32 protein-coding genes, 2 pseudogenes and 1 riboswitch (2 of these 35 cut by a window edge) are annotated in these 57,671 nt (G+C 73.5%); of the genes and pseudogenes, 24 read left to right on the top strand and 10 right to left on the bottom strand.

The features are described from left to right. Together IEJ02_RS23345 and IEJ02_RS23340 are read right to left on the bottom strand one after the other, a co-directional pair. Window positions 1-1,106, bottom strand: partial view of a glycosyl hydrolase family 95 catalytic domain-containing protein gene (locus IEJ02_RS23345; protein WP_191066644.1) — the beginning only. Its footprint begins 1,216 nt before the window's first position; only the first 1,106 of its 2,322 coding nucleotides appear in the window; it begins with the start codon at window positions 1,104-1,106; its stop codon lies beyond the left edge, outside the window. A gap of 248 nt (window positions 1,107-1,354) precedes the next feature. Further along, complete coding sequence (locus IEJ02_RS23340; protein WP_191066643.1) at window positions 1,355-1,951, bottom strand: TetR/AcrR family transcriptional regulator C-terminal domain-containing protein; 597 nt, start codon at window positions 1,949-1,951, stop codon at window positions 1,355-1,357. A 111-nt stretch (window positions 1,952-2,062) separates the two neighbouring features. On the opposite strand from IEJ02_RS23340, the gene IEJ02_RS23335 reads away from it, so the two are divergent. From IEJ02_RS23335 to cobM, 13 genes are all read left to right on the top strand, one after another. After that, the gene (locus IEJ02_RS23335) at window positions 2,063-3,553 is read left to right on the top strand and encodes an FAD-dependent monooxygenase (RefSeq protein WP_191066642.1); all 1,491 of its coding nucleotides are present in this window, start codon (window positions 2,063-2,065) and stop codon (window positions 3,551-3,553) included. Window positions 3,554-3,734: 181 nt separating this feature from the next. Beyond that, on the top strand, window positions 3,735-3,905 hold the full coding sequence (locus IEJ02_RS23330) for a hypothetical protein (protein WP_191066641.1): 171 nt from the start codon (window positions 3,735-3,737) through the stop codon (window positions 3,903-3,905). Window positions 3,906-4,185: 280 nt separating this feature from the next. Further along, window positions 4,186-4,713: a helix-turn-helix domain-containing protein gene (locus tag IEJ02_RS23325; RefSeq protein ID WP_191066639.1), complete on the top strand. Its 528-nt coding sequence runs from the start codon at window positions 4,186-4,188 to the stop codon at window positions 4,711-4,713. Beyond that, window positions 4,700-5,362, top strand: coding sequence for an ImmA/IrrE family metallo-endopeptidase (locus IEJ02_RS23320; protein ID WP_191066638.1), 663 nt, complete (start codon window positions 4,700-4,702; stop codon window positions 5,360-5,362). Before IEJ02_RS23325 ends, IEJ02_RS23320 begins: the two co-directional genes overlap by 14 nt. Next, the gene (locus IEJ02_RS23315; RefSeq protein WP_191066675.1) at window positions 5,355-6,539 is read left to right on the top strand and encodes an MAB_1171c family putative transporter; all 1,185 of its coding nucleotides are present in this window, start codon (window positions 5,355-5,357) and stop codon (window positions 6,537-6,539) included. Before IEJ02_RS23320 ends, IEJ02_RS23315 begins: the two co-directional genes overlap by 8 nt. Before the next feature lie 194 nt (window positions 6,540-6,733). After that, window positions 6,734-7,969: a cytochrome P450 family protein gene (locus tag IEJ02_RS23310; RefSeq protein ID WP_191066637.1), complete on the top strand. Its 1,236-nt coding sequence runs from the start codon at window positions 6,734-6,736 to the stop codon at window positions 7,967-7,969. Between the two features lie 334 nt (window positions 7,970-8,303). After that, on the top strand, window positions 8,304-10,187 hold the full coding sequence (mutA, locus tag IEJ02_RS23305; protein WP_191066636.1) for a methylmalonyl-CoA mutase small subunit: 1,884 nt from the start codon (window positions 8,304-8,306) through the stop codon (window positions 10,185-10,187). After that, window positions 10,187-12,415, top strand: a complete 2,229-nt coding sequence (scpA, locus tag IEJ02_RS23300; RefSeq protein ID WP_191066635.1) for a methylmalonyl-CoA mutase — start codon at window positions 10,187-10,189, stop codon at window positions 12,413-12,415. The genes mutA and scpA overlap by 1 nt, the downstream gene beginning before the upstream one ends. After that, on the top strand, window positions 12,415-13,467 hold the full coding sequence (gene meaB / locus IEJ02_RS23295) for a methylmalonyl Co-A mutase-associated GTPase MeaB (RefSeq protein ID WP_191066634.1): 1,053 nt from the start codon (window positions 12,415-12,417) through the stop codon (window positions 13,465-13,467). The genes scpA and meaB overlap by 1 nt, the downstream gene beginning before the upstream one ends. Further along, window positions 13,460-14,218, top strand: coding sequence for a (2Fe-2S)-binding protein (locus tag IEJ02_RS23290; RefSeq protein WP_191066633.1), 759 nt, complete (start codon window positions 13,460-13,462; stop codon window positions 14,216-14,218). Before meaB ends, IEJ02_RS23290 begins: the two co-directional genes overlap by 8 nt. Window positions 14,219-14,340: 122 nt before the next feature. Next, window positions 14,341-15,165 (top strand): acyltransferase, encoded by an 825-nt coding sequence (locus IEJ02_RS23285; protein ID WP_191066632.1) that lies wholly within the window; start codon window positions 14,341-14,343, stop codon window positions 15,163-15,165. Between the two features lie 50 nt (window positions 15,166-15,215). Beyond that, window positions 15,216-16,511 (top strand): precorrin-6y C5,15-methyltransferase (decarboxylating) subunit CbiE, encoded by a 1,296-nt coding sequence (cbiE, locus tag IEJ02_RS23280; protein WP_317985885.1) that lies wholly within the window; start codon window positions 15,216-15,218, stop codon window positions 16,509-16,511. Beyond that, on the top strand, window positions 16,508-17,278 hold the full coding sequence (cobM, locus tag IEJ02_RS23275; RefSeq protein WP_191066630.1) for a precorrin-4 C(11)-methyltransferase: 771 nt from the start codon (window positions 16,508-16,510) through the stop codon (window positions 17,276-17,278). The genes cbiE and cobM overlap by 4 nt, the downstream gene beginning before the upstream one ends. 839 nt (window positions 17,279-18,117) lie before the next feature. Here the strand turns inward: cobM and IEJ02_RS23270 are convergent. After that, on the bottom strand, window positions 18,118-19,266 hold the full coding sequence (locus IEJ02_RS23270; protein ID WP_191066629.1) for a cobalt-precorrin-5B (C(1))-methyltransferase: 1,149 nt from the start codon (window positions 19,264-19,266) through the stop codon (window positions 18,118-18,120). A 59-nt stretch (window positions 19,267-19,325) separates the two neighbouring features. Between IEJ02_RS23270 and IEJ02_RS23265 the strand changes: the two genes are divergently transcribed. Continuing rightward, entirely contained in the window at window positions 19,326-20,084 is a 759-nt protein-coding gene (locus IEJ02_RS23265) for a cobalt-precorrin-6A reductase (protein WP_191066628.1), read from the top strand. 34 nt (window positions 20,085-20,118) lie between these two features. Here the strand turns inward: IEJ02_RS23265 and IEJ02_RS23260 are convergent, their stop codons facing one another. Genes IEJ02_RS23260 through cobG form a run of 3 tightly spaced genes read right to left on the bottom strand, consistent with a single transcriptional unit; the run spans window position 20,119 to window position 23,830 of the window. Then, window positions 20,119-21,750 carry a precorrin-2 C(20)-methyltransferase gene (locus IEJ02_RS23260; RefSeq protein ID WP_191066627.1) on the bottom strand — a complete coding sequence of 544 codons (1,632 nt, stop codon included), beginning with the start codon at window positions 21,748-21,750 and terminating at the stop codon, window positions 20,119-20,121. Then, window positions 21,747-22,397 (bottom strand): precorrin-8X methylmutase, encoded by a 651-nt coding sequence (locus tag IEJ02_RS23255; RefSeq protein ID WP_037957978.1) that lies wholly within the window; start codon window positions 22,395-22,397, stop codon window positions 21,747-21,749. The genes IEJ02_RS23260 and IEJ02_RS23255 overlap by 4 nt, the downstream gene beginning before the upstream one ends. Then, complete coding sequence (gene cobG, locus IEJ02_RS23250) at window positions 22,394-23,830, bottom strand: precorrin-3B synthase (protein WP_191066626.1); 1,437 nt, start codon at window positions 23,828-23,830, stop codon at window positions 22,394-22,396. The genes IEJ02_RS23255 and cobG overlap by 4 nt, the downstream gene beginning before the upstream one ends. Window positions 23,831-23,964: 134 nt before the next feature. Beyond that, window positions 23,965-24,049, top strand: a riboswitch (cobalamin riboswitch). A gap of 54 nt (window positions 24,050-24,103) precedes the next feature. Here cobG and cobN point away from each other — a divergent pair. Then, entirely contained in the window at window positions 24,104-27,748 is a 3,645-nt protein-coding gene (gene cobN, locus IEJ02_RS23245) for a cobaltochelatase subunit CobN (protein WP_191066625.1), read from the top strand. A gap of 87 nt (window positions 27,749-27,835) precedes the next feature. Here the strand turns inward: cobN and IEJ02_RS23240 are convergent, their stop codons facing one another. Beyond that, window positions 27,836-28,090, bottom strand: a complete 255-nt coding sequence (locus IEJ02_RS23240; protein ID WP_191066624.1) for a hypothetical protein — start codon at window positions 28,088-28,090, stop codon at window positions 27,836-27,838. Between the two features lie 292 nt (window positions 28,091-28,382). On the opposite strand from IEJ02_RS23240, the gene IEJ02_RS23235 reads away from it, so the two are divergent. Further along, the gene (locus IEJ02_RS23235) at window positions 28,383-29,381 is read left to right on the top strand and encodes a cation diffusion facilitator family transporter (protein WP_191066623.1); all 999 of its coding nucleotides are present in this window, start codon (window positions 28,383-28,385) and stop codon (window positions 29,379-29,381) included. Window positions 29,382-29,483: 102 nt separating this feature from the next. On the opposite strand, the gene IEJ02_RS49940 is transcribed toward IEJ02_RS23235, so the two are convergent. Together IEJ02_RS49940 and IEJ02_RS23230 are read right to left on the bottom strand one after the other, a co-directional pair. Continuing rightward, entirely contained in the window at window positions 29,484-29,612 is a 129-nt protein-coding gene (locus tag IEJ02_RS49940) for a hypothetical protein (protein ID WP_263407969.1), read from the bottom strand. A gap of 167 nt (window positions 29,613-29,779) precedes the next feature. After that, window positions 29,780-34,414 (bottom strand): cation-translocating P-type ATPase, encoded by a 4,635-nt coding sequence (locus IEJ02_RS23230; RefSeq protein ID WP_191066622.1) that lies wholly within the window; start codon window positions 34,412-34,414, stop codon window positions 29,780-29,782. Window positions 34,415-34,520: 106 nt separating this feature from the next. Here IEJ02_RS23230 and IEJ02_RS23225 point away from each other — a divergent pair, with 106 nt between their 5' ends. After that, a complete protein-coding gene (locus IEJ02_RS23225) occupies window positions 34,521-34,841 on the top strand; it encodes a hypothetical protein (RefSeq protein WP_191066621.1) in 321 nt (106 codons plus the stop codon). A 97-nt stretch (window positions 34,842-34,938) separates the two neighbouring features. Here the strand turns inward: IEJ02_RS23225 and IEJ02_RS23220 are convergent, their stop codons facing one another. Beyond that, the gene (locus IEJ02_RS23220; RefSeq protein ID WP_191066674.1) at window positions 34,939-36,384 is read right to left on the bottom strand and encodes a lipase maturation factor family protein; all 1,446 of its coding nucleotides are present in this window, start codon (window positions 36,382-36,384) and stop codon (window positions 34,939-34,941) included. 338 nt (window positions 36,385-36,722) lie between these two features. Here IEJ02_RS23220 and IEJ02_RS23215 point away from each other — a divergent pair, with 338 nt between their 5' ends. The 7 genes and pseudogenes from IEJ02_RS23215 to IEJ02_RS51400 form a co-directional block, all read left to right on the top strand. Then, entirely contained in the window at window positions 36,723-37,763 is a 1,041-nt protein-coding gene (locus tag IEJ02_RS23215; protein ID WP_191066620.1) for a 3-oxoacyl-ACP synthase III family protein, read from the top strand. A gap of 38 nt (window positions 37,764-37,801) precedes the next feature. Next, window positions 37,802-39,520 carry a 3-hydroxyacyl-CoA dehydrogenase family protein gene (locus tag IEJ02_RS23210; protein ID WP_191066619.1) on the top strand — a complete coding sequence of 573 codons (1,719 nt, stop codon included), beginning with the start codon at window positions 37,802-37,804 and terminating at the stop codon, window positions 39,518-39,520. 560 nt (window positions 39,521-40,080) lie between these two features. Continuing rightward, window positions 40,081-42,957, top strand: a complete 2,877-nt coding sequence (locus tag IEJ02_RS23205) for a helix-turn-helix transcriptional regulator (protein WP_191066618.1) — start codon at window positions 40,081-40,083, stop codon at window positions 42,955-42,957. A 136-nt stretch (window positions 42,958-43,093) separates the two neighbouring features. Further along, on the top strand, window positions 43,094-43,966 hold the full coding sequence (gene rfbA / locus IEJ02_RS23200) for a glucose-1-phosphate thymidylyltransferase RfbA (protein WP_191066673.1): 873 nt from the start codon (window positions 43,094-43,096) through the stop codon (window positions 43,964-43,966). A gap of 13 nt (window positions 43,967-43,979) precedes the next feature. Then, on the top strand, window positions 43,980-44,954 hold the full coding sequence (gene rfbB / locus IEJ02_RS23195; protein WP_191066617.1) for a dTDP-glucose 4,6-dehydratase: 975 nt from the start codon (window positions 43,980-43,982) through the stop codon (window positions 44,952-44,954). Between the two features lie 136 nt (window positions 44,955-45,090). Next, window positions 45,091-51,036: pseudogene (locus IEJ02_RS51405) on the top strand (type I polyketide synthase); the annotation flags it as partial. After that, a pseudogene (locus IEJ02_RS51400) lies at window positions 51,031-57,671 on the top strand (SDR family NAD(P)-dependent oxidoreductase); its annotated part runs 663 nt beyond the window's last position; the annotation flags it as partial. The pseudogenes IEJ02_RS51405 and IEJ02_RS51400, both read left to right, overlap by 6 nt.

Here is a 57,671-nt window from a genome sequence, read left to right as displayed (position 1 = left end):
CGGAATTCGCCGAGCGCCCGTGTCACCGCGTCGAGTTCGAGGTGGTTGGAGCCGTGGATCAGCCAGTACTCGAGCTGCACATTGAGGTTCCACCAGGTCGCGGGCCACGGGGTGGACTCCAGCCAGGGCCCCGAGGTGGCCATCACGGGGGCGTCGGCGCGCGCGGCCGCGGCCACCTTGTACAGCTGGATCCAGTAGAAGCGCTGGAGCCGGGCGTCGGGGAGGGAGAGGAAGCTCTTCCGGTAGTAGGCGTGCCACCAGGCGCGATGGGTGGGCGCGAGGGCGTCGTAAGAGAGCGCCGAGGCGGATCCGATGTCCTTGAGCGCGCGGTCGCGCGCGGTGCGCTTGGGGTGGGAGTGGGCCACGGTGACGTACAGCGTCCGCCGCCCGGCGCGGGTCCGCTCCCGCCAGGCCGTCACATGCTCTCCGCCGGCGAGCAGCGGCTGCACGGCGGCCTGGACGCCGTGGTGGTCCTCGACGACGGCCGGGGGGTTGCCGGTGTAGCCGTCGGGCACCGGTTTGAAGTCGACCCGCGGGCTGATGGCCTCGGCGGGGTGGAACACCCAGCGGAACGCGGTCTCACCGGCGCTCGGGGTCACCTCGATGGCCATGACGGAGCGTGAGTTGTGCACCAGGGCGCGGAGGGTGAGGGTGCCCTTGTCCGTGGTGATGGTCCCGGTCAGCTCGGCGTCGCGCAGCCGCAGCCGCCAGTCGACGGCGGTGATGGCACCGACCGGCTCCAGGGTGAAGTACCCGATGGGCAGCCGCGCGAGCCCGAAGAGGGAGCCGAACTCCGGCCGGTGGTCCTGGACCTCGCTGTGCTGCACGTTGAAGCGCACCGCGTTGGCGCCGCCCGGCTCGGCGTAGATGCCCGAGCCGAGCAGGGCGTTCCCGAGGAAGGGACCCTCGTACCAGGTCTGCGGCATCTTCTGCCACACCATGTCGGCGTCGGCGAGGACCGTTTCCCAGGGGTCCCCCGCGGGGCGGGCGGCCGCGGCGGGGGCCGGCGGCTCGGCGGCGTACGCGGCGGCCGGACCGGCGAGTCCGGCGGCGCCCGCGGCCATGGCGGTGCCGACGACGGTCCTTCTGGTGGGTGCGGATGACATGACGCTCCAGGGGTGTGAACCGGGGTGCGGGTGTTCTTCGGCGGGGGCGGGCGGGGCGCGGCGGTCACGTACATGCCTGAGGTTCCTCGATCTGAACCCCTCGGGCATGATGCAGCCCCCATCGCGGAACCGGAACCCCTCGGGCGCCATAAACATCGGATGGACGGCCGGGATGGCAGCCGGAAATGGCGTCTGCGCGGGGACGGGCCCGGCAAGACCTCGGATCTCCTGGCCCGGAAGTGGGCGGGTTATGCGCTCGCTTCCCGCCCTCTGACGATCAGCCCGACGCCGTGCCGGAAGCGGTGCTCGAAGTCGCCGAAGTGTTCCGTGACCGCGGCGAGGGACGGGAAGCGCTCGGCGGTGGCCGCCCGCAGCAGCGGCTCCATGCCGCCGATGCCCTGGGCGGCCTGCTCCTCCTGGGTCAGGCCGAGCGTGAAGTACACCAGCGACCAGGTCCGCCAGCCCGCTTCCGCGGGGCTGTGGCCGCCGCTGAGGAACGCGCCCGTCATGGCGTCCGCGAAGCGCAGGGTGTGCTCCTCGGCGACATACGTCCCGGCCACGACCCGGGCGCCGTCGCGGCGGGAGAGCAGCGCGGCGCGGTAGCGGCGGGCGAGCGTCCGCGCCCGTTCGTCCCAGGGCTCCGGGAGCGGCGCGTCGGCGCATCCCTCGAGCATCGCGTCGGCCATCAGCTCCAGCAGCCGGGGCTTGCTGGAGGCGTGCCAGTAGACGGTGTTGAGCTGCACGCCCAGCCGCTCGGCGACCTTGCGCATCGTGAGCTTGTCCAGCCCCGCCTCGTCGAGCAGTTCCAGTGCCGCCGTCACCACGGCCGTGCGGTCCAGGCCCATGCCGCCGCTCTCCCTCCGCTTGCGTCTTGATCCGGGATCAAGTCTACTGGGGCCAGATCATTGATCCTGGATCAAGAGGCCGGGATGGGAACCGAGCGAGGAGCTGGTGTGGTGAACGACGTCGTCGTGGTGGGGGCCGGGCCCGTGGGGCTGCTGCTCGCCGCCGAACTGCGGCTGGTGGGCGTGGACGTCACCGTGATCGAGCGCGCGGCCGCCCGCAGCCCGCACTCCAAGGCGCTGACCCTGCATCCGCGCAGCCTGGAGGTGCTGGCGATGCGCGGTCTCGCCGAGCCGTTCGTCCGCGAGGGCGTGCCCGTGCCCACCGGGCACTACGGCGGGCTGCCGGTCCGGCTGGACTTCTCCGTGCTGGACACCCGCTTCCCGTACACGCTGGTCCTGCCGCAGCTCCGTACCGAGCAGCTGCTGGAGGAGCGGCTGCGGGCGCTGGGCGGGGAGATCCGCTGGCGGCACCGGGCGCTGGAGGTGCGCCAGGACGCGGACGGCGCCGAGGTGGACGTGGCGGGCCCCGACGGGACGTACACCCTGCGCGCGGCGTGGGTGGTGGGCTGCGACGGGGCCGGGAGCGCCGTACGGACCTCCGCCGGGATCGACTTCCCCGGCACCCGGGCCACCGCCACCGGCGTCCTCGGCGACGTGGTGCTCGACGCGCCGCCGTCGGTCCCCTCCGTCGACAACGAGCACGGGGGCTTCCTGATCGTCCCGCTGGCCGACGGACACCACCGCATCGCGGGCTCCACCAGGGAGTCCCTCACCATCCCCGCCGACCGGCCGCTCACCTTCGACGAGCTGCGCGGCGCCGTGCGCCAGGTCGCGGGAACGGACTTCGGGATGCGGGCACCCCGCTGGCTGTCCCGGTTCGGCAACGCCGCCCGGCAGGCCGCCCGCTACCGCGACGGCCGCGTCCTGCTCGCCGGGGACGCGGCGCATATGCACATGCCCATGGGCGGCCAGGGCCTGAACGTGGGGCTCCAGGACGCCTTCAACCTCGGGTGGAAGCTGGCCGCGGTGTGCCAGGGCCGTGCGCCCGACGGGCTGCTGGACACCTACCACGCCGAGCGTCACCCCGTGGGGGCCGCGCTGCTGGAGAACACCCAGGCCCAGACCGTGCTCGGCGCCACCCACACGCCCGACGTACGGGCCCTGCGCTCGGTGTTCGGCCGGCTGCTGGCCGCCCATCCGGCGGTGAACCGGCAGTTCGCCGGGGAGCTCTCCGCGCTGGACGTGGCCTACCCGGCGGACGGGGCGGGCGACCGGCTCACCGGCACCCGCGCCCCCGACGTCGGGCTGGACGGGGCGCCCGAGCCCAGCCTGTATCCGCTCCTGGCCGACGGGCGCTTCGTACTGCTCCACCTCGGCTCTGGCAGCGTTGGCCCCGATGGCGCCGATGCCCGCGTCACCGCCGACGCCCGCGCCACGGCGGACGCCCGCGCCACGGCGGACGCGATCGCCGGGAGCCCGGACCGGATACGGGCCGTGACCGCGCGCCCCACCACCACCCACGACGGCTGGGCGGGGCGGCGGACGGTCCTGGTGCGCCCCGACGGCCATGTCGCCTGGGACGCCGCGCCGTCCACCAGGTGAGACGCGTTCGGCGGCTCTCGTACGTACCAGCTCACCACGGATGGCTCCCCGTGGCGACCGGGCGCGGAACGCGGTCCCGGCGGCGGCTCCTTGTCCACTCCCTGAGAATCGACGCGCGGAGCGTTCAGGCGCTGGTTAATCTGACGACAGATCCGGTTCAGCCGACACGAGGGAGTGTGCGGTGACCCCCGAACACACACAGAGCGACGACGCGCGCGCCGATAACAGCGGGCGGTTCGTGCAGGCCGCCGAGGTGGGCAGTCTGGAGGTATGGGCGCGGTCCGCGCCGATCCGACTCGCCGGTTACGAGGACGACCTCGCCGAGCCGCACATCCTCCAGAGCGTGGACTGATGGCCCGGCGCATGCGCTGAGAGCGAGGGAGGACACCGGTCCCCCGGCCGCGACCGCTGGCAACAAGCGGACATCCCGGCCGTCGACCGGTCGCCTCCCTCGCCTGACGGATCACCCTTCTGGCTCAGCTACCAACTGGTAGTTAAGTCCTTCACCCCCGCGATACCGGACCGGGCTGGTGTGCGACCGATGCACATGGCAGGATGCATCGCGCGGCGTCGTCCGCCTTAACCAACCGTGAGGGTGTGCGAGCCCGGGGAGCAGCCGTGAGGGGGCGCAGATGGCAGTGGGTGGAGACAGGTCACCGGACGCCACCGGCAGCCCGCTCGCGGACCGGCTCAACTACCTGTTCACCACCATGCACCCGCCGGGCGCGCCGTACACCAACGCGCATGTCGCCGAGGAGATCAGCGGCGGCGAGGAGTACGGCGGGGTGAGCCTGACCGAGCAGTATCTGTCGATGCTGCGCAACGGCAGGCGCACCAACCCCAGCCCGGATGTGCTGCGGGCGCTCGCCAAGTTCTTCGCCGTGCCCGTCGGTTATCTGCTGGGCGATCTGTCGCCTTCGCAGGCGGAGCGGGTCGAGGAGGAGGTACGGTTCCTCGTCGCCATGCGCGACAAGCGGGTCCGCAGCATCGCGCTGCGCTCCGTGGGCCTCCCGCCAGAGGTCCAGGACAGTCTCACCACGATCATCTCCCAGTTCCGGCAGCAGATGAACCTTCCGCCCGAGCCGCCCGGTACGAACGGGGCCGGGGAGCCGGACGGTTCGGGCGGTCCGGACGGCGGGGCGACGAATGGCCGACGATGACCCGGAACTGTTCTCCTCCTGGCGGCGGACCGGAAACGAGGGTGGTACAGGCATGCGAGTGGGCCGGATGCGGCGGCGGTGCAAGCAGCTCATCAAGGAGCTCGGGCTGCCCGCCTCGACCGATCTGCCCGGTCTGTGCGAGGTCGTGGCCCGCCGCGTGGGACGCCCGGTGCACCTGGTGCCGATGAGTCTGGGCGGCGTGGTCTCGGGCATGACCGCCTCCACCGACGAGGACTACTGGATCTTCTACGAGCTCAGGACGTCCCCCTGGCACCAGATCCACATCGTGCTGCATGAAATCGGCCATCTGCTGCTCGGACACGAGCAGGACCCGGCGGTCACCGAGGACGCGCTGCGGATGTGGACGCCGTCGGTCGATGTGACCACCGCGATGCGCCGGCTGGGGATGACCGCGGACTTCGCCCGCCACCACGCTTATGACAACCTCACCGAGCGCGAGACCGAGGTGCTGGGCACCCTCCTGATGGAGCGTGTGGTGCCGACCTCGCCGGACCACGGGCCGCCGCTCCAGGGCCGGGCCGCCGAACTCGCGGCGGCACTCGGCCCGGCGCTGCGCCATGTGCGCACCGACGGGGCCGACCGTACCGATGGCGCACGCGGTGAACCGGGCGGTGACACCGGTGTTTGACCTCGTCTATCTGTGCTTCGGCGCCGCCGCCTGGGCGATGGCCGGTTACAAGGCCCGGGCCTGGTTCCGCGACCGCGCCAACGCCGATCTCGGCCTGGCGTGCGTGATGACCGCGGCCGTGGCGAATGTGTTCCTGCTCTCCGCGCCCAGCGTCTACCGCTGGTTCGACGGGCTGGTGGGCGTCGCCAATCTCGCCATGGTCCTCCTCTACTCCTCCGTCGTGGTGTTCGCCACCGGCGCCCTGGTGCTGCTGCTGCGCTGGACGGGCTCCGCGGTGCCGCCCCGCGCGGTGGTCGCCGCCGTGGCCGTGGCGTGGACGGTCGCCATCGTCGGCTTCGCGGTGGGCCGTCCGGACGCCGTGGAGCACCCCCGCGACTTCAGCACCGCCTACGCCGACGCCCCCGGAGTGGTCCTCTTCCTGGTGCTGTATCTGGCCATTTTCGGAGCCGGTCTGGCGGGGCTCGGCATCCTGTGCCCGCGCTATGCCGCCAGCCTGCGCGGCTCATGGCTGGCCCGGGGGCTGCGGGTGCTGGCCGCCGGATGCTGGCTGGGACTGGCGTACTGCGCCTGCAAGCTGATCGGTTTCGTCTTCTCCTGGGCGGGCCATGAGCTGTACTGGCTCTCCAACGGAGTGGCCCCGCTGACCGCGTCGGTCGCGGCGCTCCTGGTGCTGGCCGGTTTCGCCATCCCCGCCGTGGGGCCGCGGGCCTCCGCGTGGCGCCGCTTCCGGAGGCTGCGGCCGCTGTGGCGGGAGGTCACCGCGCAGGCCCCCGAGGTGTCCATGGGCCAGTCCCGCTGGAGCGGCTGGTGGCCGTTCGCGGACCTGGAGTGGCGGGCCAACCGCCAGATGGCGGAGATCCGGGACGTCCAGCGCGGCGTACGGCGCCATGTGGAGGCCCGCGTGCTGGAGATTGCCCATGTCAAGGGCGGCGCGGCGCGACTCGACGATTGGCAACTTGCTGCCGTAGTGGAAGCAGCGGCGCTCAGACGCGGTTTGCTGAACCAAGCAAACGGACATGTGCCGGAGTCCGCGGCGGACAGCGTGGTGGTGACGACGGGGGCCGAACTGGTGGAGGAGCACGAGCACCTGGCCCGCGTCGCCGACGTCTACCACCTGCCGCTCGTGGACGAGGTGCTCGCGGAACTGAGGGAGGAGACCGCCGCCCGGCGGCGGTGAACGGGGGGATCACAGACGAGGTGGCCCTGGACGGGGGTCGGGGCCGCCCGTGGCACAGGCGGCGCCGGGGAGATTCAGCCCCGGCGCCGCCTCCCGGCCACCACTCTTCACCACCGGCGTGTACATCGCCTGGACGGGCTGGAATGGCCCGCCCGTCCAGGAGCCGAGGACGCCACGGCCTAGAGTCGGGATTCATGCAGAACACCGCGAACGCCGCCGGAACGGACGGCCCGGAGCTCGTTGACACCGCCCCGCTGATCGAGGACCTCTATCCGGCCCTGGCCGAGCTGCGCGAGGCCGGCCCGGTCCACCGGATCGCCGGCACCGACGGACGCCCCGCCTGGCTGGTGACCCGTTACGAGGACGTGCGACGGCTGTTCGCCGATCCGCGCCTCGCCCTGGACAAGCGCCACGCCGCGCCGGGCAACTACAGCGGCTTCTCCCTGCCGCCCGCCCTCGACGCCAATCTGCTCAACATGGACCCGCCGGACCACACCCGGGTGCGCCGGCTGGTGGTCAAGGCGTTCACCCCTGGCCGCGTGGAGAAGATGCGCGAACCGGTCCGCCGGGTCGCCGAGGAACTGCTCGACGCCATCGAGCCTGACGGCCGCGCGGACCTCCTGGCCGCCTACGCCGGGCAGTTGCCCATCATCGTCATCTGCGATCTGCTCGGCGTCCCGCAGCGCGACCGGCGCGACTTCCGAGCCTGGAGCGACGCCCTGATCACCCCCGATCCGGCGCGGCCGCGGGCGGCGAAGGAAGCGGTCGGCAGCATGCTGCGCTTCTACACCGAGCTGATCGCGAAGAAGCGCGCCGAGCCCGCGGACGATCTGCTCTCGGATCTGATCCGGGTCCGTGACGACGAGGCCGGGGACGGCGACGGCGACGGCAGGCTCAGCGAGGACGAACTGACCTCGCTCGCCTTCCTCATCCTCCTCGCGGGCTACGAGAACACCGTCCACCTCATCGCCAATGCGGTGCTCACCCTGCTCGACCACCCCACGGTGCTCCAGGAGCTGCGCGCGGATCCCAGCGGTCTCGCGGCCGCCTTCGACGAGCTGGCGCGGTACGAGGGCCCGGCGTCGCTGGGGATCCGCCGCTTCCCGCTGGAGGACATCGAGATCGGCGGTGTGACCATCCCCGCCGGGGAGACGGTGCTGCTGTCGGCGGCCTCGGCCCACCGTGACCCGGCCCACTTCAAGAATCCGGACGAGTTCAATCCACATCTTGGCCGGACCGGTCACCTTGCGCTCGGCCATGGCATCCACTACTGCCTCGGCGCGCCACTGGCCCGAATGGAGATGGAAACCGCTCTGGCCGCGCTGCTTCGCCGTTTCCCGGGGCTGCGGCTGGACGTACCGAGGGACCAGCTCCGGTGGCGGCCGACGATCCGCGCGCGTGGCCTGATCTCGCTGCCTGTCGCATGGTGAACGGGAGAAGCGAACAGGTTTTTGATGCATAACCCCCCGCCGATGCGGTAAAAAGGTTCCGAGCCCGCCCGGTGTGCATCCCCCGTCGCACCGGGCGGGCCTCTGTATGCCCGGGTCGTCGGGGCATGCCCGGGGCGTCGACGGCATGCCCGGGTCGTCGGCGACGGACCGGCACACGTTCCGCGTCCACGCCGGGCCCATGACCCTCACCCACCCCGGTCGTGGGCGGCCGGTACCCCGGAAATCCCTAGTGCTCACCCCTGAGATCACTAGAGAGTAAGCTCACAGCCCGCACCACTGCTCCGGCTTTAGCGGACCCCATTAGCCTCCTCCTATGACGGTCCTGCCCGACGGGCTTCCCCTAGCCGACGAATTCCCGGAAGTGACGCGAGACCAATGGCGCCACCTCGTCGAAGGCGTGCTGCGTAAAACCGGCACCTCGGACGCCGTGGGCGCCGAGGCCGAAGAGGCACTCGCGACCGCACTCGAGGACGGAATCACCGTCCGCCCCCTCTACACCGCCGACGACGCCCCCGAGGACGCCGGATTCCCCGGCTTCGCGCCCTTCGTGCGCGGCGGCCGGGCCGAGGGCTCCGCCGTGTCCGGCTGGGACGTGCGCCAGCGCCACGCCCACCCCGATCCCGCGCGCACCAACCAGGCGATCCTCGCCGACCTGGAGAACGGCGCCGGTTCGGTCTGGCTCGCGGTCGGCGCGGCCGGGGTGCCCGTGGACGCCCTGCCCGAGGCGCTGAAGGGGGTCTATCTCGACCTCGCCACCGTCGCCCTCGACGCGGGCGCCGACTTCGAGGACGCCGCCCGCGCCCTGCTGCGGCTCTACGCCGGCCGCGAGGTGCCGCCCGGCGCCGCGCTCGGCAACCTCGGCGCGGACCCGCTGGGCCTCGCGGCCCGTACCGGACGCGACGAGGGCCTGGCCGGGCAGCTGGCCGCCGCCGCCGACCTCGCGCTGACCTGTGACCGCGACCACCCGGGGGTGCGGGTCTTCGCCGTGGACGCGCTGCCGTACCACGAGGCGGGCGCAGGGGCCGCCCAGGAGCTCGGCTGCTCCCTCGCCGCCGCCGTGGCGTATCTGCGCGCCCTCACCGGGGAGGGGCTGAGCGTCGAAGCCGCCTGCGCGCAGTTGGAGTTCCGCTACGCGGCCACCGCCGACCAGTTCCTCACCATCGCCAAGCTCCGGGCCGCCCGGCGCCTGTGGGCGCGCGTGGCGCAGGCGTGCGGCGCGCCCTCCCCGGCGCGCGCCCAGCGCCAGCACGCGGTCACCTCGCCGGTGATGATGACCCGGCGCGACCCCTGGGTGAACATGCTGCGCACCACCGTGGCCACCCTCGCCGCGGGCGTCGGCGGCGCGGACGCGGTCACCGTGCTGCCCTTCGACAGCGCCATCGGCCTCCCCGACGACTTCGCCCGCCGCATCGCCCGCAACACCTCCACGATCCTGCTGGAGGAGTCGCATCTGGCCCGGGTGATCGACCCGGCCGGCGGCTCCTGGTACGTCGAGAAGCTCACCGACGACGTCGCCCGCGCCGCCTGGGCCTGGTTCCAGGAGATCGAGCGCGCCGGGGGCATGGCCGCCGCCCTCGCCTCCGGGCTGGTGCGCGACCGGCTCGCCGAGACCTGGGCCCGCCGCGGCCGCGCCCTCGCCCGCCGCAAGGAGCCGATCACCGGCGTCAGCGAGTTCCCCAACCTCGCCGAGCGGCCCCTCGAGCGCGAGTCCGCGCCCGAGCAGCCCGGCGGCGGACTGCCGAGGGTGCGCCGCGACGAGGCGTACGAGGCGCTGCGCGCCCGGTCCGACGCCCATCTGGCGGCCGAGGGCGGCCGGCCCAGGATCTTCCTGGCCGCGCTGGGCCCCGCCGCCGCGCACACCGCCCGCGCCTCCTTCGCCTCCAACCTCTTCCAGGCGGGCGGGATCGAGGCGGTCCACGAGCCGGTCACGGTGACCGCGGAGACGGCCGCCGAGGCGTTCACCGCCAGCGGCGCCCGCGTGGCCTGCCTGTGCTCCAGCGACAAGCTGTACGCGGAGGAGGCGGCCGCCGTGGCCGAGCGGCTGAAGGCGGCCGGGGCGGCCCGGGTCTACCTGGCCGGACAGCCGGGGACACAACAGGAAGAGTACGAGCGGGCCGGAGTGGACGGATACGTCTTCGCGGGCTGCGACGCGGTCGAGGTGCTCTCCTCGGCTCTGGACACCATGGGGGTGGCGTGATGACGGGCTCTCCGGTCGAGCCCGGGAAGATCCCGGACTTCTCGGCGGTCGATCTGGACGGACCGGCCGAAGGCCCGGTGCCCAGCTCCGGTGACTGGGCCGCCGCGTTCCAGAACGGCGTGGGCAAGGGCGTGGAGGACCTGGTGTGGGACACCCCCGAGGGCATCGGGGTCAAACCGCTCTACACCGCCGAGGACCTCGAGGGCGTCGACTTCCTGGGCACCTACCCCGGTGCCGCGCCCTATCTGCGCGGCCCGTACCCGACGATGTACGTCAACCAGCCCTGGACCATCCGGCAGTACGCGGGCTTCTCCACCGCCGAGGAGTCCAACGCCTTCTACCGCCGCAATCTCGCGGCCGGCCAGAAGGGCCTGTCGGTCGCCTTCGACCTGCCCACCCACCGGGGCTACGACAGCGACCACCCCCGGGTCACCGGTGACGTCGGCATGGCGGGCGTGGCCATCGACTCCATCTACGACATGCGGCAGCTCTTCGACGGCATCCCGCTGGACCGGATGAGCGTGTCGATGACGATGAACGGCGCGGTGCTGCCCGTGCTCGCGCTCTACATCGTGGCCGCCGAGGAACAGGGCGTACCGCCCGAGAAGCTGGCCGGGACCATTCAGAACGACATCCTCAAGGAGTTCATGGTCCGCAACACCTACATCTATCCGCCGCAGCCGTCGATGCGGATCATCTCCGACATCTTCGCCTTCACCTCGCAGCGGATGCCGCGCTACAACTCCATCTCCATCTCCGGCTACCACATCCAGGAGGCCGGGGCCACGGCCGATCTGGAGCTGGCCTACACCCTCGCGGACGGTGTGGAGTACCTGCGGGCCGGTCAGGACGCCGGGATGGACGTGGACGCCTTCGCGCCCCGGCTGTCGTTCTTCTGGGCCATCGGCATGAACTTCTTCATGGAGATCGCCAAGCTGCGGGCGGCGCGGCTGCTGTGGGCCAAGCTGGTCAAGCAGTTCGACCCGAAGAACCCCAAGTCGCTCAGCCTGCGCACCCATTCGCAGACCTCCGGCTGGTCGCTGACCGCCCAGGACGTCTACAACAACGTGGCGCGCACCTGCGTGGAGGCCATGGCCGCCACCCAGGGCCACACCCAGTCGCTGCACACCAACGCCCTGGACGAGGCGCTCGCGCTGCCCACCGACTTCTCCGCGCGGATCGCCCGCAACACCCAGATCCTGCTCCAGCAGGAGTCGGGCACCACCCGGGTCATCGACCCGTGGGGCGGCAGCGCGTACGTCGAGAAGCTGACGTACGACCTGGCGCGGCGGGCCTGGCAGCACATCGAGGAGGTCGAGGCGGCCGGCGGCATGGCCAAGGCCATCGACGCGGGCATCCCCAAGCTGCGCGTCGAGGAGGCCGCGGCCCGCACCCAGGCGCGCATCGACTCCGGGCGCCAGCCGGTGATCGGCGTCAACAAGTACCGGGTCGACAGCGATGAGGCGATCGAGGTCCGTGCGGTCGACAACTCCGTGGTGCGCGCCCAGCAGATCGAGAAGCTGCGGCGGCTGCGCGCCGAGCGCGACGAGACCGCCTGCCAGGACGCGCTGCGCGCCCTGACCGCGGCCGCCGAGTCCGGTCCTGGCGCGGGCCTGGAGGGCAATCTGCTGGCGCTGGCCGTGGACGCCGCCCGCGCCAAGGCCACCGTCGGCGAGATCTCCGACGCGCTGGAGAAGGTCTATGGCCGACACTCCGGCCAGATCCGTACGATCTCCGGTGTGTACCGAGACGAGGCCGGACCGTCGTCCGGCGTGGACCGCACCCGCGCGCTGGTCGAGGCGTTCGAGCGGGAGGAGGGCCGCCGCCCCCGGATCCTGGTCGCCAAGATGGGCCAGGACGGGCATGACCGCGGCCAGAAGGTGATCGCCACCGCCTTCGCCGACCTGGGTTTCGACGTCGACGTCGGCCCGCTGTTCCAGACCCCCGAGGAGGTCGCGCGGCAGGCGGTGGAGGCCGATGTGCACATCGTCGGCGTGTCGTCGCTCGCGGCCGGCCACCTCACGCTGGTGCCCGCGCTGCGTGAGCAGCTGGCCGAGGCGGGGCGCGAGGACATCACCATCGTGGTCGGCGGGGTCATCCCGCCGCAGGACGTCCAGACCCTGCACGAGGCGGGCGCCGCCGCCGTCTTCCTGCCGGGCACGGTCATCCCCGACGCCGCTCACGACCTGGTGCGGAAGCTGGCAGCCGACCTCGGCCACGAGCTGTAATGCCACGGACGATCGACATCGAGGAGTATGCCAAGGGCGTGCTCGACGGCAAGCGCGCGTACATCGCGCGTGCGATCACGCTCGTCGAGTCCACCCGCCCCGACCATCACGACCTCGCCCAGCGGCTGCTGGTCGAGCTGCTCCCGCACACCGGCGGGGCCCGGCGGATCGGCATCAGCGGGGTGCCCGGCGTCGGCAAGTCCACCTTCATCGACGCCCTGGGCACCATGCTCACCGGGGTCGGCCACAAGGTCGCGGTCCTGGCCGTCGACCCCTCGTCGACCCGCACCGGCGGCTCCATCCTGGGCGACAAGACCCGGATGGAGCGGCTGGCGGTGGACCCGGGCGCCTTCGTGCGGCCCTCGCCCAGCGCCGGGACGCTGGGCGGGGTCGCCCGCGCCACCCGGGAGTCCATGGTCGTCATGGAGGCCGCGGGCTATGACGTGGTGCTGGTGGAGACCGTGGGCGTGGGCCAGTCCGAGACCGCGGTGGCCAACATGGTCGACTCCTTCCTGCTGCTCTCCCTGGCCCGCACCGGCGACCAGCTCCAGGGCATCAAGAAGGGCGTCCTGGAGCTGGCCGACGTGGTCACCATCAACAAGGCCGACGGACCGCACGCGCGGGACGCGAAGTCGGCGGCCCGTGAACTGGCGGGCGCGCTACGGCTGTTGCAGCCGCCGGACGCGCCCTGGAACCCGCCGGTGCTCACCTGCAGCGCCCGCGAGTCCACCGGGCTCGACGTGGTGTGGGAGCGGTTGGAGCAGCACCGCCGGGTGCTGGAGGCCACGGGCGCGCTGCGCGCCAAGCGGCGCGACCAGCAGGTGGACTGGACCTGGTCGATGGTGCGCGACCAGCTGCTCGCGCGGCTGCACGCCCACCCCGAGGTGCGGCGGCTCGGGCCCGAGCTGGAGCAGCGGGTCCGCGAGGGCGCGCTGACGGCCACGCTGGCGGCGGACCGGCTGCTGGAGGCGTTCCAGGGCCCGGCCGACGGTGGAGTGACCCAGATCCCGGCCGACGGTGGAGCGTTCCGGGCCCCGGCGGACGGTGGCTGAGGCGCCGCTGCCGGACGCCGCGCGGGTCGGGCCGTTCTTCGCGCTGCGCACCGGCAGCGGCGATCCGGGCGCGGAGGGGTACGCGCGGATCGGCGAGGCGTACCGGCTGACCGGTGCGGGCGCCGCCGGGCCGGTGTTGCGTGCCCGGGTCGAGGCGGTCGCCGCGAGCCTGCGCACCGATGAACCGAGGGTCGCGGCCTCGCTGGTCTTCCAGGGGATCGCCGCCCGGGTGTGGTCGCTCGCGCTCGGCCCGGCGGCCCTCTCCGGCGAGGTGTCCCTTCTCCGGCCCGACCGGCTGTGGTGGAACCCCGGGCGTGTCGCCCCCGACGACCTGTGGTGGCCCGGCGCGCCGTCGGTGATGGGCGAACCAGGAGGACTCGCCGGTCACGTGGGCACCGCGGCGTTCGCCCATCTGATGCCGCTGCACCGTGCCGTCGAGCGGGCGTACCGGGTCTCGGAGCGGCTGCTGTGGGGCAACGCGGCCTCGGCGCTGGCCGGTTCGCTGCGGGTGCTGCACGACTGGTGCCGGGCGCACGGCCTCCCCGAGGCGGCGGACCGGGCCGTCGAGCTGGCGAGCGCCCAGCTCGACTACCCGCCGCTGCGCGACGTCGGCGCCCTCAGCACCGCGCCCCTCGGCTACCGGCGCCGCACCTGCTGTCTCTACTACCGGGTGCCGGGCGGCGGGTTGTGCGGCGACTGCGTCCTGCGCGAGGCGCCGGGGCGGGGGAGCGGGCGCGGGACACGGGGGTGAGGCGGACGGCCTCCCGAGGCGGACGGTCTCCCAAGAGGCCCGGTCTCCCGAGGCGGACGGTCTCCCAAGGGGCACGGTCTCCCGGTGGAGACGGCCTCCCGATGGGCCGATACGGTGAGCGAATGCCGAAGAACGAGAACGTGTTCTCATCCTGGCGGGGCTGGTGCGGGCGCGTCACTTCCCGTCTGGTCCACCGTGGATGGCGCGCCGTACAGCGGGCCGGCGCGGTGACCGCCGAGCGCCCCGGCCCGTACCGCTTCGGCCGCATCGGCGTCGGCACCCGGCTGGCGTTCCCCCAGGGCACCGTCTTCGGCGAACCGTGGATCGAACTCGGCGAGCACTGCGTCATCGGCGAGCAGGTGACCCTCACCGCCGGCATGATGCCCGGTGTGGACCTCGGCCCCGAACCGGTGCTGCGCATCGGCAACGGCGTGGTGCTGGGCCGGGGCAGCCATGTGATCGCCTCCGTACGCGTGGAGTTCGGCGACGATGTCTTCTGCGGCCCGTACGTCTATGTGACCAGCGACAACCACTCCTACGACGATCCGGACCAGCCCATCGGCCGCCAGTGGCCACGCTCCGCGCCCGTCCACATAGGCCCCGGCAGCTGGCTGGGCGCGGGCGCGGTGATCCTGCCGGGGGCGCGGCTGGGCCGCAATGTGGTGGTCGCGGCGGGCGCGGTCGTACGGGGCGAGGTGCCCGACCACGCCGTGGTGGCCGGTGCGCCGGCCCGGGTCATACGGCGCTGGGCCCCGGACGAGGGCTGGCAGCCGCCGCTGCGCACCCCGGCGCCGGTGCCGATCCCCGAGGACATGACCGTGGAGCAACTGCTCGCGCTGGCGGAGCTGGAGCGGGCCCGCGAGCAGGACCGGGAGCGGGCCCGCGAGCAGGACCGGGAGCTGGAGGGGCGCGAGCAGGAGCGGGAGCCGGGGGCGGGGGCGTCGTAGCAGGTCAGTAGAGTTTCATGGACCGTCCCCGATCCGCGAAGGTGACCACCGTGAGCCCGCCGCCTCCCCCCGTGACCGTGATCGGCATCGGCGCCGACGGCTGGGAGGGGCTCGGCCCCGCCGCCCGCGAGGCGCTGCGCACGGCCGAGGTGGTCATCGGCGGACGGCGCCATCTGGGCCTGCTGCCGCCGGAGTGCCCCGGTGAACGGGTGGCCTGGCCGTCCCCGCTGCGCCCCGCCGTCCCCGGGCTGTTCGCCGCGCACACCGGGCGGCGGATCTCCGTGCTGGCCAGCGGCGACCCCATGTTCTTCGGCATCGGCCGCACCCTGGCCGAGCTGCTGGGCGCCGAGCGGCTGCGGGTGCTGCCCCATCCGTCGTCCGTCTCCCTGGCCTGTGCGCGGCTCGGCTGGGCACTGGAGGAGACCGAGGTGGTCAGCCTCGTCGGCCGCCCCCTGGCCACGCTGAACCGTGAGCTCTACGCCGGACGGCGGCTGCTCGTGCTCAGCGCGGGCGCCGACACGCCCGCCGAAGTCGCCGGGTTGCTGGGGGAACGCGGCTTCGGCCCGAGCCGGATGCGGGTGCTGGAGCGGCTGGGGAGCGCGGGGGAGCGCTGGGTGGAGGGCACGGCCGAGGAGTGGCCCCATCCGCCCGGCGACCCCCTCAACGTCATCGCCGTCGACTGCGCCCCGGCGGACGGCACCCGGCCGTCGGCGCTCACGCCGGGGCTGCCCGACGCGGCGTACGACCACGATGGCCAGCTGACCAAGCGCCATGTGCGGGCCGCCACCCTCGCCGCGCTCGCTCCCGCCCCCGGGGAGCTGCTGTGGGACGTCGGCGGCGGCTCGGGCTCCATCGCCGTGGAGTGGATGCGCGCCCACCGCACCTGCCGGGCGGTCTCGGTCGAACGCGACCCGGTGCGCGCCGAGCGCATCGGCCGCAACGCCGCCGCGCTCGGTGTGCCCGGGCTGACCGTCGTCACCGGCGCCGCCCCGGACGCGCTGGCCGGACTGCCCGCACCCGACGCGGTGTTCATCGGCGGCGGCCTGACCGCCCCCGGAGTGCTGGCGGCGTGCTGGGCGGCCCTGCCGCCGGGCGGCAGGATCGTGGCCAACACCGTGACCCTGGAGTCCGAGGCGCTGCTCGCCGACTGGTACCGCCGCCACGGCGGCGACCTCGTCCGCCTCGCCGTCTCCCATGCCACCCCGGTCGGGGGGTTCACCGGCTGGCGGCAGGCGATGCCGGTCACCCAGTGGGCCGCCGCCAAACCGCTCGCTTCCCGGGGCCCTGGCGGGGACGCCGCCGATCCCGAGGGATCCGTCGAAGCCGCTCAAGGAGAAACACGATGACGGTGTACTTCATCGGCGCGGGCCCCGGCGCCGCCGATCTGATCACGGTGCGCGGCGCCCGGACCCTGGCCCGCTGCAGGGTGTGTCTGTACGCGGGCAGTCTGGTGCCCCGTGAACTCCTCGCCGAATGCCCGCCGGACGCACGCCTCGTCGACACCGCCCAGCTCGACCTGGACCAGATCACCGCCGAGCTGGTCGCCGCCCATGAGGCGGGCCACGACGTGGCCCGCCTCCACTCCGGCGATCCGTCGGTCTTCAGCGCCGTCGCCGAGCAGATGCGCCGCCTCGACGCGGTCGGCGTGCCGTACGACGTGGTCCCGGGCGTCCCCGCCTTCGCCGCCGCGGCCGCCGCGCTGAAGCGCGAGCTGACGATCCCGACCGTCGGCCAGACCGTCATCCTCACCCGCATCGCCCAGCAGGCCACCCCCATGCCGGACGGCGAGGACCTGGCCACCCTGGGCCGCGGCGGCGCCCTGCTCGTCCTGCACCTCGCCGCCCGCTATGTGGACCGCGTCGTCGCCGAACTCCTCCCGCACTACGGCGCCGACTGCCCGGCCGCCGTGGTCGCCATGGCCAGCCGCCCCGACGAACTGGTCCTGCGCGGCACCCTGGACGACATCGCGGCCCAGGTGAAGGCGGCAGGCGTGGTCCGCACCGCGGTCATCATCGTCGGCCGAACCCTGGCCGCCGCCCAGTTCCCCGACAGCCACCTCTACTCCCCCACCAGGGCCCGCCCCTGCGCCCCCGGCTCCCGGCCCACCAGCTGAGCCTTTCGCTCCCGGCAGGCGCCCGTGCGCGGTTTCGGGTGTGCCGCGCCGCGCGTGGCGCGCCGTGTCCGCGACGGTGAGGGCATCGGCGCCGCGCGTGGCGGACCGCGGAGTGGGCGCGTTCCGCGCCCCTGCGGCCCATGGGACCGGGTGCGACAGGCGCCCGCCCCGGTGGCGTGCGGCGGGCTCGTGCGGGCCATGCTGCCGTTGGCACGCTATGGCCGCGGTGGCGATGGCGGCGACGTCATGCGCGACGGCCCGCGGCGTGAGCTCGGTGACCACACCCCTCGGCGTGTCGGGCCGCGCCATGACGCGCGCGGCGGGCCGTGTGCGGCCTCACATGGGCGGGGTGGCGCATGGCGCGTCGCGTCCGGGGCGAAGGTGGCGGCGCCGTGTGCCGTGGGACGAGTGGTGGCTGCTGCGATCCGCACGCCCGGCCTGGGGGACGGGGCGAGGAGGGTACCCGCCCGCGGTGGCGCGCGGCGGGCGCCGGTGCGGTGCCCCGTGCACGGCATTGCTCGGGCGTGTTGTGCGTGGCGCTGAGTCCGTGGTGACGAGGGCGGCCTCGTGTGCGGCTGCCCGCCCGGGGCGCCAGTGTGGTGGGCGCGGTGGCCGGTACGCTTCTCCGGCGTGTCGTGCCGACGGCCGGAGCCGTCGGCACCGGCGGGCGGGGCCGTCGGCACCGGCGGGCGGGTCGTGTCGCGCCTCGGGTGACCGGCGGCGGTACCGTGCGGTGCCGTGTGACGTCGCGTTGGGGTGTGTCGGGCCGAAGTGTGTCGGGCCGAAGGGGGGCGGTACACCGCCGCACATGGCGTGGCGCGCCACGCGCGACGACGGGGTCAGCCGTCCCGGGGGCCGCGCGGGTCGGCGCGGCCCACGATCGTGCCGGCGCGGTCGATGCAGATGACGTCCACCGCCACCGGCGCCCCGCGCAGCACCCCGAGGGCCGTGTCGCGGGCCGCCGCCGCGACCAGGTCGCCGAGCGGGACGCCGCGGGCGGTGCACAGCTGTACCGCCTCCAGGCCGGTGTTGGCCGTGGCCACCGCCTCCGCCAGCTGCTCGTCCGCCCCTCCCCGGCGGGCCAGGTCCGCGAGGAAGCCCTTGTCCACCTGGGACCGTGAGGAGTGCAGGTCCAGATGGCCCGCGGCCAGTTTGGAGAGCTTGGCGAAACCGCCGGCGACCGTCAGCCGGTCCACCGGGTGGCGGCGCAGATACTTCAGGACCGCGCCCGCGAAGTCGCCCATGTCCAGCAGCGCGTCCTGCGGCAGCCCGTGCACGGCCACCGCCACCTTCTCGGACGTCGAGCCCGTACAGCCCGCGACATGCGTGCGCCCCGCCGCGCGGGCGACATCCACCCCGCGCCGGATGCTGTCGATCCAGGCCGAGCAGGAGTAGGGCACCACGATGCCCGTCGTGCCGAGGATGGACAGCCCGCCGAGGATGCCCAGACGCGGATTCCAGGTGGAGCGGGCGATCTCCTCCCCGTGGTCCACGGAGATCTCGACCTCGACGTCACCGGTTCCGCCGTGCCGGGCCGCGACCGAGGCGATGTGGTCGCGCATCATCTGGCGCGGCACGGGGTTGATGGCCGGTTCGCCCACCGCGAGCGGCAGCCCGGGCCGGGTGACCGTACCGACGCCCGGACCGGCCCGGAAGACCACTCCGCTGCCGGGCGGCAGCCCCCGTACCGTGGCCCTGACCAGCGCGCCATGGGTCACATCCGGATCGTCCCCCGCGTCCTTGACGACCGCGGCCATGGCCCGGTCCGCCGTCAGCTCCTCGGCGGCGAGCGCGAACGCCGGCCGCTGCCCCCTGGGCAGTTCGATGGTCACCGGATCGGGGAACTCCGCGCCCAGCAGCGCGGTGTACGCGGCCGTCGTCGCGGCGGTGGCACACGCCCCCGTGGTCCAGCCGTGGCGCAGCCCCGACCGCTCCAGCTGCGCGCCGCGCCCCCCGGTGGCCTTGGCCGTCGTCTCCGCCTCAGCCATGGGCGGGCCGCCGCGCATACGATGACGGGCGCACGGACGACGAAAGGCACCCGATCCCGATGAACAGCGCACCGGCGCGCCATGTGCTCATCCTCGGCGGCACCACCGAGGCGCGCCGCCTCGCCGAGGAGCTCGCCGACGACCCCGCGCTGCGCGTCACCAGCTCCCTCGCGGGCCGGGTCGCCGCGCCGCGGCTGCCCGTGGGGCAGGTGCGGATCGGCGGGTTCGGCGGCGCCGAGGGCATGGCCCGCTGGCTCCGCGAGCACCAGGTGGACGCGCTCATCGACGCCACCCATCCTTTCGCCGACACGATCAGTTCCCATGCGGCCCGGGCGGCCGCAGACGTCCATGTTCCCCTGCTCGCCCTGCGCCGCCCCGGCTGGGTCCCCGGTCCGGGCGACCGCTGGCACTCGGCCGGCTCGCTGGCCGAGGCCGCGCGGCTGCTGCCGGACCTGGGGGAGCGGATCTTCCTCACCACGGGACGGATGGGCCTGGCCGCCTTCGCCCATCTGACCGGGCAGTGGTTCCTGGTCCGCTCGGTCGACGCCCCCGAGCCGCCGGTCCCGCCCCGGATGGAGGTGATCCTCGACCGCGGCCCGTTCACCCTCGAGGGAGAGGCGGAGCTGCTGCGCCGCCATCGCATCGAGGTGCTGGTCACCAAGGACAGCGGCGCCCACGCCACCGCCCCCAAACTCGCCGCGGCCCGCGCCGCCGCCCTCCCGGTCGTCGTCATCCGCCGCCCACCCGCCCCCCAGGACATCCCGGTGGCCGAAACCCCGACCGAAGCCGCCGCCTGGCTGCGGACGACCCTGGCCTGAGCCCGGGCGCCGCACACCAGGAGCCTTCCGGACGCTACGCCTCCGGGTAGCGGCGCGGGGTCCAGACGATGTCGGTGCCGTCGCCGCGGCGGACCGTGCGGGTCTGGGAGGAGCCGACGAGGAGGATCGTGCGCATGTCGACCTGGGCCGGGTCGAGGTCGGCCAGGCGGACGATGCGCACCCGTTCCCCGGGGCCGCCGATGTCGCGGCCCAGCACCACGGGCGTGTCGGGGGCGCGGTGCTCCAGCAGGAGTTCGCGGGCCTTGCCCACCTGCCAGACGCGGCTGCGCGAGCCGGGGTTGTAGAGGGCGAGCACCAGGTCGGCCGCCGCGGCGGCGCGCAGCCGCTCGGCGATGACCTCCCAGGGCTTGAGCCGGTCGGAGAGGGAGATCACCGCGTAGTCGTGGCCGAGCGGGGCGCCGGCCCGGGCGGCGGCCGCGTGGGCCGCCGTCATACCGGGGACGATCCGCACCGGGACCTCGCGGTAGGGGTCCTCGCAGGCGGCCTCCAGGACGGCGGTGGCCATGGCGAACACGCCCGGGTCGCCCGAGGAGACCACGGCGACACGCCGGCCCCGCCGGGCCAGGTCGAGCGCGAACTCCGCGCGTACGGCCTCGACCTTGTTGTCGGAGGCGTGGCGCCGCTGGCCCGGCCGTACCGGAACCCGGTCCAGGTACGTGGTGTAGCCGACGAGGTCGTCGGCGGCGGCCAGTTCGCCGCGCGCCTCGGGGGTGAGCCACAGCGGACCGGCCGGGCCAAGGCCGACGACCACGACCTCGCCGGGGCGGTCGGACGCACCGCCCGGCGCGTCCCCGCGGTCGCCGTGCGGCGCGTCTACGCGGTCGTCGTGCGGTGTGTCACCGCGGTCGTCGTGCGGCGCGTCCACGCGGTCGCCGCTCGGCGTGTCCCCGTGGGCGCCGCGGTCACTGTGCGGCGCGTCCACGCGGCTCGGCAGCACCGCCATCGAGAAGTACGGCACCGACTCCGGGTCGACCTCGGCCAGCGGGGCGGTCCGCTCCGCGCTCATCGTGGCGCGCTCCACATAGCGCGCGTCCGCGAGCCGTCCCGACCGCTCCAGCGCCCGCCGCACCGTCGGGAAGGTCCGGCCGAGCTTCATCACGGCCGCCGCGTCCGCCGTGGCCAGCCGTGCCGTCAACTCCTCCTCCGGCAGCGTGCCGGGGAGGACCGTCAGCACCTCCTCGCCCTCCACCAGCGGTGTGCCGAGCCGGGCGGCCGCGGCGCTGACCGAGGTGACACCGGGGATGACCTCGGTGGGGTAGCGGTCGGCGAGCCGCTTGTGCATGTGCATGTACGAGCCGTAGAAGAGCGGATCGCCCTCCGCGAGCACCGCGACCGTGCGCCCCGCGTCCAGATGCGCGGCGAGCCGGGCGGCCGCGTCCGTGTAGAACTCCTCCATGGCGCCGCGATAGCCGCCCGGATGGTCGGTGGCCTCCGTGGTGACCGGGTAGACCAGCCGCTCCTCGATGTGGTCGGGCCGCAGATGGCGCTCGGCGATGGAGCGCGCGATGCTGCGCCCGTGCCGGGCGCTGTGGTACGCGATGACATCGGCCGCGGCGATGACCTCCACGGCGCGTACGGTCATCAGGGAGGGGTCGCCGGGGCCGAGCCCCACACCGTAGAGCCGGCCCGTCTGCTGCTCGCTCACTCTTCCTCGCTCGCTATCGCGTTGATCGCGGCCGCGGCGATGGCGCTGCCGCCGCGGCGGCCGTGCACCACCAGGTGGTCGAGCGCCGCCGGATGCCCGGCCAGCGCCTCCTTGGACTCGGCCGCGCCGATGAAGCCCACCGGCACCCCGATCACGGCGGCCGGGCGCGGCGCGCCCGCCCCTCCTTCTTCGATCATCTCCAGCAGCCGGAACAGCGCCGTGGGCGCGTTGCCGACCGCCACCACCGACCCCTCGAGCCGGTCCCGCCACAGCTCCAGCGCGGCGGCGCTGCGCGTGGTGCCCATGCGCCGCGCCAACTCCGGTACGGCCGGGTCCGACAGGGTGCAGATCACCTCGTTGTCGGCGGGCAGCCGCTTGCGGGTGACCCCGCTGGCCACCATGCGCGCGTCACAGAGCACCGGCGCGCCGGACCGGAGTGCGGCGCGGGCGCGGGAGACCACCTCGGGGGTGTACGCGAGGTCCTTGACCAGGTCGACCATGCCGCAGGCGTGAATCATCCGCACCGCCACCTGGCTGATGTCGGCGGGCAGCCCGCCGAGGTCGGCCTCGGCGCGGATGGTGGCAAAGGACGCGCGGTAGATGGCCGCCCCGTCCTTCTCGTAGTCGAACACGGTGTCCTCGATCATGTCGTTCCACGGGCCGCCGCGACGGCGCCGGCCAACTGCTCTGCTGTCACTTCCACGCCGTCCTCCGCCTCCGGCGTGTCTCCCCTCGCGCCGCCGCGCACGGTGACCCGATAGCGCGTGTCGCCGGTCGCCAGCGCGTCCACCCAGCGGCCCCCGGGGTGGCCACAGCGCCGTTCACAGCCCGAGACGTACACCGGCAGCGGATCGGGCGCGCCCTGGCGGTCGCCGCCGGACGCCGTGCCCCCGACCATGCGCGTCGCGTGGGCCCGCACATCCGCCAGGGACTTGGCGCAGCCGGTCCGTCCCGTGCACGCGCCCACCCCGAGCCACGGCGAGTCCGGCATGGTCACCAGCCCCGCGTCGGACAGTTCCGACAGGGCACCGCGCGTGTCGTCCGGGGCGAACCCGGGGAGCACCACGCCGCGCCAGGGTGTCATACGCAGCTCATCCGCCCCGCTCCGGGAGGCGAGCCCGGCGAGCAGCCGCCACTGCGCGGCGCTCACCCGGCCCAGGGGGAGGGCGACGGACAGCGCGTGGCGCCCGTCCGGGCCGGGGACAAGACCGGGGGCGGGGGGTGCGGCAGAGGCCGCCGGCCGGTGCTTCGTCCGTACGGCCTCGATGCCCGCGTCGGCGAGTCGCGCCGTCAAGCCGTCGGTCGTCACGGCGTGTTGTGCGGGCAGTTCACGTACCCGCCACGCCCGGGTGCCGCTCTCCCGCGCCCTCGCCAGGAACTCCACCGCGGCCAGCGCGGCCGCCCGCGCCGCGTCCTCGCTCCGCACCCACACCTCACCGCCCGCGGCGGCCCAGCCCGTGGCGACGCTCGCCACGCCCGCACCCGCCCGCGCCGCCCCGACCCGCAGCACCGCTCCACCACCAGGCGTTGCGATCAATGTCACATCCGCGCCCAACGCGGCCACATCGCCACGCCCATCGTCCAGCGCGAACAGAAACCTGCCCGACAAGCCCGACAATTCCCCGCGCCCCGCCAGCGCGTCGACGGATGCCTCGTCGCACAGCACGGCGTCCAACTCCCGCACCCACGCCACCACATCGGCGTGCCCGCCACCGTCCAGGCCGGACAGCGGCGACGCCACGATGTTGCGCACCCGGTCATGGCGGTCCGAGGGCAGCAGTCCGGCCACCCGCAGCCGGGCCGCGAGCTCGGCGCCGCACCCCGCCGCCAGGCCGCGCACCTGCGCATTGCCCCGTGAGGTGATGTCCAGCCGCCCGTCGCCCAGCTCCTCGGCCACCCGCCCCAACACCTGCGCCTGACGGGCCGTCAGCAGCCCGCCCGGCACCCGGATCCGGGCCAGCGCACCGTCGTCCGCCGGGTGCAGCCGCAGCGCACCCGGACAGGCGTCATCGCGTCCGCGCACGGGGGTTTCATCCCCGGATGGGGTGGTTGTCGGGGGGAGGGACATGGCGGCGAGCATACCGACGATCCGCTCCGGCCCACCGCCCCGGCCGGGCCGGAACTCATCGCCCCGTGGCAGGTCAGCAACGCTTACTATGCTTCAGCGGCGGGTCGGTCCCGGCCCGCCGAACGCAACAAGACGGCACTCACGGTAGGAAGCCGGTGGAAATCCGGCGCGGTCCCGCCACTGTGAGCGCGGCGGCTGCCGAAACGGCAGCGGACGCGCGAGCCAGGAACTGCCGCCGTCTTCAACCCGCCCGGGGCGCGGACCCCGAGGAAGGCATGCCGTCGCATGATTCTGCTGCTGTCGACGTCCGACACCGACCTGCTCAGCGCCCGTGCCGCCACGGGCCCGGTGCCGTACCGCCTCGCCAACCCGGCCCGCCTCGCCCTGGAAGACCTCCCCGGCCTGCTCGACGGCGTCGAACTCGTCGTCGTACGGCTCCTCGGCGGCATCCGCGCCTGGCAGGAGGGGCTCGACACGCTGCTCGCGGGCGACCTGCCCGTCGTGGTCCTCAGCGGTGAACAGGCCCCCGACGCCCAGCTCATGGAGGCGTCCACGGTCCCGGTCGGCATCGCCGCCGAGGCCCACGCCTACCTCGCCCACGGCGGGCCCGCCAACCTGGGCCAGCTGGCCCGGTTCCTCTCCGACACCGTGCTGCTCACCGGGCATGGCTTCGAACCGCCCGCGCCCGCGCCCACCTGGGGTCCGCTGGAGCGCACCGCCCGCGCGGCAGACCCCGCCGACGCCACCGGCCCGACCGTCGCGGTGCTCTATTACCGCGCCCACCACATGAGCGGCAACACCGCCTTCGTGGAGGCCCTGTGCCGGGCCGTGGAGGACGCCGGGGGCCGCCCGCTGCCGCTGTTCGTCGCCTCCCTGCGCGCCCCCGAACCCGAGCTGATCGAGGCCCTCGGCGTGGCCGACGCCATCGTCACCACCGTGCTCGCGGCCGGTGGCACCCGCCCCGCCGAGGCGTCCGCGGGCGGTGACGACGAGGCGTGGGACGCGGGCGCGCTCGCCGCGCTCGACGTGCCCGTACTCCAGGCGCTGTGCCTGACCTCGCCGCGCGCCGCGTGGGAGGAGAACGACGAGGGTCTTTCGCCGCTGGACGCCGCGACCCAGGTCGCCGTCCCCGAGTTCGACGGGCGGCTCATCACCGTGCCGTTCTCGTTCAAGGAGGTGGACGAGGACGGGCTGCCGGTCTATGTCGCCGACGCCGAGCGCGCCGCGCGTGTCGCCGGAATCGCGGTGCGACACGCCCGGCTCCGCCACATCCCCGCCGCCGACAAGCGCCTCGCGCTCGTCCTCTCCGCCTACCCCACCAAGCACTCCCGGATCGGCAACGCCGTCGGCCTCGACACCCCCGCGAGCGCCGTCGCCCTGCTGCGCCGACTGCGCGCTTCAGGTTATGACCTCGGCCCCGAGGAGGGGCCGGACGCGCTCCCGGGCCTGGTCTCCGGCGACGGCGACGAGCTGATCTACGCCCTCATCGAGGCGGGCGGCCACGACCAGGAGTGGCTCACCGAGGAGCAGCTGGCCCGCAACCCCGTCCGCATCCCCGCCGCCGACTACCGCCGCTGGTACGCCACGCTGCCGCAGGAGCTCCGGGACGCGGTCGAGGAGCACTGGGGCCCGCCGCCCGGCGAGATGTTCGTGGACACCAGCCGCGACCCCGAGGGCGAGATCGTGCTGGCCGCGCTGCGCCGCGGCAACCTCCTGGTCGTCATCCAGCCGCCGCGCGGCTTCGGCGAGAACCCCATCGCCATCTACCACGACCCCGATCTGCCGCCCTCGCACCACTACCTGGCCGCCTACCGCTGGATGGCCACCCCGCGGGCCGACGGCGGCTTCGGCGCCGACGCCATGGTCCACCTGGGCAAACACGGCAACCTGGAGTGGCTGCCGGGCAAGAACGCCGGACTGTCCGCCGCCTGCGGCCCCGACGCCGCGCTCGGCGATCTGCCGCTGATCTACCCCTTCCTGGTCAACGACCCGGGCGAGGGCACCCAGGCCAAGCGCCGCGTCCACGCCACCCTGGTCGACCACCTCGTACCGCCGATGGCCCGCGCCGACTCCTACGGCGACATCGCGCGCCTGGAGCAGTTGCTGGACGAGTACGCGGCCATCTCCGCGATGGACCCGGCCAAGCTCCCCGCCATCCGCGCCCAGATCTGGACCCTCATCCAGGCCGCCCGGCTCGACCACGACCTGGGCCTGGAGGAGCGACCGGACGACGACGGCTTCGACGACTTCCTGCTGCACGTCGACGGCTGGCTGTGCGAGGTCAAGGACGCCCAGATCCGGGACGGACTGCATGTCCTGGGCGCCGCCCCGACCGGGCCCGAGCGCGTCAACCTCGTCCTGGCCATCCTCCGCGCCCGCCAGATCTGGGGCGGTACGTCCGCGCTCCCCGGCCTGCGCGAGGCGCTGGGCCTGGACGAGTCGGCCGCCACCCGCACCGGCGCCGACGAGGCCGAGGAGCGGGCCCGGGCGCTGGTCCAGGCGATGGAGGACGCCGCATGGGCCCCGGAGGCCGTCGAGAAGGCCGTCCTCACCCTGCCCGGCGAGCAGCGCCCCGCGGTCTCCGCGGTCCTCGACTTCGCCGCCCGCGAGGTCGTACCCCGGCTGGCCGCCACGACGCACGAGATCGACCACGCCGTGCACGCGCTGAACGGCGGCTTCGTCCCGGCCGGGCCGTCCGGCTCGCCGCTGCGCGGACTGGTCAACGTGCTGCCGACCGGCCGCAACTTCTACTCCGTCGACCCCAAGGCCGTGCCCAGCAGGCTGGCCTGGGAGACCGGCCAGGCGCTCGCCGATTCGCTCCTGGAGCGCTACCGCGCGGACAACGACGGTCAGTGGCCGAAGTCCGTCGGCCTCTCGCTGTGGGGGACGAGCGCGATGCGCACCTCCGGCGACGATGTGGCCGAGGCGCTGGCACTGCTGGGCGTTCGCCCGGTGTGGGACGACGCCTCGCGGCGAGTAACGGGACTCGAACCCGTACCCCTCGACCAGCTGGGCCGCCCGCGGGTCGATGTCACCCTGCGCATCAGCGGGTTCTTCCGGGACGCCTTCCCGCACGTCGTCGGGTTGCTGGACGACGCCGTACGGCTCGCCGCCGCCCTCGACGAGAGCGACGAGGACAACTACGTGCGCGCGCACACCCGCGCCGACCTCGCCGCACACGGTGACGAGCGCCGCGCCACCACCCGGATCTTCGGCTCCCGCCCCGGCACTTACGGGGCCGGGCTGCTCCAGCTCATCGACAGCCGCGACTGGCGCACCGACGCCGACCTCGCCGAGGTCTACACGGTCTGGGGCGGCTACGCCTACGGCCGCGGTCTGGAGGGACGGCCGGCGCGCGAGGAGATGGAGAGCGCCTACCGCCGGATCGCGGTCGCGGCCAAGAACACCGACACGCGCGAACACGACATCGCCGACTCCGACGACTACTTCCAGTACCACGGCGGCATGGTGGCCACCGTGCGCGCCCTGAAGGGCACCGCGCCCGCCGCGTACATCGGCGACTCCACCCGCCCCGAGACGGTCCGCACCCGCACCCTCCACGAGGAGACCTCACGGGTCTTCCGGGCCCGGGTGGTCAACCCGCGCTGGATCGAGGCGATGCGCCGCCACGGCTACAAGGGCGCCTTCGAGCTCGCCGCGACGGTCGACTACCTCTTCGGCTACGACGCGACCACGGGCGTGGTCGCCGACTGGATGTACGACAAGCTCGCCCAGACCTATCTGCTCGACCCGGAGAACCGCGCCTTCCTGGAGGAGGCCAACCCCTGGGCGCTGCACGGCATGGCCGAGCGGCTGCTGGAGGCCGAGAGCCGCGGGCTGTGGGACGAGCCCGACCCGGAGGTGCTGGAGCGGGTGCGGGAGCTGTACCTGGAGACGGAGGGCGGCCTGGAGGGCGGGGACGACGAGTAGGCGCGTCCGCCGCTTGTCCGGTGGGTCCGGGCGAGTCCAGGTGAGTTCCGGTGGGTCCGGGTGAGTTCGGGTGGCTTCGGCGGTGGCTCAGTCGGTGGAGGGCCGAGCCGCCGGGCGGGTCGCCGCCCGGATCCGGTCCGGCCAGGGGGGACAGTTGACCAGTTCGGTCCACTCGCGGTCGTAAGCCCCGGGCACCGCGCGCCCCGCGGACGCCCAGCGCTCGACCAGCGCCGCGTAGATCGGTACGGATGTGGATGTGTGAACGGTCTGATGAACCGTTCCGTCGCCTTCGGTGCTCCGGTCCAGCGCTCTGCTCGGCTGCGAGAGAGAACGGCGTCGCATCGTCGTCGTCATGTTCGGACAACGCGCCGCACCCCGCCGGGTCACCTTCCGCACGCCGGTCTCACCCGCATCGGCGTGGTCTCGCACATGTCAGCGACTGCCCGATGGCGTGCCCGGGCGACCGGGCCGTCCCCTTTTCGCGCCGCGAAATGAAAAGCATTCCCGCATTCACAAAGCCCATTCGCCGCCGGGGCGAGAGTTTATTGATAACCGTGTCCATTGCAGCCTTTGGTGAATTCCCCTCGGGCCTGTTTCAATTGCGCTGTCCCGAAGACGATCCGAGGAGGAGCCGGTGGGAGCTCATGCGCACGGACCCGGCGAGGGGCACGGCGGGCCTGGCCACGGCGGCCACACGCACGGGGTGGCGGAGAACGCCGACCGCCGGTGGCTGACCCTCGCCCTCGCGCTGATCAGCGGCTTCATGGCGGTGGAGGTCATCGTCGGGATCGTCGCCCGCTCCGTGGCGCTGCTGTCCGACGCGGCCCATATGCTCACCGACGCCGCCTCGATCGTTCTCGCCCTCATCGCCATCCGGCTCTCGGCGCGCCCCGCACGTGGCGGATACACCTACGGGCTCAAGCGGTCGGAAATCCTTTCCGCCCAGGCCAATGGCCTTTCCCTGCTGCTGCTCGGCGCCTATCTCGGCTATGAGAGTGTGGGGCGGCTGTTCGATCCGCCCGAGGTGACCGGTGGTCTGGTGCTGGCCACCGCGCTGGCCGGTGTGGTGGTGAATCTCGCGGCCGCGTGGTGCATGTCGAAGGCGAACCGCTCCTCGCTCAATGTCGAGGGCGCCTTCCAGCATGTGCTCAACGATCTCTACGCCTTCATCGCCACCGCCATCGCGGGGCTGGTGGTGGTGACGACGGGCTTCGCCCGGGCCGACGCGATCGCCGGTCTGCTGGTGGTGCTCCTCATGATCAAGGCGGGCGTGGAGCTGCTGCGGGCCTCCGGCCGGGTGCTGCTGGAGGCCGCCCCCACCGGCGTCGAGCCCGATGAGGTGGGCGGCCGGCTGGTCGCCCATGGGCAGGTGGCCGAGGTGCACGATCTGCATGTCTGGCAGATCACCTCGGGCGAGGTCTCGCTCTCCGCCCATGTCCTGGTGGCGGCGGGCGGCGACTGCCACGCCGTACGGGAGGACCTGGAGGCGGTGTTGAGCGGCGAGTACGGGATCACCCACACCACGCTGCAGGTGGACCATCTGGACGAGCCCGCCGCGCGGGGACGTGTCGACGGGGAGCACTGTCCGACCGCCCACGGCCCGGTGCACCGGGCCGCGTCGTACGGCCGCTGAGCCCTACGGCCACGTACGGCCACTGGCCCTACGGCCACGTACGGCCACTGAGTCGTACGGCCGCTGAGCAGGGGCCCGGGAACGGTCGGCGGGTCGGCCGGGTCAGGCCGCGGCCGGGGCGGCGGTCGGCCTGAAGGCGGCGGTCAGAAGCGTCTTCGCGAGCTGGGCGACCAACGCCTCCAGCGCGAGCTGGGCCAGCTTGACCAGGACGGTCGTGACAATGTCGGCCATGAGTACCTCACTGGATGGAACACGATCGGAAGCGAGGCATCCGCTTCCAGTTCCATAGCCTGACCGGAGCCGGAAAGCGGGCGGCGCACATCGGGTGAGCGTCCGGTTAACGGACGGAAAGATCTGAGTGAGAAACGCCCGAGATGTCCCGTTGTCGGGCGGCGTTCTCAGACCGTGAGCGGCACCCGCCGGGGGAAGAGCAGCCGCGGCGCGACGGCCGCCCCCAGGGTGGCGGCGGCCGAGCAGCCACCGACGATCGACCAGGCCATCGGGCCCAGCGGCGTACAGCCGAAGAAGTGGCTGACCACCGGCGTCTCCACGATGGCGAACAGCGTGGCCGCCGAGGCGACGCTGGTGATCAGCACCAGAGGGCTGTGCCAGTCGGTCAGATACGTCTGGCCCAGCTGGGTGCCGACCAGCGCCGCGAGCCCCATGGTGCTCGCCCGCCGGGCCCGGCCCGTCATCCGCCCGCACTGCCAGGCCGCGGCGGCGCCCAGCGCGGTGGCACTGCCGCGCACCGCGAGGATACGGCCCAGATCGGAGCCGAACAGCGCCGAGGACGGGCCGCCCACCAGCGGGTCCTCACCGGACTTGTGCTCCCGGGCCCGGGCCAGGGCCACCGCGAGGGCGGGCAGCATGTCGGTCAGCAGATTCACCAGCAGCAGCTGACGGGTGCCCAGCGGCGCCCGCCCGGCCACCGCCGCGCCCAGCAGGGTGAAGGCGACCTCGCCCGCGTTCCCGCCGACCAGGATCGCCACCGCGTCCCGCACACTGCGCCACAGCGCCCTGCCCTCCCGCAGCGCGTCGAGGATCCGGGTCGGGTCCGGGTCGGTGAGCACCAGGTCCGCCGCGGCGCGGGCCGAGGCCGAGCCGCGGGCGGACAGCCCGATGCCGATGTCCGCGAGGCGGATGGCGGCCGCGTCGTTCACCCCGTCCCCGGTCATGGCCACCACCTGTCCGGCCTGCCGCAGCGCCTGGACGATACGGACCTTGTGCTCGGGGGAGACCCGGGCGAAGACGGTGGTACGGGCGATCCGCTCGACCCGCTCGCCTTCCGGCAGGGTGTCCAGCTCCGCCCCGGTGAGCACCGGCTCGGCGTCCGGGATGCCCAGCTCCCGGGCGATGGCGACCGCCGTGGTCGGATGGTCGCCGGTGACCATGGCGACGCGCACCCCGGCGTCCGTCAACCGCTTGACGGTCTCGGCGGCGCCCGGCCGCGTGGTGTCGGCGATGGCGATGAAGCCCAGCAGGGTCAGCTCCCGGGCGATCTCGGCCACCTCCGCCGTCGGCGTGTCGGACGCGGCGGGCCGGGTCTCGGCCACCGCCAGCACCCGCAGCCCATCCGAGGCCAGCGAGTACAGCAGGCGCTCGGTGGCACGCCGCCGCTCCGGGGTCAGCGGCACGGTGTCGGCCGCCGCCCCCGGGCTCAGGGCGTACGCGCACCGGGCGAGCACGATCTCGGGCGCGCCCTTGACGGCCAGGCGCGGATGCCCGGACTCCGTGCCCAGACACGCCGAGAATCCCCGGCTGGCCTCGAAGGGCAGCTCGGAGACCGGACGCCAGGCGCCGTCCCCGTCGCAGTGCGCCGCCGCCGCGTCGATGACGGCCTGGTCGGTGGCGTGGGCCAGCGCCCGCCCGCCTCGCGGATCGGGACACGCCCGGGCCGCCGTGCGCAGCAGCCGCTTGCCCAGCGCACCGCGGGTCGGCAGCTCCTGGTCGTACCCGGCGACCCGGGCCACGGCCAGCCGGCCCTCGGTCAGGGTGCCGGTCTTGTCGAAGCAGACGACGTCCACCCGGCCCAGGGCCTCCAGCACCCGCGCCGAGCGCGTCAGCACCCCGCGGTGCGAGAGCCGGCGCGCCGCGGCGGACTGCGCCACCGTGGCCACCAGCGGCAGCCCCTCGGGCACGGCGGCCACCGCGATGGCCACTCCGGTGGACAGCGCCTCGCGCACCGGCGCCCCGTGCAGCAGCCCCAGCAGGGTGACCGCGGCGCCGCCGAGGCCGGTGGCGGGCAGCGCGACCTTGGTGAGCGCGGCCAGCCGCCCCTCGATCCCGATGGGCGCGGTGGCGCGCCCGGCCAGTTCGGCAGCGCGCCCGGCCTCGGTCTGCGCCCCGGCGGCCACGACCACGGCGTATCCGGTTCCGGCGAGCACCGTGCAGCCCTGGTAGAGCATGCAGGACCGCTCCGCCAGGTCGGCGCCCGGCGTGGCGGCCGGGTCCTTGGCGACCGGCCCGGACTCGCCGGTCAGCCCGGCCTCGTCCAGCTCCAGCCGGTCGCTCACCAGCAGCCGGGCGTCGGCCGGTACGACGTCCGAGGGCCGCAGCGCGATGATGTCCCCGACCCGTAGCTCCTCGGCGGCCACCGTGCGCGCCGGGGCGGTGGTCAGCCCCGCGAAGAACGCCTCACGGTCCGCCGCCACCCCGTCCGCCAGGGACATCGCGGGCGCCCAGTCGACCAGCCGGCCGTTCATCCGCTCGCTCAGCAGCAGGCCGCGCAGCGAGCGCTCGGCCCGGAGCCGCTGTGCGCCGCTGATCATCGCGTTGCCCGCCATCACGCTGATGACGAGGAAGGAGTCCACCCCGGACCCCACCGCCGCGGAGGCCGCCGCGCCGAGCGCCAGCACCGGGGTGAGCGGATCGTGCAGCTCCTCGCGCACCGCCCGCACCAAGGAGGCGGTGTTCCGGGTCAGGGCCGCGAACCGGGCCGAGGCGGACCCCGTGGCACCGGGCGCCCCGGCCCGTACGACCGTCCCGGCGGCCCTGCGCACGGGCCGCACCCCGGCGGCCCACAGCGCCCCGGAGGTCCGCGACGCGCCCGGGTCCGCCGGGCCCGCGCCGCGCGCCGCCCCCGGGCCGTCGGGCAGTTCGGTCCCGTACTCCCGGAACGCGCACAGCACGCTCAGGGTCTCCCGCGCCCCCAGGGCGTGCCAGTTGCCGCGGACGCGGGGCGCCGGGGCCGGGCGGCGATCCACCCGGCGCGCCGCGCCGATCCCGCCGAGCATGGCCAGGAACGCCGCGCTGTACACCGGGGAGGTGGCCAGCCCGGCCACCGCGGGCCGGGTCCCCGCCGCCGCGATGAGCGCGCCGAGCGCGGATCCGCCCATCGACAGCCGGGCCGACCGCAGGCTGACCGAGCGCGCGTCCTCCAGGGCCCGCAGGACGCGCCAGGCGTGGAGCAGCCCCGGGCCGCAGAGTAGATCGGCCGACCAGCAGACCCGGCCCGCGCCGCGCGCCGTGACGGCGACGCCGAGATCCGCCGCGCCCAGCGCCTCGTCGTCCTCGCCGCTGATCACCAACACGCCGTGGCCCTCGATCTGGAGCCGGCGCACCGTGTCGGGGAGCGACACGCCGAGGGGGAGCAGCTCATCGGCCCATGGAGCGATCTCGTCCGTGCTGGCGTGGCTGGTGAGCACCAGCCGTCGCGCACCGCGGCGGGCCGCCGCCACCAGGGCGTCGGCCAGCGGGTCGAGTTCGCAGCCGATCCGGATCCGGGCCTGTCGCCGGCCGTCCTCGCCGCGCAGGTCCGCGGTCAGGGCCGGTGGGCTCGCCGGGAGCGCCGCGGGCAGTTCGGCGGGCCGCTCCAGCCGCCAGGGGCCGCGCGTCCAGGGGCCCGCGCCGGACAGCTCCCGCAGCGTGCGGCGGTCCAGGACGGACTGCGCGGCGCTCCACGCCTCGGCCTCCCCCAGGTCGCCCACGGTGGTGACCGACAGCAGCCGCGGCCGGCCGGCACACAGCACCCGCGCGTCGATCAGCACCGCCGACACGCGGTCCAGCAGCCGCAGCGCGGTGCCGTCCATGGGCACCACACCGTCGCGCGCCAGCACATCGCCCAGCCGGGCGGCGAACGCCTCCCGGCCCATGGCGGCCGCCTTGGGCACGGTGGCCAGCAGCGCCTTGGCGGACTGCTCGAGGTCGCGGGTCCACGCCAGCAGCCCGCCCGCACCGGACAGCGCGGCCAGTGAGGTGCGGTCGACACAGGTCTCCACCGGCCCGGAAGGCAGCGGCGCGGGCCGCGGGGCGGGCGGGTGCGAGCGCCCCGGGAGCCCATCGCCGTTCGCCACCAACTCGGGTTCCCGGCGCCGCCATACGGCCTGCCGGCCGCGGATCTCGGCGAGTTGCAGCACCCGCTGCAGCGCGTCCAGGGCGAGCGGGGCCTCCCCCCTGGTCAGGGCGTGCACCACGGCGTTCGACACGCCGATCAGGGCGTCGGCGTGGGCACGGCCCAGCCGGGACTCCAGCAGACCGCGCACCCGCGGCTGGAGCTCCGCCATCACCGTCGGGATCCGCAGCGCGGGGGAGAGGGCGGGCCGCATCGTCACCCGCCGGATCGCGGCCGTCATCAGCCCCAGGCAGTCGGCGGCGAGCGCGATCGCGGCCAGCGTCGCCGGAGCGGAGGCGAACGGCGGTTGCGGACGGCCCGGAGGGAAGGTGTCCGCGTCCGTCCCATGGGCCTCCTCGACGCGCTCGACCACCTCCAGCACGTCGTCGGGCCCGAGCCGGTCCTCGTCGAAGTCGACCAGGACCTGGCCCAGCGCCGCGTTCATCGCGGCCCAGTTGACGCCCGCCACGCGCCGTAGCGCGTCCTCCAGCTCCTGGGCCAGCCGCTCATGGCCCTCGCCGTGGCCGGTCAGCCCGCGTACCTCCACATGGGCCCGGCCCGCCCGCGCCCACACCCTCCGGCCGGTGCGCCGGTCGCCCGTGTCCCGCAGCACGTCGGTGAGGTCCGCGAGCCGCGGCCGCAGACCGTTCAGGCCGCGGGACGGTGCGGAGACGAGGCCCGTGAGCGTCGTGATGGGCAGCACAGGCTGCTCTCCCCTCGGTCCTGATATGCCGCGATCATAAAATCGGTCTATATTTACCTAATTACGTCATAAAGTAACCAAGGGGACGTCCGGTAGGAGGAATGGCGTGAGCGCAGCGACCACACCCAAGACGGCCGACACCCGGAAGACGGGCACGTCCGCGAGGAAGAACGGCGACCGCACGGTCACCTTCACCGTCCCCCGTGCCGCCATGGCCACGGCGCACGTCGCCACGATGCCGATCAGGACCGCACGGCGGGTCCTGCCCGCCAAGGGCGGGCTGCCGCTCTACCTCGGCCTCGGCGCGATGGGTCTCGCCGGTGTCCTGGATTGGCCGATCGCGCTGGGCGTCGGCGTCGGCTACGCCGTGCTGCGCAACCCCCCGCCCGGCGCCGAGACGCCGAACGTCAAGGGCGCCACCGCCTGAACCGAGCGCGCCCCGGCCCGGCGGCCGCCTGAGCCTCGGCCCGGCAGTCGCCCGAGCCCGCGCCCGGCAGCTGTCTCAGCCACGTCCCGGCCCGGTGTCACGCCCGTGACGAGCCGTGATCCTCCAGCCTGACCGGCGGCAGGAACTCGCTCAGCAGGGTGCGGTGCCACCAGGCCCCGGTGGCCCGCCGCTCCGCCCGGGTGGTGAAGCGGTAGAGATACAGCCGCGCCCGCAGATGGGTGGGCGGCGTCCCCGGGAAGGGGTTGGCCCGCAGCAGCTTCACCGTCGCCCGGTCGTTGACCAGCAGCTTGCCGATCAGCGGGGCGAACCAGGACCCGGCGTAGCCCGGGGAGAGCCCCGCGAACCACATCATCCAGTCCAGCCGCAGATGGTACGGGGCGTACTGGCGCGGCAACCGGCGCACATCGCCCGGCTTGCCCCGGAACTCGTAGTCCCGCCAGACCGTGTCCGGGGTGAGGACCGCGTCGTCGGTGCCCTGGATCACCACCTCCTGCCGGCTGCGGTTGACGCTGCCGAACGCCCCGTAGGTGTTGACCAGGTGCAGCGGATTGAACGAGAAGTTCATCAGCTGACGGCCCGACAGCAGATTGCGGGCCGGCCAGTAGCTGAGCACCAGCACCAGGGCGGTGGCGGCCAGCACCACCACCTCGTACCAGACCGGGGGAGCGGCCAGGCCCGGCGGCCCGGGCAGCCCCAGCACCTCGGCGGCCCGGCGACCGTCGACCGCCGGGAGCGCCAGCAGGATGGTCAGCCAGTTGAGCCAGGAGAAGTTCCCCGAGGCCACCAGCCACAGCTGGGTGACCACGACGATCCCCGCGGCCACGCTCGCGACCGGCTGCGGGGTGAACAGCACCACGGGCACGATCAGCTGCGCCACATGGTTGGCCGCCACCTCCACCCGGTGCAGCGGCTTGGGCAGATGGTGGAAGTACCAGCTCAGCGGCCCCGGCATCGGCTGGGTCTCATGGTGGTAGTACAGACAGGTCAGGTCCCGCCAGCAGCGGTCGCCACGGATCTTGATCAGCCCGGCGCCGAACTCCACCCGGAACAGCAGCCAGCGCGTCAGCCACAGGATGAGCACGGGCGGCGCGGTGCGCTCATTGCCCAGGAACACGGCGAGGAACCCCGACTCCAGCAGCAGCGACTCCCAGCCGAAGCCGTACCACACCTGCCCCACGTTGACGATCGACAGATACAGCAGCCACAGCACCAGCCACGCCACCATCGCGACCGCCAGCGGCGCCCGGTCCGCGGCCCCCACCAGCAGCGCGGCCGACAGCGCGGCCCCCAGCCAGGCGCAGCAGGCGAAGAACCGGTCGGAGTAGTGCAGCTGGAACAGGCTGGGCGAGCGGCGGAACGGCACCCGGTCCAGGAAGCGCGGCACCGGCGTCAGCCCCCGCTCGCCGAGCAGCGCGCGCCCCTGCCGGGCCGCCACCAGAAAGGCGATCAGATAGATGGCGGCCAGCCCCCGTTGGAAGACCAGCCGGCTCAGCCAGTAGTCGGATGAGGTGAACCACTCCATGGGGACCGCTCCCTGGGCCGGTGCGCGTTCGGCCTGCATGTATCCGGTACCACCTCCGACGGGTGCCCGTCATGCGCCGGGTCATACGGCGGACCGGGTTCATCCGGTAGGGGGCCTAGGGGGGTGATGGGTTAGGGGTTATCCGTGCCGTGCCCGGTCCGTAGCGTCGAAGCCCGGCATGGATCCGGAGGGAACCACCCAATGCTTCTTCTCGAGCACCGCCGCACCCCGCGAATCGGGCACCGCCGCACCCCGCGAACAGCGACGAAAGCGACGACAGCGACGACAGCGATGGCACCGGCGACGGCGGCGGTGGCCGCGCTGGCCGGGAGATCCGGATGACCGAGCGGCCGGTCCGGACATCCGGCGGGCGGCCCATCGGGATCCTCGGCACCGGCTCGTATCTGCCCGCCGAGACCGTGTCCAACGAGGTGGTGGCCGAGCGCGCGGGGGTGACCCCGGAGTGGATCTCGGCGAAGACCGGGATCCACCGCCGCCGTTACGCCGCCGACCACGAGGCCACCTCCGATCTGGCCGTGGAGGCCGCCCGCGCCGCCCTCGCGGACGCCGGGATCAGCGCCGACCAGCTCGGCTGGATCGTGGTGGCCACCTCCACCCCCGATCACCCCCAGCCCGCCACCGCCTGTCTGGTGCAGCACCGGATCGGCGCGACCGGCGCCGCCGCCTTCGACCTCAACGCGGTCTGCAGCGGCTTCGTCTTCGCCCTGGTGACGGCGGCCGGGCTGCTGTCCGCCGGGTCCGGCGCCCCCGCCCCGTACGCCCTGGTGATCGGGGCCGATGTCTACTCCCGCATCATCGACCGCACCGACCGGCGCACCGCCGTGCTCTTCGGTGACGGGGCCGGGGCGGTGGTGCTCGGGCCCGTCCGCCCCGGCTACGGCCTCGGCGGATCGCTGCTCACCAGCGACGGCGCGCTCCACGAGCTGATCGAGGTGACGGCGGGCGGCAGCCGTGCCCCGGCGTCGGAGAAGACCCTCGCCGACGGGGGCCACTTCTTCCGGATGCGGGGCCGCGCGGTCAGCGAATACGTCCTGGCCGAGCTGCCGCGCGCGATACGGCGCCTGCTGGCCGCGCACCGCACGGACCCCGCGAGCGTGGACCACTTCATTCCCCACCAGGCCAACGGCGTGCTGCTGGCCAAGGCGCTTGGCGACCTCGGACTGCCGCGGGCGCGCACTCATCTGACGGTGGCCGAGCACGGCAACACCAGCGCCGCCTCCATCCCGCTGGCGCTCGACGACGCCCGGCGGCAGGGCGTGTTCGGCGACGGGGAGTTGCTGCTGCTGGCCGGTTTCGGCGGCGGGATGTCGCTCGGCGCCGCGCTGCTCACATGGCAGGACGGCCACCGCGGTCCGTGACCAACCCAAGGTCCCAGCCAGCGAAAGGACTCATCGGCATGGCACAGCGCTTCCCCACCGTCGCGGTGTTCGGGCTCGGCACCACCGGCCGCCACCTCGTGGACGCCCTGGTCCGCGGTGGCCGGCGGGTGATCGCCGTGGAGCGGGACGAACCGGCCCTGCGGCGCGGCCGGGCGGAGGTGGCCGCGCCGGAATCCGCCGTCGAGTTCACCGCCGACCCGGCGGCCGCCGCCCGGGCCGATCTGGTGGTCGAGGCGGTCCCCGAACGGCTGGAGACCAAGCGCCGGCTGCTCGCCCGCGCCCACGCCGACTGCCCGCCGGAGACGGTGTTCGCCACGACGACCACCGGGCTCCCGGTGACCGAGATCGCCGTGGGCGCCGGGCGGACCGACCGCACCGTGGGGCTGCACCTCTTCCCGCTGGGCCCCGACCGCGAGCAGCCGGCGGTGGAGGTGGTGGGCACCCCGCTCACCGCGGACGTGGTCCTGGCCGACGTCCGCGAGCTGGTCCGCGACCTGGGCCGGACACCGGTGCGGGTGGCCGACCGGCCTGGCTTCGTCGGGGGCGCGCTCACCATGGCGTACCTCAACAACGCGGTGTCCATGTACGAGCGGCGCTACGCCTCGCGCGACAGCATCGACACCGCCATGACCCTGGGCTGCGGACTGCCGATGGGGCCACTGGCCCAGCTGGACGCCATGGGTCTGGACACCGCGCGGGACTCCCTGGAGGCGCTGTACGAGCGCACCGGCGACCCGCGGTACGCGCCCGCGCCCACCCTGGCCCATATGGTGACCGCCGGTCTGCTCGGGGTGAAGGCGGGCCGCGGCTTCTACGAGTACGGGGCGGGCGGCGCGGCGCGGGGCGGGGCGACGGACGGCCTGGGCGAGCCCGTACCGGCCCGCGCGGTGCGGCGGATCGGGGTGGTGGGCTCGGGCACGATGGCCGTCGGCATCGCGGAGGTGTGCGCGCGCTCCGGCTATCCGACGGTGCTGGTGGCCCGGAGCGAGACGCGCGCGAAGGAGGCCACCGCCGCCGTGGAGCGCTCGCTGGAGCGCGGGGTGCGGCGCGGCAAGCTGGCGCCCGAGCTGCTCACCGAGGCGATGGACCGGCTGACCGGGGGCCGTGAACTCCAGGCGCTCGGCGCCTGCGACCTGGTGGTCGAGGCCGTGGCGGAGGACATCGACGTCAAGCGGGCCGTCTTCGCCGATCTGGACCGGGTGTGCGCACCCGGCGCGGTGCTCGCCACCTCCACCTCCAGCCTGCCCGTCATCGAGTGCGCGATGGCGACGCGGCGGCCCGAGGACGTCATCGGGATGCACTTCTTCAACCCCGCCCCGGTGATGCGGCTGGTCGAGGTGGTGCACACCGTGCTGACCTCCAAGGAGGCGCTCGGCACGGCACACGCGGTGGCTGCGGCACTCGGCAAGCGCGCGGTGGACTGCCCGGACCGGGCCGGCTTCATCGTCAACGCGCTGCTCTTCCCCTATCTGAACAGCGCGGTGGCGATGCTCGAGGAGGGCTGGGCCACCGCCGATGACATCGACACGGTGATGGCGGCAGGGCAGGGCTATCCGATGGGTCCGCTGCGGCTGCTGGATGTGATCGGCCTGGATGTCTCGCTCGCCATCCAGCGCACCCTGCACGGCACCTTCCGGGATCCGGCCCTGACCCCGGCCCGCCATCTTCGGCGGCTGGTCGAGGCGGGTCACCTGGGCCGCAAGGGCGGCAGGGGGCTGCACCTCCACGAGCGATGACAATCGGTGTGCCAGATGCCATTGGAATAGTCCAGCGGCGGGTGGGTGGCCTGAGAATTCATCGACGCGGGAATAGGTATGTCAGCTCGCTGTCCGCTTTATGGCATGAGAATTCCTGGTGAATCGCTTGCGGTTACCGACGGCAACGGACATAAGAATCGCATTAGCGATCAAAACGGGCAAATAAATGTTCGAAACGGATCCCGGTGCGCCCCTATCGGTGACCACTTGGTGTCGCGGGCAAGGATGTCGTGGATTACCCCGGGTGCCGCTAGGGGGTCTCGTGTATGCTGGCCCTTCCGAACAAATGCGCACGTGAACGGGGGTGGCGCAGGTTGTCAGGGTGTCGGTGCACTTCGGCTTCGCGGTGTTGCCCCATGTAAGGGGTGCCCCGCTCGTATCGCTTTTGTCGATCGTCGGGCAGTCCGCTCAGAATTGGTAATTCGTTAACGATGATTTTACGTGCGGCGATGGTGGCGTGACCGGCGGGCGGATAGCTTGCTGGGAGGCGTTCGGACTGCCGTGAGCAGTGCTTCGCGTCGCATTCGGGGGTGCGAGCAATGGTGTTTTCATCGGCCAGAGCCAGACAATTCGACGCGCAATTCGGGAGACTTCGGCAGGCATTTTCCAGATGTCTGTCCGGGGAGGCGGGCATCGTGCTCGTCGAGGGCGCGGTCGGTTGTGGCAAGACCCATACGCTCGAAGCCGTCACGGCCCATGCGGCGAAGGCCGGAGCCCTCGTCCTCAAGGCATACGGAACCTCGGCCGACCGGGCTCCGCTCGGCACACTGCGCCAGCTCCTGGACTCGCCCCGGCTGCCCAGGGCGACCGCCGACCAACTGCGCCGGGCACTCGACCACGGCGCCCTCGACGCCGCACCGCCCCGGGAAACCCCTGGTGGCGAGGTCGTCGGCGCGAACCCCACCCATGTCCAGGGAGCCCGGGAGTTCCGTGTCGCACTCCATGAACTCGCCTCCCGTGAACCGGTGGTGATCTGCGTCGACGAACTCCAGCTCGTCGACGCGGCGTCACTTCAGTACCTGCTGTACCTGGCGACGCGTTCGCGCTCCGCCAAACTCCTCATGGTGTTCGCCCAGGCGACGGACAGCGAACAGAAAGACGCCGTCTTCAATACCGAACTGCTGCGCCAGCCCAATTTCCAGCGGCTGCGGCTGGAGCGGCTGTCCTGGGAGGAGACGGCGCATCTGCTCACCACTCGTCTGGGACTTCCGGATTCCACCGATGTGGCTTACACGTGGTACGAGGTGAGCGGCGGTAATCCGTTGTTGCTACGCGCGGTGATTGACGATTACCGCACCGCCGGGGCGCCTCCACGGCGCAGCCGCGCAGTGGAACCCGTCGTGGGCGACATGTTCGTCCAGGCCGTACTCACCTGTGTCTACCGCAGCGGGCGCACCGTCTCCCGGCTGGCCGAGGGCATCGCGGTGCTCGGGGCGTCCGCCTCCCTCGAACTCCTCGGCCGGCTGCTGCGCATCGGCCCCGCCGGAACCCACCGCGGAGTCGCCGCGCTGGACGCGGCGGGCCTCGTCGCCGGTCTCGCCTTCCGCCACCCGTACGTCGAGGCCGCGGTGCTGGAGGACATGGACCCCGAGGTGCGGCTGGACATGAACCGCCGCGCCGCCGTCCTGCTGCACCAGGGCGGCGGGGGGACCCTCGCCGTGGCCCGCCATCTGCTCGCCGCCCAGGCCGCCGACGAGCCCTGGGCGGTGCCGCTGCTGCGGGACGCCGCGCAGCAGGCGCTCGCCGAGGACGACGCCAAGCTGGCGGTGGCCTGCCTTGAGCTGGCGTACGCGGCCTGCGCGGACGAGGAGCTGCGGGCCGGGATCAGGATCGGCACCGCCGGGATCATGTGGCGGCTCAACCCCTCGGCGTCCGAGCGGATGCTGGAGGAGCCGCTGGCCGCGCTGTTCGCCGACCGGCTGCCCGCCTCCCACATCGGGCGGCTGATCGAGCTGCTGCTCGCCCACGGCCGGATCGAGGAGGCGCGCGGCGCCATCGGCCGGCTCAACGCCGTCATGAGCAACGCGGGGCCCACCTCGATGTCCCAGTTCCGGCTGACCGCCCGCTGGGCCCAGGAGTCCGGTGCGCAGGACCGGACCCCGGGGGCCGCGGCGCGGCAGGGCGAGGACGGCGGCGCCTCCCGTACGCAGCTCAGATCCCGCAGACCCTCCTCGCTCTCGACCATCACCGCGGCGTTCAGCGGCTTCTTCGGGCGCGGGGGGAGCGAGGAGTCGCCGGTCGCCGCGGCCGAGAAGGTGCTCGACGTCTCGCCGCTCACCGACGCCACCTTCGAGCCCATCGTCAACTCGGTGAACGCGCTGGTGTACGCGGGCCGCCCGGACAAGGCGGCGCCGTGGTGTGACGCGCTGATGGACGAGGCCGAGCGGCGCCGGGCACCGGGCTGGCGGGCCATCTTCGCCTCGATCCGCGCCGAAATCGCCCTGCGGCAGGGCAATCTCGTGGAGTCGGCGGCCTACGCGACCACCGCCCTGGAGATCGTGCCAGGGCGCGACGGAAGCGTCTTCATCGGCGGCCCCCTGGCCAGCCAGATCCTGGCGTACACGGAGATGGGCAAGCACGACGCGGCGGCGCGGCATCTGAGCCGCCCGGTCCCCGAGGCGCTGTTCAAGAGCATCTACGGACTGGGCTACACCCGCGCCCGCGGCCGCTACTACCTGGCCACCAACCGCATCAACGCCGCGCTCGGCGAATTCCTCATGGCCGGCCGGCTCGCCCAGCTGTGGGAGCTCGACCAGCCGGCGCTGCTGCCCTGGCGGTCGGATGCCGCCGAGGCATGGCTGGAGCTCGGCGACCGGGAGAAGGCCGCCAACCTGATCTCCGAGCAGCTGGCCAGGAACGGCGCCGGGGACTCCCGGGTCCGCGGCGTCTCCCTGCGGTTACTCGCCGCGGCGGGCGACATCGAGAACCGGTCCCGGCTGCTCGGCCAGGCCGTCGAGGAGCTGCAGTGCTCCGGCGACCGCCTGGAGCTGGCCCGGGCGCTGGACGATCTGGGTCGTACGCTGCGCGGATCCGGGGAGCTGGGGCGGGCCGACGCCATCATGGGCCGGGCCTGGCGGATGGCCAAGGAGTGCGGCGCCGAGGAACTGTGCGCCCGGATCCGCCTCGACTCCGGTCTGGAGGCCCGCGAACCACGGCCGGTGGTACGGCCGGTGGCCGGACCGCTCGGCCCGAAACGGGCGGTGCCGCCGTCCCTGGGCACCAAGCTCAGCGAATCCGAGGCCCGGGTCGCCGCCCTGGCGGTGGACGGTTATACGAACCGGGAAATAGCCGCCAGCCTGTTCATCACCATCAGCACGGTGGAACAGCATTTGACGCGGGTGTACCGCAAGCTGAATATCAGGAGCCGGCAGCAGCTGCCGACCGCGCTCCGGGCCCAGGTGGACGAAATCGCCTGAGCGATGACGGGGGCGAGGTCCCGAGGAAGGGGTGGCCGCATGCGGCCACCCCTGTTGTATGCCCACCCCTGATTACCCCCCTATCGCCGCGGCAGGCCTGGAGTACGGGCTGACCGCGTTGATAGCTTCTGGCCGCATGAAGGGCATAGTCCTCGCCGGAGGAAGCGGTACCCGACTGCATCCTTTGACACATGCGGTGTCGAAGCAGATCCTTCCCGTCTACAACAAACCGATGATCTATTACCCGCTGTCGGTGCTCATGCTCGGCGGCGTCAGGGAAATCCAGATCATCTCGACCCCGCTCCACGTGGAGCTGTTCCGCGCGCTTCTCGGCGACGGCGGCCGGCTGGGTCTTTCGATCGAGTACGCCGAACAGCCCGAGGCCAACGGAATCGCCGAGGCATTCATCATCGGAGCCGAGTTCATCGGCGATGACCAGGTGGCGCTGGTCCTCGGCGACAATATCTTCCACGGGCCCGGGTTTTCGAAGATGCTGCACCATGAGGCAAGCCAGGTCGACGGCTGTGTGCTCTTCGGCTACGGAGTCAAGGACCCCGAGCGCTACGGCGTCGGGGAAATGGATGAGGAGGGCAGGCTGATCTCCCTCGAGGAGAAGCCGGCCGCCCCCAAATCCAATCTGGCCGTCACCGGTCTGTATCTCTACGACAACGACGTCGTGGACATCGCCAAGAACGTACGGCCCTCCGCGCGCGGCGAACTGGAGATCACCGACGTCAACCGCGTCTATCTGGAACGCGGAAAGGCCAGACTGGTGGGGCTCGGCCGCGGATTCGCCTGGCTGGACACCGGAACCCATGACTCGCTGCTCCAGGCGGGCCAGTATGTGCAGCTTCTGGAGCAGCGCCAGGGCGTGCGGATCGCCTGTCTCGAGGAGATAGCCTTCCGCATGGGGTTCATCGACGCCGCCGCCTGCTATGAGCTCGGTGTGGAGCTGAGCAAGACGGACTACGGACAATATCTGATGGATATCGCGGCCAATAACCGCTGAAGGGTTGTCTCCAGTGCGCATAGTTGTGACCGGCGGCGCGGGTTTCATCGGCTCCCACTTCGTCCGGCAGACCTTGACAGGGGCGTACCCGGCCTGGGGGGACGCCCAGGTCGTGGTGGTCGACAAGCTCACCTACGCGGGCAACGAGGCCAACCTGGCCGAGGTCGCCGACAGTCCCCGGCTGCGCTTCGTCCGCGGTGACATCTGCGACGGCGAACTCGTCGGCGAGCTGTTGCGCGACACCGATCTGGTGGTCCACTTCGCCGCCGAATCGCATGTCGACCGCTCGATATCCGGCGCCGAGGAATTCGTGCGCACCAATGTCCTGGGCACCCACACCCTCCTCAACGCGGCCGCGAACGCGGAGGTCGGAAAGTTCGTCCACATCTCCACGGACGAGGTCTACGGCTCCATTGAAAGCGGCTCCTGGAGCGAGGAGGAACCACTCGAACCCAACTCGCCGTATTCCGCCTCCAAGGCGTCCTCCGATCTGCTGGCCCGGGCCTTCCACCGCACCCATGGGCTGCCCGTCTGTGTGACCCGCTGCTCCAACAACTATGGCCCTTACCAGCACCCCGAGAAGGTCATTCCGCTCTTCGTCACCCACCTCATGGACGGCAGACCGGTGCCGCTCTACGGCGACGGCGGGAATGTCCGGGACTGGCTGCACGTGGACGACCACTGCCGCGGTATCGCGCTGGTCGCCGAGAACGGTCGCCCGGGAGAGGTCTACAACATCGGCGGCGGCACCGAACTGACCAACCTGGAACTCACGGAACGGCTGCTCGAACTGCTCGGTGCCGACCACTCCCTGATCGAGCGGGTGCCCGACCGCAAGGGCCATGACCGCCGTTACTCGGTGGACATCACGAAAATCTCCGCGGAACTCGGCTACCGCCCCGAGACGTCGTTCGGACACGGCCTCGCGGAAACCGCCAAGTGGTACATGACACACCGCGGTTGGTGGGAACCGCTCAAGAAGAGGTGACCACCCCTACCCCCAGGTTAGGGGTGGCTGCGGTTAGGGGTGGTTGAGTCGACTCCCGCCCCATACCGTCGACTTCCGGATCATGGTCAGTCCAGTCGCGTCGTAATCTCAACTGAGAGAAGAGTCTGAGGTCGTGATGTCGGAGAACTCCCTGGTGCGTGACGGGCACATCGCGGTCGTCGGTATGGCATGTCGCGTGCCGGGCGCATCGACTCCGGATGAGTTCCGGCAGTTGCTGCGCAATGGAGAGAGCGCCATCACGGAGATCCCGGCGGACCGGTATGCCGATGAGCTCCGGGACGCCGGTATTCGATTCGGCGGATTCGTCGAAACGGCAGCCGAGTTCGATCCGGAGTTCTTCGGGATTTCACCCCGAGAGGCACGGGCGATGGACCCCCAGCAGCGACTCGCGCTGGAACTGTGCTGGGAGGCCCTGGAGAACGCCGGACTCGTCCCCGCACACCTCGAGGGCAGCCGCACCGGCGTCTTCATCGGCGCCATCGCCGACGACTACGCGGCACTGGTCCACCGCGGCGAACCGGCCGCCATCACCCAGCACACCCTCACCGGCCTGAACCGCGGCATCATCGCCAACCGGGTCTCCTACGCCCTCGGGCTGCGCGGCCCGAGCGTGGCCGTGGACACCGGGCAGTCCTCCTCCCTGGCCGCCGTGCACCTGGCCTGCGAGAGCCTGCGGCGCGGCGAGACCGAGACCGCCGTCGCGGGCGGCGTCCAGCTCAACCTCGCCCCCGACGGCTTCATCGCCGCCTCCCGGTTCGGCGCCCTCTCCCCGGACGGCCGCTCCTTCACCTTCGACGCCCGCGCCAACGGCTATGTGCGCGGCGAGGGCGGCGGCCTCGTCGTGCTCAAGCGGCTCCCGGACGCGCTGCGCGACGGCGATCCCGTGCTGTGCGTGATCCGCGGCTCCGAGGCCAACAACGACGGCGGCGGCGACAGCCTCACCACCCCCGCGGCCCACGGGCAGGAGGCCATGCTGCGCGCCGCCTACGAGCGCGCCGGGGTCGACCCCGCCCGGGTCCAGTACGTCGAACTCCACGGCACCGGCACCAAGGTCGGCGACCCGGTCGAGGCCGCGGCGCTGGGCGCGGTCCTCGGCGCCGGCCGGGCGGACGGCGCGCCCCTGCGAGTCGGCTCCGCCAAGACGAACGTGGGCCACCTCGAAGGCGCGGCCGGTGTCACCGGCCTCATCAAGACGGTGCTCTCGCTCGCCCACCGAGAGCTGTTCCCGAGCCTCAACCACGAGACGCCGAACCCCGCGATCCCCCTGGACACCCTGGGCCTGGCGGTCCAGACCGCCCTCGACGCATGGGCCCCGGGGAGGGATGCCCCACGGCTCGCGGGCGTCAGCTCGTTCGGTATGGGCGGCACCAATGTGCACATGGTGCTTCAGGAGGCACCCGCCGACGCCCCGGCCGCGGAGCGCCCGACGGCCCTCGACACGGTGCCGTGGGTGCTCTCGGCCCGCGGCGAGGCGGCGCTGCGGGCCCAGGCGCGGCGGCTGCGGTCGTATGTGGCGGCGCGGCCGGAGCTGGAGCCGGTGGACGTGGGCTACTCGCTGGCGCTGACCCGGTCCGCCTTCGGCCACCGGGCGGCGGTCGTCGGCCGCGACCGTGAGGAGCTGCTGAACGGTCTTGAGCGACTCGCCGCGGGCCTGGTCCCGGGCGCGGTGGCGGGCAGTGGCGGTACGGCGTTCCTGTTCACCGGTCAGGGCGCTCAACGCCTCGGCATGGGGCGGGAGTTGTACGCCGCGTTCCCGGTGTTCGCGGCGGCGTTCGACGCGGTGTGCGCGGAGCTGGACCGTCATCTGGACGGCTCGGTGCGGGAGGTGGTCTTCGGCGCGGACGCCGAGGCGCTGGACCGGACGGTGTTCACCCAGACCGGGCTGTTCGCCCTGGAGGTGGCGCTGTTCCGGCTGGTGGAGTCCTTCGGTATCGCGCCGGACTTCCTGGTCGGGCATTCGGTGGGGGAGCTGGCGGCCGCCCATGTGGCGGGGGGGTTCTCGCTGGAGGACGCCTGTGCGCTGGTGGCGGCCCGGGGCCGGCTGATGCAGGCCCTGCCCGGCGGCGGTGCGATGGTCTCCCTCCAGGCCCCGGAGGCCGAGGTGCTGCCGCATCTGGCCGGTGACGAGGACCGGGTGAGCGTGGCCGCGGTCAACGGCCCGTCGGCGACCGTCATCTCCGGTGAGGAGGCGGCGGTGCTCGCGGTGGCGGACGCGGTGGCGGTGAAGAGCAAGCGGCTGAGCGTCTCGCATGCCTTTCACTCGCCCTTGATAGAGGGAATGCTGGCCGAGTTCGCCGAGGTGGCGGGCCGGATCGGCTACTCCGCACCGCGTCTGGCGATCGTCTCCAACGTCACGGGCGAGTTGGCGGGCGAGGAGGTGTGCGCGCCGGAGTACTGGGTGCGCCATGTGCGTCAGGCGGTGCGCTTCGGGGACGGCATACGGTTCCTCGAGGCCCAGGGCGTCACCCGCTTTGTGGAGCTCGGACCCGCCGGTGTGCTCTCCGCCATGGGCCGCGAGTGCGTCTCCGGTCCGGCCGCGTTCATCCCCCTCCTGCGCAAGGACCGCGACGAGGCCGAGGCGCTGCTCTCCGGTGTCGCCCAGGTACACGCTCACGGTGGCGAGGTCGACTGGGAGGCGGTGTTCGCCGGGCGCGGTGCGCATCGGGTGGCGCTGCCCACGTACGCCTTCCAGCGGCAGCGCTACTGGCTGGACACCGACCTCCCCGGCACCGAGGACGCCACCACCGGTGAACCCCTCTCGTGGCGCGAGGAGTTCGCCGCCCTGGCGGATGGCGCCGAGCGCGAGCGCGTGGCGCTGGAGCTGGTCGTTACGCACACCGCCTGGGTGCTGGGCTCCCCGGGACCCGACGCCGTCGACCCCGAGAAGATCTTCAAGGACCTCGGCTTCGACTCGCTGATGTCCGTCGAGCTGTGCAACCTCCTCAGCACCGCCACCGGAACCCGGCTCGCCGGGACCGTCCTCTTCGACCACCCCACCCCGCTGGCCCTCTCCCACCATCTCCAGGACGTGGTGGTGGGCTCCCCGGCGTCCGCGCCCCCGCGCCCGGCCGCCACCCGGACCGTCGCCACCGACCACGACGACCCGATCGCCATCGTGGCGATGAGCTGCCGCCTCCCCGGCGGGGTGCGCACCCCCGAGCAGCTGTGGCAGCTGGTCAGCGAGGGCCGGGACGCCATCGCGGGCTTCCCCGCCAATCGGGGCTGGGACCTGGAGGGGCTCTACGACCCGGACCCGGCCCGCCACGGCACCAGCTATGTGCGCGAGGGCGGATTCCTCTACGAGGCCGACCAGTTCGACCCGGCCTTCTTCGGCATCAGCCCCCGCGAGGCCCAGGCGATGGACCCCCAGCAGCGGCTGCTGATGGAGACCGCGTGGGAGGCGTTCGAGCGCGCCGGGATCGACCCCACCACGCTCAAGGGCAGCGACGCCGGGGTCTTCGTCGGCGCCATGCCGCAGGACTACGGGCCGCGGATGGACGAGGCGTCGGAAGGGTTCGAGGGCTATCTGCTGACCGGCGGCACCACCAGCGTCGCCTCCGGCCGGATCGCCTACACCTGGGGTCTCCAGGGCCCGGCGGTCACCGTCGACACGGCCTGCTCGTCCTCCCTGGTGGCCCTGCACATGGCCGTACGGTCGCTGCGCCAGGGCGAGTGCTCGCTGGCGCTGGCCGGCGGCGCCACCGTGATGTCCAGCCCCGGGATCTTCGTGGAGCTGAGCCGCCAGAAGGCGCTCTCGCCCGACGGCCGCTGCAAGGCGTTCTCTTCCGACGCCGACGGCACCGGCTGGGGCGAGGGCGTGGGCATGGTGCTGCTGGAGCGGCTGTCGGACGCGCGGGCGTACGGCCACCGGGTGCTGGCCCTGGTCCGTGGCTCCGCCACCAACCAGGACGGCGCGAGCAACGGCCTCACCGCCCCGAGCGGCCCGGCGCAAGCGCGGGTCATCCGGCAGGCGCTGGCCGACGCCGGGCTGACCGCGGCCGATGTGGACGCGGTCGAGGCCCACGGCACCGGCACCTCGCTCGGCGACCCGATCGAGGCCGGGGCGCTGCTGGCCACGTACGGCCAGGGCCGCGCCGAGGACCGGCCGCTGTGGCTGGGCTCGCTGAAGTCCAACGTCGGCCACCCCCAGGCGGCCGCGGGCGTGGCCGGTGTCATCAAGATGGTGATGGCGCTGCGCCACGGCGTCCTGCCCCGGACCCTGCACGTACACGAGCCCTCGCCGCATGTGGACTGGTCGTCCGGGGCCGTGGAGTTGCTGACCGAGGCCCGGCCGTGGCCGGAGCCGGAGACCGGGCGGCCGCGCCGCGCGGGCGTGTCGTCCTTCGGTATCAGCGGCACCAACGCACACGCCATCCTGGAGCAGGCCCCGGCCGAACCGGCCGCCGGCCACGACGAGCCGCGCCCGGCGGCCCCGGGGCTGCCCGTGCTGCCCTGGGTGCTGTCCGGGCGCACCGAACAGGCCCTGCGCACCCGGGCCGAGCAGCTGCGGGACCACCTGGCCGACCACCCCGGCACCGACCTCGCCGCACTCGGCCACGCCCTTGCCACCACCCGCACGGCCTTCGGCCACCGGGCGGTGATTCTCGGCCGGGACCGGGACCGGCTCCTGGACGGCCTCGGCGCGCTCGCGCAGGGCACCCCGGCGCCCCACGTGGTCCAGGGCACGGCGGGCGGCCGGCGGAAGACCGTGTTCGTCTTCCCCGGGCAGGGCTCGCAGTGGATCGGGATGGCGCTCCCGCTGTGGGACGCCTCGCCGGTCTTCGCGGAGCGGCTGGAGGAGTGCGCCGACGCCCTGGAGCCGTTCCTGGACTGGTCGTTGCGCGATGTGCTGCGCGGTGTGCCGGGCGCGCCGTCGCTGTCCCGCATCGATGTGGTGCAGCCCGCGCTGTTCGCGGTGATGGTGTCGCTGGCGGCGCTGTGGCGCGGTCACGGCGTCGAACCGGCCGCGGTGGTCGGCCATTCGCAGGGCGAGATCGCCGCCGCGTACGTGGCCGGAGGGCTCTCACTGGAGGACGCCGCCAAGGTGGTGGCCCGGCGCAGCCAGGCGTGGGCCGAGCTGAGCGGCAAGGGCGGCATGCTCTCGGTGCTCGCGTCGGCCGGAACGGTCGCCGAACGGCTGCGGCCGTGGAGCGAACGGCTCGGCATCGCCGCCGTCAACAGCCCCGGCACCGTGACCGTCTCCGGCGACCCGGAGGCCCTGGACGCCTTCATGGCCGAGCTCGCCGCCGACGGGGTGAAGTCCCGCCGGGTGCCGGGCGTGGACACCGCTGGGCACTCCCCGCAGGTCGACGGGTTGCGCGAGCGGCTGCTGCGCGAGGTGGCGGGGGTACGGCCGCGCCCCTCGCGGATCGCGTACTACTCCACGGTGACCGGCGGGCCGCTGGACACCGCCGAGCTCGACACCGACTACTGGTACCGGAACATGCGCGAGCCGGTGGACTTCGAGCGGGCCACCCGGGCGCTGCTGGCCGACGGCCACACGGCGTTCATCGAGTGCGCCCCGCACCCCATGCTCGCCATGTCGCTCCAGCAGACCGTCGAGGACGCGGGCGGGAACGCCGCCGTCGTCGGCACGCTGCGCCGGGACGAGGGCGATCCGGAGCGCTTCGCGGGCTCGTTCGCCGAGGCGTATGTGCAGGGTGTCGAGCCGTCGTGGGACGCCGTGTTCGAGGGCGCGCCGGGGCGGGGCGGGGTTGCCGAGGAGCTGCCGACGTATCCGTTCCAGCGGCAGCGGTACTGGCTGGACAAGCCGGTCGCGGCCGGCGATGTGGCGGCGGCCGGACTCGACGCGGCCGGGCATCCGCTGCTCGGCGCGGCGGTCCCGCTGGCGGGCGCCGACGACCACCTGTTCACCGGCCGGATCTGCGCACAGGACCACCCCTGGCTGACCGAGCGCACCGGCCCGGACGCGGCCGTGCTCCCCGGCAGCGCCCTCGCCGAACTGGCGATCCGCGCGGGCGACCAGGTCGGCTGCGGCCGGATCGGGCAACTGTCCCTGGACGCGCCGCTGGTGCTGCCCGAGAAGGGCGCCGCGGTGATCCAGGTGCGCGTCGGCGCCCCGGACGGCGGGGGCTCGCGCGCCCTCAGCGTCCACGCGCGCGCCGAGGGCGCGGACTCCGACGAGCCGTGGACGCGGTATGCCACGGCGGTCCTGGGCACGGGTGCTCCGGCCGACGGCATCGGCCTCACCGCGTGGCCTCCGGCCGACGCCGTCCCGGTGGAGGTGGCGGGAGGCGCCGTCGCCGCCTGGCGGCTCGGTGCGGACCTCTACGTCGAGGTGGGGCTGACCGAGGCCGAGGAGGCCGACGCCGGGCGCTACGGATTGCACCCGGTGCTGCTGGAGTCGGCGCTCGACGCGGTGGAGGCCCCGGGCGACGGCGGCGGGTCCCGGCTGGCCGCCGCATGGAGCGGTGTCGCCCTGCACGCCACGGGCGCCACCGCGTTGCGGGTGCGGCTGACGCCGACGGGTCCCGATACGTACGCGGTCGTCGCGGCCGACCCGAGCGGCGCCCCGGTGGCCTCGGTGGACCGGCTCGTACTGCGCGCGGTGGACACGCCCGAACCCATCGGCGGCCGCTCCGCACTCCACCCGTCGCTGTTCCGCCTGGAGTGGCCCGCGGTGTCCGCCACGGACACCACCGAGACCGGGACTCCGGCGAGCTGGGCGGTGCTCGGCCCCGACCCGCTCGGGCTCTCCGCGGCCGTGGACGCGGTGCCCTACGACGAGACGGCGGACGCGCCGGACGCGGTGCTGGTGCCGTGCGTCGCCGAGGGCGACGGCGACGTGGCGGAGGCGGCCCACGCGGCCACCCACCGAGCGCTGGCGCTGATCCAGCGCTGGATCTCCGATGACCGCCTGGGCTCCTCCCGGCTGGTGTTCCTCACCCGCGGCGCGGTCGCGGCCGCCCCCGGCGAAGAGGTCCCGGACGTGGCCCACGGCGCCGTATGGGGCCTGGTGCGCTCGGCCCAGTCCGAACACCCCGGCCGCTTCGTCCTCGTCGACCTCGACGCCGAGCCGGAGTCGGCCACCGCACTCCCGACCGCGGTGGCTTCCGGCGAACCCCAGTGCGCGGTCCGCGAGGGCCGAGTGAGGGCGCCCCGGCTGGGGCGGGTGGCGAGGGGGACGGGGGTCGCCGAGGTCGCCACCAAGGCCGCCGAGGTCGCCGCCACCAAGCCCGCCGAGGCTGCCGCCACCGGGGTCACTGGGCCCGCCGCCACCCAGGTTGCTGACACTGCCGCCACCGGCGCTGTCGAGGCCACCGGCCCCGAGGCCATCGGGACTGGCGAGATTGCCGACCCTCGGTCGACCGGGGCTGCTGCCACCAACGGGGCCGGTGCCACCGGCACTGCGGCTGCCGCCATCGGGGTCACCGAGCCCGCCGATGCCGCCGCCACCCGGCCTACCGGGGCCGCCGCTACGGGGGTTGCTGACGCCGCCGCCACCGGGGCTACCGGGGTTGCCGAGGTCGCCGACCCCCGGGCCACCGGGCTCGCCGACAGCCACCGACCGCTGAATCCCGAAGGCACCGTCCTCATCACCGGTGCCACCGGGACGCTCGGCGGGCTCGTCGCCCGCCATCTGGTCGGCGAGCACGGCGTACGGCATCTGCTGCTGGTCAGTCGGCGTGGGCCCGCGGCCGATGGCATGGACGAACTCCGCTCCGAACTGGCCGAGTTGGGAGCCACCGTCACCGTCGCCGCCTGCGATGCGGCCGACCGGAATGCGCTCGCCGGGCTTCTCGGCGCGATACCCGCCGGGCATCCTCTGACGGCCGTGATCCACGCGGCGGGTGTGCTCGACGACGGCGTCGTGGACGCGCTGAACCCCGAGCGGCTGGACCGGGTGCTGCGGCCCAAGGTGGACGCCGCGTGGAATCTGCACGAGCTGACCGCGGACCACGACCTGGCCGCCTTCGTCCTCTACTCCTCCGTCGTCGCCACCATCGGCAACGCCGGACAGGCCAACTACGCCGCCGCCAACGCCTTCCTGGACTCCCTCGCCCAGCACCGCAGGGCCCACGGCCTGGCCGCCCAGTCCCTCGCCTGGGGCCTGTGGGAGCAGCGCAGCGGCATGAGCGGGCATCTGGACGACGCCGATGTGCGGCGCATGGCGCGCTCCGGCATCCGCCGGCTGCCCAGCGCCGAGGGCATGGAACTCTTCGACGCCGCGCGGGCGGCGGGCGACGCCACGCTCGTGCCCGTCCGGCTCGACTTGGCCGAGCTGCGCAAGCGCGCCGCGAGCGCCGCCACCCCCGGCCAGGACGCCGTACCCGCCTATCTGCGCGGCCTGGTCAGGACGCCGGTCCGGCGCGTCGTACGGGCCGGTGGCGGAGGCGGAGGCGCGGCCGCGGAGAGCGACGAGAGCTCGTTCGGGCGGCGCCTGGCCGCCCTGCCGGCGGCCGACCGGGACCCGTTCCTGCTGGATCTGGTGCGGGAACACGCGGCGGGCGTGCTGGGGCTCGCCGCCCCGGACGACATCGAGGCCACCCGCGCCTTCCGGGAGGTCGGCTTCGACTCCCTGACCGCCGTGGAGTTGCGCAACCGGCTGGGCGCCGCCACCGGGCTGCGGCTGCCGACCACCCTCCTCTTCGACTACCCGACCCCCGCCGTGCTGGTGGACCACTTGCGGCGCGAGGCACTGGGCGAGCGGGAGGACGTGGCGGCCGTGGTGGCCGCCGTCCGCCCCGCCGACGACGATCCGATCGCCATCGTGGCCATGAGCTGCCGGCTGCCCGGCGGGGTCCGCGGCCCCGAGGACCTGTGGGAGCTGGTGGCGGACGGCCGCGATGTGATCTCCACCTTCCCGACCGACCGCGGCTGGAACGTCGAGGAGCTGTACGACCCCAACCCCGATACGCCGGGCAGGAGTTACGCCAAGGAAGGCGGCTTCCTCTACGACGCCTACGACTTCGACCCCGAGTTCTTCGGGATCTCCCCGCGCGAGGCGCTTGCCATGGACCCCCAGCAGCGGCTGCTGCTGGAGACCTCCTGGGAGGCGCTGGAGCGGGCCGGGATCGACCCGCACTCCACCAAGGGCAGCACGGCGGGCGTGTTCATCGGCTCCACCGGCCAGGACTACGCCTCGCGGCTGGGCGAGATCCCCGAGGACATGGAGGGGTATCTGCTGACCGGCAAGGCCGCCAGCGTGGTCTCCGGCCGCATCGCCTACTCCCTCGGCTGGGAGGGCCCGGCGCTCACCATCGACACCGCGTGCTCCTCCTCCCTGGTCGCCATCCACCAGGCGGCACAGGCGCTGCGCCAGGGCGAGTGCTCGATGGCGCTGGCGGGCGGCACGACGATGATGTCGACGCCGAGCCTGTTCATCGAGTTCAGCAGGCAGCGCGGGCTCGCCCCCGACGGCAGGTCGAAGGCGTTCTCCTCCGACACCGACGGCACCAGCTGGGGCGAGGGCGTCAGCATGGTGCTCCTGGAGCGGCTGTCCGACGCCCGGAAATACGGCCACGAGGTGCTGGCGCTGGTGCGTGGCTCCGCCGTCAACCAGGACGGCGCCAGCAACGGCCTCACCGCCCCCAACGGCCCCTCCCAGCAGCGGGTGATCCGTCAGGCGCTGGCGAACGCCGGGCTGTCGGCCGCCGATGTGGACGCCGTCGAGGCGCACGGCACCGGCACCACGCTCGGCGACCCGATCGAGGCCCAGGCCATCCTCGCCACCTACGGCCAGGGCCGGGAGGCCGAACGGCCGCTGTGGCTGGGCGCGTTGAAGTCCAACATCGGCCACACCCAGGGCGCGGCCGGTGGCGCCGGTGTCATCAAGATGGTCATGGCGCTGCGCCACGGCCTGCTGCCCAGGACGCTCCACGTCAAGGAGCCCACCCCGCACGTGGACTGGACGGCCGGGGCCGTCGAGCTGCTGACCGAGGCCAGGGAGTGGCCCGCGGGCGAGCGGGTGCGGCGCGCCGGGGTGTCCGCCTTCGGCATCAGCGGCACCAACGCCCACCTCATCCTGGAGGAGCCGCCCGCCGACCCGGCCATCGAACCTGAGCCCGAGTCGGAGCCGTCGGTGCGCACCGATGTGGTGCCGTGGATGGTGTCCGGCCGTACCGAGGGCGCGTTGCGCGCCCAGGCGGAGCGGCTGCGCTCGTATGTGGCGGCGCGGCCGGAGCTGGAGCCGGTGGATGTGGGCTACTCGCTGGCGCTGACCCGGTCCGCCTTCGGCCACCGCGCGGCGATCGTCGGCCGCGACCAGAGGGAGCTGCTGAGCGGGCTGGAACAACTGGCCACGGGCGTCACCCCGGGCACGGTGGCCGACGACGAGGGCAGGACGGCGTTCCTGTTCACCGGCCAGGGTGCCCAACGTCTGGGCATGGGGCGGGCGTTGTGCGCCGCGTTCCCGGTGTTCGCGGCGGCGTTCGACGCGGTGTGCGCGGAGCTGGACCGTCATCTGGGCGGCTCGGTGCGGGAGGTGGTCTTCGGTGCGGATACCGAGGCGCTGGACCGGACGGTGTTCACCCAGACCGGGCTGTTCGCCCTGGAGGTGGCGCTGTTCCGGCTGGTGGAGTCCTGGGGCCTGGCGCCGGACTTCCTGGTCGGGCATTCGGTGGGGGAGTTGGCGGCCGCCCATGTGGCGGGGGTGTTCTCGCTGGCGGACGCGGCCGCTCTCGTCGCGGCCCGAGGTCGGCTCATGCAGGCGCTGCCCGAGGGCGGTGCGATGGTGTCGCTGAAGGCGCCGGAGGCCGAGGTGCTGCCGCATCTGGCCGGTTACGAGGACCGGGTGAGCGTGGCGGCGGTCAACGGCCCGGTGGCGACCGTCATCTCCGGTGAGGAGGCGGCGGTGCTCGCGGTGGCGGACGCGGTGGGGGTCAAGAGCAAGCGGCTCGGCGTCTCGCACGCGTTCCACTCGCCGCTGATGGAGGGAATGCTGGATGCGTTCGCCGAGGTGGCGGCCGGGATCACCTACGCCACGCCGGGCATCGCGATCGTCTCGAACCTCACGGGCGAGCCGGTGGGCGAGGAGGTGTGCGCGCCGGAGTACTGGGTGCGCCATGTGCGTCAGGCGGTCCGCTTCGGGGACGGCATACGGTTCCTCGAGGCCCAGGGCGTCACCCGCTATGTGGAGCTCGGANCCGCTTCGGGGACGGCATACGGTTCCTCGAGGCCCAGGGCGTCACCCGCTATGTGGAGCTCGGACCCGCCGGTGTGCTCTCCGCCATGGGCCAGGAATGCGTCTCGGGTCCCGCCGCGTTCATCCCCCTCCTGCGCAAGGACCGTGACGAGGCCGAGGCGCTGCTCTCCGGTGTCGCCCAGGTACACGCTCACGGTGGCGAGGTCGACTGGGAGGCGGTGTTCGCCGGGCGCGGTGCGCATCGGGTGGAGCTGCCCACGTACGCCTTCCAGCGGCAGCGCTACTGGTTCGACCCCGCCACGCCGGGAACGCCGACCGCCGCCGCCACGGACGCGTCCTCCGTGGAGGCCCGCTTCTGGGAGGCGGTCGAGCGCGAGGACCTGGAGGCGCTGACCGCCACCCTGGAGATCGACCAGCAGGCGCGGCTCGGCGAACTGCTGCCCGCGCTCTCCTCCTGGCGCCGGGGCCAGAGCGACCGCGCCACCGTGGACTCCTGGCGCTACCGGATCACCTGGTCCCCGGTGGCCGTCGAGGAGCGTACGGCGCCGCTGCCCGGCACCTGGTGGGTGGCCCTGCCCGAAGGCCGGGCGGACGGCGCGCTGGTCGCCGCCGTGGCGGCCGCCCTCGACCGGCGCGGGGCGCGCGTCGTACCCCTCAGCGTGGCCACGGCCGACCGTGACGCGCTCGCCGAGCGGCTGCGCCACGAGGCGGACACCGGTGGCACACCGGCCGGTGTGCTCTCGCTGCTCGCCCTCGACGACGTCCCGCACCCCGAACACGCCGCGCTCACCACCGGTCTGGCCCTCAACGTCGGGCTGATCCAGGCGCTGGGCGACGCGGGGATCGCCGCCCCGCTGTGGCTCGCCACCACCGGCGCCGTGTCGGTGAGCGGATCCGATCCGCTCGGCAGCCCCGCACAGGCCGCCACCTGGGGCCTCGGCCGGGTGGTGGCCCTGGAGCACCCGCAGCGGTGGGGCGGTCTGATCGACCTCCCCGGGGACCTCGACCAGCGGATCGCGGACCGGCTGTGCGCCGCGCTCTCCGGCATCGCCGGCGGCAGCGGCCCGGAGGACCAACTCGCGCTCCGCGACGCCGGCGTGTTCGTCCGGCGGCTGGTCCGGGCGCCGCTGCGGACACCGGGCCGGGAGAGCTGGAAACCGCACGGCACCGTGCTGATCACCGGCGGCACCGGCGGGCTCGGCGCCCAGGTCGCCCGCTGGCTGGCCCGCTCCGGCGCCGAACACCTCGTGCTCACCAGCCGCCGTGGCACGGCCGCCCCCGGCGCCGCCGAACTCCGCGACGAGCTGGTCGCGCTGGGCGAGGGCGGTGTCCGGGTGACGGTGGCGGCGTGCGACGTCCGCGACCGCGACCAGGTGGCGGCGCTGCTGCGCCGGATCACCACCGGAGGCGACCCGGTGCACGCCGTCTTCCACGCCGCGGGCGTCGTGGAGTTCTCCCAGCTCGCCGACAGTACGGTGGCCGACTTCGCGGAGATGGCCGACGGCAAGGTCCTGGGCGCCGCCCATCTGGACGCGCTGCTGGACCGGGACCACCTCGAGGCGTTCGTGCTCTTCTCGTCCATCGCCGCCACC

Source organism: Streptomyces sp. 5-10 (genome assembly GCF_014712245.1).
Classification (GTDB): Bacteria; Actinomycetota; Actinomycetes; order Streptomycetales; family Streptomycetaceae; genus Streptomyces; species Streptomyces violaceusniger.
This window is presented reverse-complemented; position numbering and strand designations above follow the sequence as displayed.

Bases quoted from the DNA above. Each gene is read 5' to 3' on its own strand.
- IEJ02_RS23340 (WP_191066643.1), bottom strand. From the start codon at position 1,951: ATGGGCCTGGACCGCACGGCCGTGGTGACGGCGGCACTGGAACTGCTC.
- IEJ02_RS23325 (WP_191066639.1), top strand. From the start codon at position 4,186: ATGGCAGTGGGTGGAGACAGGTCACCGGACGCCACCGGCAGCCCGCTC.
- IEJ02_RS23320 (WP_191066638.1), top strand. From the start codon at position 4,700: ATGGCCGACGATGACCCGGAACTGTTCTCCTCCTGGCGGCGGACCGGA.
- IEJ02_RS23310 (WP_191066637.1), top strand. From the start codon at position 6,734: ATGCAGAACACCGCGAACGCCGCCGGAACGGACGGCCCGGAGCTCGTT.
- mutA (WP_191066636.1), top strand. From the start codon at position 8,304: ATGACGGTCCTGCCCGACGGGCTTCCCCTAGCCGACGAATTCCCGGAA.
- scpA (WP_191066635.1), top strand. From the start codon at position 10,187: ATGACGGGCTCTCCGGTCGAGCCCGGGAAGATCCCGGACTTCTCGGCG.
- meaB (WP_191066634.1), top strand. From the start codon at position 12,415: ATGCCACGGACGATCGACATCGAGGAGTATGCCAAGGGCGTGCTCGAC.
- IEJ02_RS23285 (WP_191066632.1), top strand. From the start codon at position 14,341: ATGCCGAAGAACGAGAACGTGTTCTCATCCTGGCGGGGCTGGTGCGGG.
- cobM (WP_191066630.1), top strand. From the start codon at position 16,508: ATGACGGTGTACTTCATCGGCGCGGGCCCCGGCGCCGCCGATCTGATC.
- IEJ02_RS23270 (WP_191066629.1), bottom strand. From the start codon at position 19,266: ATGGCTGAGGCGGAGACGACGGCCAAGGCCACCGGGGGGCGCGGCGCG.
- IEJ02_RS23265 (WP_191066628.1), top strand. From the start codon at position 19,326: ATGAACAGCGCACCGGCGCGCCATGTGCTCATCCTCGGCGGCACCACC.
- IEJ02_RS23255 (WP_037957978.1), bottom strand. From the start codon at position 22,397: ATGATCGAGGACACCGTGTTCGACTACGAGAAGGACGGGGCGGCCATC.
- cobG (WP_191066626.1), bottom strand. From the start codon at position 23,830: ATGCTCGCCGCCATGTCCCTCCCCCCGACAACCACCCCATCCGGGGAT.
- cobN (WP_191066625.1), top strand. From the start codon at position 24,104: ATGATTCTGCTGCTGTCGACGTCCGACACCGACCTGCTCAGCGCCCGT.
- IEJ02_RS23240 (WP_191066624.1), bottom strand. From the start codon at position 28,090: ATGCGACGCCGTTCTCTCTCGCAGCCGAGCAGAGCGCTGGACCGGAGC.
- IEJ02_RS49940 (WP_263407969.1), bottom strand. From the start codon at position 29,612: ATGGCCGACATTGTCACGACCGTCCTGGTCAAGCTGGCCCAGCTCGCG.
- IEJ02_RS23220 (WP_191066674.1), bottom strand. From the start codon at position 36,384: ATGGAGTGGTTCACCTCATCCGACTACTGGCTGAGCCGGCTGGTCTTC.
- IEJ02_RS23215 (WP_191066620.1), top strand. From the start codon at position 36,723: ATGACCGAGCGGCCGGTCCGGACATCCGGCGGGCGGCCCATCGGGATC.
- IEJ02_RS23210 (WP_191066619.1), top strand. From the start codon at position 37,802: ATGGCACAGCGCTTCCCCACCGTCGCGGTGTTCGGGCTCGGCACCACC.
- IEJ02_RS23205 (WP_191066618.1), top strand. From the start codon at position 40,081: ATGGTGTTTTCATCGGCCAGAGCCAGACAATTCGACGCGCAATTCGGG.
- rfbA (WP_191066673.1), top strand. From the start codon at position 43,094: ATGAAGGGCATAGTCCTCGCCGGAGGAAGCGGTACCCGACTGCATCCT.